Here is a 54,891-nt window from a genome sequence, read left to right on the forward strand (position 1 = left end):
GGCCAGCCGCTGTGCGGCCTGGGTCAGCAGCAGTTCGGCCTCATCGCGCTGCACGGCCTGACGGCCCTGGTTGGCGCTGTCGGCCAGCTTGGCCAGGTTTTCTTCCAGCAGGGCACTGCGTTGCGACAGGCCCAGCACTTCGTCGCGCAGCACCCGGTTGGTGGTGGCTGCATCCTGCAAGCGCTGGCTGGCAGCACGCTGGTCGCGGCGCAGGGCCTCGACCGTAGCCTCCAGCCCCTTCAGCTGCACGGCGGTGGTCTGCGCCTGCGCCAGCTGGTCGCTCTGCTGCTTCTGCCAATAGTGGTAGCCGGCATAGCCGCCCGCGCCCAGCACCGCCAGCACGGCAAGCGGCAGCAGCCAGCGCATGGGGCGATGGGGCGATGGAGCGGGCGGCAGAGTGTCGTTCATCGGGCTTCCTTGTCGGCGGCAATGCCGGAACAGATCCGGCAGGCAGCGTTGTGCACAGCATCACTGTTGCCGACGACACCGGCAAGCCGCTGCCGGGTGCCTGTTCAGGTCGCTGCCGGGCCGGTGAGCGCAGTGTGTGCGGCGGCCATCAACTGAACGCTGGTAGGGCCCTCGCTGCGCACCACCCGGGTCAGCCCCAGGGCCTGCGCCTGCGCGCCCAGCCGGTCGCTGGCCACAAGCGCGATCGCGTTTGCCCGCAGCCGCTGCTGCCAGTGCGCAGGCAGCTGCTGCCAGAAACGCTGCAATGCCTCGCCACTGCTGATGGCCAGCAGCCAAGGCGTTGGAGAACGGGCCAAACGCGCCAGAATGCGCCGCGACAAGCGCAGCGGCAGCCGTCGGTAGACATCAGCGCGGGTGATCTGCGCGCCCGCGGCCTGCAACTCAGCGGCAATCAGGCCCCGGCCTCCCGGTGCGGTCACCAGCCCGATCTGCATGCCCCGCACATCGCCCAGCACCGGCATCGCCAGCAGGCCCTCGCTGTCCATCCGCTGGGGCGCATGGACGTCAGCGACGCCATGGGCCAGCAGGGCACGCGCGGTGCCTTCGCCCACCGTCAGCCACGGGCTGCGCTGCGCCGCCGCCAGCGGTAGCAGGCTGGCCGCTGCGGCCACGGCCGCCGGGCTGGTGAACACCACCCGATCGCTGGTCAGCGCCCGTTGCAGTTGCTGGCGCACGGCGCTGCCCTGCAGCCGCTGCAGCCGCCAGGGCGAAAGCGCGACGGTACGGCCTCCCAGCCCTGCTGCGGCATGGCGCAGCGCCGCCTGCTGGCCCTGCGGGCGCAGCGAGATCAGGGTCCAGCCAGTGGGTATCGTATGGTTGGCCATTACCGTCATTATGCGGGCCCTTCGTTGTCGTGGTTGCTGCTGATGGCTGTTGATGCCCTGACCTCTTCGCTGGCTGCCCTGCAGGACGTGCTGGACTGCATGCCGGCGGTCCGCGCGATGCAGATCCGCCTGGATGGCTATGCCGACGGCGTGCTGCGTATCACCGCGCCGCTGGTGGCCAACGTCAATGACAAGGGCAATGCGTTCGGCGGCAGCCTGGCCTCGGTGCTGACCCTGTCCGGCTGGGCGCTGGTCAGCCTGCGCCTGCGCCTGGCCGGCCACGACGCCGAGGTCTACGTGGCCGACAGCAACCTGCGCTACCTGGCACCGGTCTATGAAGACCTGCATGCCCATGCCGAAGCGGCCGGAAGCGGCGCCTGGGAGACCTTCCTGGCCACCTTCCGCCAGCGCGGCAAGGCCCGCATCAGCATTGTCGCCACCCAGCCCGGTGCCGACGGCAAGGCCGCGGCCGAATTCAGCGGTCGCTTCGTTGCCTTCGCCAAAGGGTAGGATGGCAGGCTGACGCCCTGCGGAACCCACCGATGCGCCGCCTCATCCAGATCCTCCTGTGTTCCCTGCTGCTGCTCAGCGCCGCCGCTGGCGCTGCCGCCGACGACCTCAGCCGCAAGCAGCGCAAGCTGCTGGAAGAGACCCAGATCGCCTACGGTGCCACCATCCGCTGGGGCAGCATGGACGACGCCATCGCCTATCTGGACCCGCAGCTGCGCAAGACCAAGCCGCCGACCGAGTTCGAGCTCAACCGCTATGCGCAGCTGCGCGTGTCGTCCTACCGCGAGCGCAGCAGCGCATCGCTGGACGGCGGCCAGGTCGAGCGCCGGGTCGAAATCGGGGTGATCAACCAGAACACCCAGGCCGAGCGCACCGTGGTTGTGACCGAGCGCTGGCGCTGGGATCCGGAAGCCAAGCGCTGGTGGCAGAGTGCGGGCCTGCCGGACCTCTGGCAGGGGCAGTGACGGGTCGCGTCCGGCTTGTGCGACAATCGGCGCCCGCTTAATCGACCCGTGACCTGAGTGAATTACGAAGAGTTGCTGGCCTTCGCAGGCCGAAACCCGATGCTGTCCGCGGCCCTGGTCGGCCTGACCGTGGCCCTCATCGTCACCGAAATCCGCCGCCTGTTCCGGGGCTTCAAGGGCATCAAGCCCGCCGAACTGACCCAGCTGATCAACGCGGGCGGCACGGTGGTGGTTGATCTGTCGCCCAGCGCTGATTTCGAAAAGGGCCACATCGCCGGCAGCCGCAGTGCCCAGGCCAGCGCGTTCGGCCCCGAGCACAAGCTGGTGGCCAACGCCAAGCAGGCCCCGGTGGTACTGGTGTGCCGCAGCGGCAACGCGTCCGAGACCGCCGCCAAGGCGCTGAAGAAGGCCGGCTTCGAGAAGGTCTTCGTGCTCGACGGCGGCATCCCCGCGTGGCAGCAGGCAGAACTGCCGCTGGTCAAGGGCCGCAACTGATAGCAGGCGGTGGCGGATGTGGCCTTGTTTGCGCCCTCCGCCGCCCCCATCGCAGTAATTCGACCATCGTTTTCATTGCATTCACTGGAGTTACTGGAAATGTCCGAAGAGACCACCAACGGCGCTGTCGCGCCGGTCGATGCCGCCACCGGCCCCGCGTTCACCGTCGAGAAGATCTACGTCAAGGACGTTTCCTTCGAGTCGCCGAATGCCCCGTCGATCTTCAACGACCAGGTGCAGCCGGAACTGCAGCTCAACCTGAACCAGCAGGTCCAGCGTCTGGGCGAGAATGCCTTTGAAGTCGTGCTGGCCGTGACCCTGACCTGCCAGGCCGGCGAGCGCACCGCGTACGTGGCCGAAGTGAAGCAGGCTGGCGTGTTCGGCCTGGTCGGCCTGGACCCGCAGTCGATCGACGTGCTGCTCGGCACCCAGTGCCCGAACATCCTGTTCCCGTACGTGCGCCAGCTGGTCAGCGACCTGATCCAGGCCGGCGGCTTCCCGCCGTTCTTCCTGCAGCCGATCAACTTCGAAGGCCTGTACGCAGAAACCCTGCGCCAGCGCCAGGAGCAGGGCGACGCACCGTCGCTGGCTGACTCCGAGCCGGCCGGCAACGCCTGATCCCGGCCGCGACGTCACGGATGAGCACTACCGCTGACAAGATTGCCGTACTCGGCGCCGGTTCCTGGGGAACCGCGCTGGCGACGCTGCTCGCCCGCCACGGTCGCCAGACCGTGCTGTGGGGGCGCGATGCCGCCGTGGTTGAGGCCATCGACCAGCGCCACGAGAATCCGCGTTACCTGCCGGGCATTCCGTTGCCGGAATCGCTGCGCGCCACCACCGACCTCGCGTCGGCGGTGGAAGGTGCCGCCTGGATCCTGGTGGTGACCCCGTCGCATGCATTCGGTGAAACCGTGCGCGCGCTGGCACCGCTGCGTCCGGCCGGTGCCGGTGTGGCCTGGGCCACCAAGGGCTTCGAGCCCGGCTCTGGCCGCTTCCTGCATGAAGTAGCGCGCGAAGTGCTGGGCGAGGACGTGCCGCTGGCCGTTGTCACCGGGCCGTCGTTCGCCAAGGAAGTCACCCTGGGCCTGCCGACCGCGATCACCGTGCACGGCGACGTGCCCGAGTTCGCGCAGACGGTGGCCGAGGCGATGCACGGTCCGGCGTTCCGCGCCTACACCGGCGACGACATGGTCGGTGCCGAGCTGGGCGGTGCGATGAAGAACGTGCTGGCCGTGGCCACCGGCGTCGCCGATGGCATGCAGCTGGGCCTGAACGCCCGTGCCGGCCTGATCACCCGTGGCCTCAACGAGATGCTGCGCCTGGCGGCAGCGATCGGCGCCAAGCCGGAAACGCTGATGGGCCTGGCGGGGCTGGGCGACCTGGTGCTGACCTGCACCGGCGACCTGTCGCGCAACCGCCGCCTGGGCCTGGCCTTGGGCCGCGGGCAGACGCTGCAGGACGCCATCCGCGAAATCGGTCAGGTGGTCGAGTCGGTGCAGACCGCCGACGAAGTGATGCGACAGGCGCGCCGTCATGGTATCGACCTGCCCATCTCCGACCGCGTGCGCGCCGTGCTGCATGGCGAGCAGACCCCGGAAGAAGGATTGCGTGCGCTGTTGGCACGCGAACAGAAGCCGGAGTATCCGGATACGCTGTTCAAGTGAATCGAAAACCCCGGCCCAGTGCCGGGGTTTTTTTTTGTGCGTGCGCGAAACCCATCCACGCATGGCGTGGATCTACTGCGGAACCCGCAGCGCCCATCACCGCGACCGCGGCGGCGTGTTGGTGTTGTCCATGTCCGAAAAAATCATCCACGGCCCACCCGCCACGCGCTTCAACGTCAGCGTGAACTTTCCGGTATCACCCACGTTGCTGCCGTAGGTGTAGGCACCAATGATGTAACCGGTGGATTCCTCTGCGGCATAGGCCAGCGCACGCAGCCGCAACGGGCTGCTTCCCTGGCCGGCATACGCCGCCTCGATCGCCGCGCGCCCGCGCACGGGCGGCTGGTTGCTCTGCAGGATGAAACCATCCTCGGCGAACAATCCCGCCAACGCCTTCGCATCACCGGTGCGCCACGCCTGTTCGTAATCGCGCAGCACGCGATCCAGCGCAGTGGGTAGGGCCACATCGGCAAGGCGTGCGGCGGGCGAGGATGCGGTGGGCTCCTGCGCAACAACAGGCACGGCCAGCAACAGGCCACTGAGAAGCATCGAGGCGAGTAGTGAACGGCGCATGTGTCTGCATCCTGGCAGTGATGGAAGGCGTGATTGCCAGAGTATCCACCTTGGCTGGCGGGTAGAATCACGTGGTCGCCGGCTGGGCGAATGGACACAGGACAGGGAATGACGTCTCGAATGATGGGAATGGCAGGGCTGGTCGCGTTGCTGGCTGCGTGCACGCAGGCACCGGCACCGGAAGCAGGCACCGCAGCTGCACCTGCCGCTACTGCTGCGCCGACGGAAGCCCCAGCCGCCACGGCCACGGTGGTCGAGAACGCGCCTTCCGTCGAAGACGGCGTGGACCCGTCGGTGTGGGACAACGAAGGCGAGCCGGAAGGTGAGACCCCCGGCGCCGAACTCACCTGCGCGGACAATCCGCTGGCGACTTATTTCTTCACCCTGGTCGGCGGCAACACCGTGGACGACTGCGGCCGCAAGGACCCGAAGGTGCTGGCCGCGTTCGACGCCCTGATGAAGAACACTGCGGCGGTCGAATTGCCCGACAAGAACGTCCCTTCGCTGCGCGAACGCCTGCTGAGCGGTCCCAGCGGTCCTGGCGAACTGATGGTGCTGCAGGGCGAGCCGTGGTGGCTCTACACCGCCTGCCAGGCGCACCAGTGCTCGACCACCGCGCTGGCGATGCTGTATTCGCCGACGCACTCGAAGATGGTCGGCCGCCTTATCACCCGCTGCAACGTGTGGTGGCTGGGTGAGCCGAACGCAGAGCAGCGTGCGCTGATCGAGCGCGAGCGGCCGGTGGACGAGGCGATGTTGAAGGAAGAAGGCGATTCCTGCGAATGATGAGCGGTAACGCCGGAAGATTCTCCGGCGTTACGCCTCAGGCCGCATCCGCGCGCTGACCTGCGCGGTCAGCGCCAGGCACGCCATCATCAAACCCTCCATCACCCGATCGCCCACGTATTCGTCGTCCGGGCCGTTCTGGCGGACGCGCTCGGCCGCCAGCAGCATTTCCAGCGCGATGCGCAGGCCCGCCAGTGCGCAGTCCGCATCGGCCAGCGCCATGCGGCGGCCGGGCATCTGATGACGCTCCGGCCACGGCTGGCCGTCGGCGGCTGCGCCTTTTCCAATCCGCGTCAGCGTGGCGATGAAAGCTCTGGGATCGATCGCAGATGCTTGTTCTGATGACGCATCGCCAGCTGCGCGATAGGGATGAGGGCGAGGAAATTCCGGTGCAGTCATGGCTGGGCTCCGTGCAGGACAGACGATAGCCGCCACACAAAGGTGGCGGGCGGAGACGTGGCTCGAAAACCGGGCGCTTGTTGAAGCCGGCAGGCACAGGGCCTCCACGCTCCGCCCGCCATAGCCGGCAGACGGATTGCCAGCCGGCGTCACGCGGGGTGACGCCGGCTGGCAAGCGTAATCAAACAAGCGCACGGGTCTTCGAGGCCCGGCCATCCTTTTTCGATGGCCCGTCATCTGTACCTCTGTGGCTGCGCAACGCCAATCAGACAAATTGCATTCAACGCTTGATGCAAGACGCTTTCGGCATTCTCCCACGCTGTTAAGCCGCCCCAGACGCCGATGGCGCAAGGGCCCTCAGCGATAGATGAATATGCGACATGGGTCGTGATTGCCGGCGTAGTTGGCTGAGACGTCAGCGAGGCAATAACGACAGAACGCTGCGATTGGGCGATACAGCGTGGTGCTAGTCGAGCTCTATGAGAAAGCGCGTGGCCATGGCAGATGGCACCACAGACGCCCCGACCCGCTTCAGTTCAACCAGCCCATAGCCTTCCATCATCCGAAGGGTTCGAGAAAGGCTTGGAACCTTGCGCCCGCAGTGCTCGGACAGTTCGGTGAGCGACCTGGGTTGAAGTTCGCGCAGCAGTCGCAACAGCCGGCGGTTCTCATCGCTCAATACTGCGGCCAGGGAAGACAGGGTGGAGAAGGCTATCGCCCCCTCCGTAACCTGCGGTGGTGCCGATCTGTCCTTTCGTTCTCCGCCGATGACACAACGTCGGAAGGTACTTTGGACTGGCGAACGGCACGTATCGGAATCTGTCATCGGTGCGAGATTGCATTGGGACCGATAGATCATGTCTGGCCGAGCACGCGCTGGATTGAACAAACGGCGCATGGATGGCGCAACCGAAGTCTGTGTCAGCTTCCGGCCAGCCGCAGAAGCACGAGGCTCACGATCACGCTTGCCTCACCCGTTCGGGGCAGGCGGGGACCCGAGCCTGCCGGCAGACTGGCGACCTTATCCTTGGAAGGACAACGCAATGAGTACCTCCAACCGCAAGACGGCCAGCTTCGGCGTGCCGTGGGAATCGGCCTATGGGTATGTACAGGCCGTGCGCGTGAACAATTCGATCTTCGTGTCGGGCCAGCTCTCGCACACGCCGGAGGGACAGCTGGTGGCGCCGGCCGCTCTGGGCGCTGATGGAAAGCCTGCCAACTTCGACACCATGGAAGCGCAGATGAAGCGCACCTACGAGAACGCGCAGGTGTTGTTGGCCGAGCTGGGTGGATCGTTGGCGGATGTGGTTGAGGAAACCCTGTTTGTCATTGATGTGCCTGCGGCGTTCGCCGCCAGCAGCAAGGTCAGGCCTGCCGTCTATGGCCAGCCTGTTCCCCAGGTGGCCAGCAACCTCATCGGGGTTTCCGCGCTCGCTTTCCCCGAACAGTTGATCGAGATCGCGTTCCGCGCTGAAGTGCAGCCGTAACCGTACCCTGAAGCGAAGGAGCACCCCGCGCTGACATGGAAAGCCCGCGGGCGCATTCACGCCCGCAGGCCTTCCTCACGTTGGCTCCGCAACTTACATGCCCAGGTCGGACAGCCCCGGGTGATCATCCGGGCGGCGCCCCAGTGGCCAGTGGAACTTGCGTTCGCTGTCCTTGATGGGCATGTCGTTGATGCACGAGAAGCGGTGCTCCATCAGACCATCCGCGCCGAATTCCCAGTTCTCGTTTCCATAGGAGCGGAACCAGTTTCCAGAGTCGTCGCGCCATTCATAGGCGTAGCGCACGGCGATGCGGTTGCCGGTGAATGCCCACAATTCCTTGATCAGGCGGTACTCAAGCTCCTTCTTCCACTTTCGGGCAAGGAACTGCCGGGCTTCCTCGCGGCCGTTGGTGAACTCGGCGCGGTTTCGCCACTGGGTGTCGAGCGAATAGGCAAGCGCCACTTTGTCGGCATCGCGGGAATTCCAGCCATCTTCTGCCAAGCGAACCTTCTGGATCGCCGATTCGTGAGTGAACGGGGGAAGGGGGGGACGGGGTGCTTCTGCGGACACGGTGGGGCCTCCAGTGGAAATGGATGAACGGGGTACTGCGGCGGGATTTCGGTTACTGCGTCGTTAGCGCGTGGCTTGCTTCAACAACAACTGCGCAACGTCCCTTGCGGTGTCTGCGGCGTCGTAGTCACCCATCACGCGCGATACGGTGATGGCGCCTTCCATCAGAAGCAGCAGCTGCTGCGCCAGAACGGCCGGCTGCGCGATGTTCAGTTGCCCGGTGAGCTCCAGCGTGTAATCGAGCAGTTTCTGCTTGTGGTGCTTGGCGATCCTGCGGATCGGGTCGTGCGAATCGCCGACCTCGCCTGCCGTGTTGATGAAGGCACAGCCGCGATAGCCCTCGGACTTGAACCAACCTTTGAGCACCGTGAACATGCCCAGGATGCGCGCTTCCGGGCTGCCGGCCTTGTCGCATTCCTGCCTGAACCAGTTGAGCCAGCGCACGTCCCGCGCGTTCAATGCGGCTGCGGCAACCTGGTCCTTGTTTTCAAAGTGTCGGTAAATGCTCTTGCGCGCAACGCCAGAGGTCTTCACCAGAAGATCCATGCCGGTCGCATGTATCCCGTTCTGGTAAATCAGCGCCTCCGCCGTGTCCAGGATCTTCAGTCGGGTGTCGGTCGTTGTCTTATCCATGGCGACAAGGTAGAACGATCGTTCTACCTTGTCAACCAGCGATTACACATCAGCTCTGCGGCACAGTTGCCGAAGGCGACCTGCCAGGTAATCCGGACATTTCCACAACCTGTAGCGCCCGGCCGGGTTGACGAATATCTGCTCGGATTGCATGCACACGCCAGCTTCCGCTTTCGGCCAGAAGCTGACATCGCCAGGCCCTTTCGTGGCTTACAGGAGCATTCCTCCTGAGGCCTCAATGCGCTGACCGGTAATCCAATGACTGCCTCCCGCCAGCAGGTTTGCCACGGCCATGCCGATGTCGTCGGGGCGACCCGTACGTCCCATCGCCGTGTGCTGTGCCACGTAGTGGTTCACGGCGGCATCGTCGCGCACTGCACCGCCGAAGAAGTCGGTCTCGGTGGCGCCAGGGGCTACGGCGTTGACCGCGATGCCCCTCGGTCCCAGCTCGAGCGCGAGATAGTGGGTGGCGGTTTCCAGTGCGCTCTTCATTGCTGCGTACACCAGGCTGCCCGCAGCCACGTGGCGGGTCAGGCTGGTGGAGATGTTGATGATGGCGCCGCCATCGGCCAGCTGCGGCGCCAGCAACTGGGTCAGCAGCAGTGGCGCTTTGAAATGCACGCGGTACAGCAGGTCGATGTCATCGCCGCGGATCTCACCGAACGCCGATGGTGCGTGCAGCCCTGCATTGTTCACCAGCTGTTGGAAGTGCGATGCACCCCAGCGCTGCAATTGTGCCCGCACAGCCGATGCGAAGGTCTCCAGTGATCCAACCGCATCCAGATCCAGCGGCAGCATCGCGGCGCGTACGCCATAGGCTTCGATCTGGCGCAGGGTTTCGGCGGCCTGAACCTGCTGATGCTGGTAGGTAATCATCACGTCGCTACCCTGCCTGGCCAAGTGGAGGGCAATGCTGCGGCCAATGCCGCGGCTGCCGCCGGTAACCAGGGCGATGGTGCGCGGGGTATGTACGCTGTTCATGGCGGCTTTGTCTCGTGAAACGGAGCGTGACATGCTGCGCCCACGGTGCCGTCCGCACTTGCCCAATTGCACACGATCCTTGCCCGATTCCCCTGCTACCTGTGATCGCCAAGCCCCGCTGCGTGCATTAGCGCTGCAGGCGCAGGCGGTGCTGCGCGCACGCAGCCTGGAAGCGGAGCCGCTGCTGGAACTTCTGCCCGGCGCTTGGCTGGCGCGTACAGGATCAACGCGCGCTCCGGCCCCGGCTCTGTACCGTCCCGCGGTGGCGGCGGTGCTACAGGGGGCCAAACAGGTATGGGTGGGCGATGCGGTGCTGGAATATCGCGCCGGCGATGCACTACTCACCCGTCAGCCCGTTCCCGCTCGCGGGATGGTGGCCCGGGGCAACCACCAGACGTATTTTCTGGGGCTGGTGGTGGAGTTGGACACCGTCTTGTTGCGACAGTTGCTGAGCCAGTTGGGCAACCCACCTACAGGCCAAGCGCCTCATCCTGCGCCATTCAGTGTGGTAGCGCTGGATTCACCCGTACTGAGCTGTCTGCTGCGTCTGCTGGAGCTGGCCCTCGACACGCCCGACGCCCAGCGGCTGCTGTGGCCTGCCCTGCAGCGTGAGCTGCTGTTTCGTCTGTTGCAGGGTGAAGCAGGGCCAGCACTGCTGGCGATGGCCCAGCCATCTCCCTTGGCACGGCGGATGGCGGGCGCGATTCGCACCCTGCAACGCAGCTTCCGGCAACCGCTTGATGCGGCCGCGCTGGCCAGCCGTGCAGGCATGGGCAGCGCGCTGTTCTATCGGCATTTCCGTGCGGCAACGGGCCTGTCACCGCTGCAGTACCAGAAGCAGCTGCGCCTGATCGAGGCACGTCGCCTGCTGCAGCGGGGCGGCACCAGCATCTCCGCCACCGCGTTCGCCGTGGGCTACGAGAGCCCTTCTCAGTTCAGCCGCGAGTTCAGTCGGCTGTTCGGCCACGCACCGCGCGAGGCTCTCCCGCCGATCGCTCGATGAGTATCAGCCTTGCTCGGCCACTTGGCGCTGCAGCATCGCGATTCCGGCTTCCAGCGTAACCGCCGGACGATAGCGAAGCTCGCTGCGTGCACGGCTGTCATCCAGCGTGACCTCCACCGCTGAAGATGCGAACTCCTGGCGGGTCATTGGCGCACGCAGAGGCAGCCGCAGTCTGCGGAACAGGTCATCCAGTCCGATGAAAACACGCAGCAGCGCACGCGGCACCTGTTTTTCAGGCGGTTTTACGCCATAAGCCAGCAACTGAGCGCCAATCAGACGGCGGAACGGCACGGGCGCACCATCGCAGATGTGGTAGACACGGCCGCCCGCACCACGCGTCAAGGCGCAGCAGACCGCTTCAGCCAGGTTGTCCACGTGGGTGGACGAGGTGAGGTAGTGCCCGCCGTCGATCCAGGCGAAGCGGCCGCTGCGTACGGCCTGCAGCAAGTAGGGCATAGCGGTCGTGTTGTCGCGGCCCCAGACGAATCTTGGTCGCAGTACCTTCACTGCGAAATGCGGTGTGGACAGCGCGATCGCCACCCGTTCTGCTTCAGCCTTGCTCGCGCCGTAGATGCCTGCTGCGCGCGCCGGATACTGATGGTCCTCGCGCGCCTGTTGCAAAGGCGCACCGGTGGTCAGTGCCGATTCGCTGCTCAGCACGATCGCCACCGACACACCCGCAGTACGGGCGGCCGTCAGCACGTTGCGGGTGCCTTCCACGTTGGTCTGCCACTGGCTGGGTGAAGCATTTCGGTGGTCGGTGTCGGCGGCCGCGTGGATCAGCGCGGCGCAGCCCTCCATCGCCGCAGCGATGCCGGGGTCCAGCAGATCGCCGTGTACCGGCTGGGCGCCCAGCGCCTGTACCACCGCCGCCGCCTGGGGGCTGCGCACCAGCGCACACACGTGGTGACCGTCTGCACACAGGCGGCGAATCAGATTGCGGCCCACGTAGCCGCTTCCTCCGGTCAGGAAGAGGGTGGAAGAACTCATCAGGGTTACCTCGGGGGAGAGAACGGGTTCAGCGCGGCGGCGTCTCGATCAACGCGCCAATGTCCTGCAGCAGCTGCTGCCGCTGCGCGGCCGGCCACTGCACGTAGTCCAGCGACTCCAGCAGCTTCATACCCTCCAGCGCGAGGTATGCCAGCAACGCGCTGCGTGGGTGCGTGGCCTGCTGCTGGATCTCGGCCAGGATCTGCGCCTGGTTGTGCTGGATGGGCGCGCGCAGCTGTGGATCCTGGGCCATGGCCGCGCACAGCGCCAAGGCCACCGGCTGGAATGCCTCGGGAAAGGGCTGGGCCGCTGCGGCAATACGACCGCGCAGCAGCGCATCCTGGTTGAACCCCTTGGCCGCCTCGCGGTTGAAGGCGTTGTCGCGGGCCACCGCACGTTCGACCACGGCCTGGATGAGACCGGCCTTGGACTGGAAGTCGTAGACCACCGAGGCCTTGCTGACCCCGGCTTCGGCGGCCACCGCATCCAACGTCAGGCGCGCCGCCCCCACGTGGGCGACAACGCGCTCGGCAGCATCAAGGAGCTGCTGCGGATCAATACTTTTGCGACGGCCCATCACCGGGTTCCATATTTAACCATCCGGTCGATTATAAATATGGATGCGATGGTGTAAAGCCCTCTGGGCGGCCTACAGCGCGTCGTAGAGTGCGCCAGCGCCTGCTGCATCCACTGCTGGATGTTCGCTTCGCGCTGCCGGTGGCGCGCTCGACCGGCAGCCGTCAGCTTCACCCGCACCTTGCGCCGGTCGTCGGTTTCCTCCTGCTTGTCCACGTAGCCAGCACCTACAAGACCTTTCAGCAGCTGGGTCACGGCCGCAGTGGAAGTTTCGGTGCCCTCTGTCTTCAACCTGACGTGCGATGGAGCATCAGCAGGAAGAGCAAGCTCCGCGTGAGCGTGGGCAACTGCTGCAGCAGGCGATCATTTCGGGGAACGCCTACTTCGACGAGAGCGGCTCGACGGATATCGAGCGGCGCCGCAAGACGGCGCTGTTGTATCGGGCAACGCTGGAAATCAAGCTCTGAACGGTCATCGACGATCGGCGCGACCACGAGACTAAGGAGATGGCCTGACCTGCGCAATGTCTGCATTCGGACAGATCGGTCGTTCACCTCCCGCAGGGGGCCCGGGTGTCCGCCACGACCAAGCCTGAAAAGGCCGCAATCACCCTCGCATCAACCTACACAACGGTTCCATGGGATGATGCGGTGCCCACCGGACGAGCGACCATGCAGAAGCTGACGGACCCCAATCTGCTGGACGACATCGCCGAGATTGGTCGAATCCAGGCCGTGCCGCGAATCCTGGAGACCGTCGCCCACATCACGGGCTCACGATTCACGGCTATTGCCCGCGTGACCCAGACAACCTGGACCGCGTGCGCCACCTTCGACACCCTGGGGTTCGGGCTGGTTCCTGGCGGCCAACTGGTGCTTGAGACCACCATCTGTGACGAGATCAGGCAGTCGGCGACGTCAGTTGTATTTGCGCATGCAAGCGTGCACCCGATTTACTCCCAGCATCACACGCCACGGATCTACGGGCTTGAGAGCTATGCGTCCGTTCCCATCCATCGGCCAGACGGCAGCTTCTTCGGCACGCTCTGCGCGATTGATTCGGCACCGGCCAACTTCGACGTAGCCCACGTCCAACGCTCCATGGAGCTGCTGGCCGACCTGGTAGGAAGCTACCTCGACAAGGAAGATCGCCTTGTGCGAGCGGAATCTGCGCTCTCCGACGCGCATCGTGTCGCCGACCTGCGCGACCAGTTCATTGCCGTGCTGGGTCATGACCTGCGCAGTCCGCTGCAGGCCATCAGCATCGCCGCAGATTCGCTGGCATGTGAGGCGGGCACTGAGCGCCAGCAACGGATGCTCGCGCACATCACCTCCGGCGTTGCCAGAATGGACGGACTGATCAACGACGTGCTTGATTTCGCCAGGGGACGTCTGGGCGGCGGCATTCCCATCGCGCTGCAGCTGACAAGCACGCTGGAAGAAGACCTGAAACGGGTTGTGGAAGAGGTGGCAATCGCCACCGGCCGCCAGGACATCAAGGTCCACATAAAGATAGACGACGACGTGGTCTGCGACCCGAGCAGATTGGCACAGCTCCTGGCCAACCTGCTCACCAATGCAGCGGTACACGGAGAGCGCTCGTCCCCGATTACGCTGACCGTCCACTCCGAGCCGGAAATGCTCACGCTCGACGTACACAACGATGGACACATTCCATCAGCGAGGTTGGACGCGATTTTCAGCCCATTCTCACGTGAAAAGAGTGAGCGTCCGCGGCCGGGTCTCGGCCTCGGCATCTACATTGCGTCGGAGATCGCGCGGTCCCATGGCGGCACGTTGGAGGTGGAGTCCAGTGCGGCCGCCGGCACCTTGTTCACGTTCAAGATGCCCAGGCTGGAGCTTCCGTAGCGGTCTGCCGCGACCACGTCCGCAGCCTTCAACCGGGTTTCATTTGCGGGCGTGTCGCGCGTCTTTTTCATCCACGTCCTTCGCAGCCGCGCGACTCTGCGCGAACTCCGGGAACGTTTCTTCGATCGAGTCCTTGTCCGGCAGCACGTAGAACACGCCGCCTTTCTCGAACGTGGGATGCACGATCTGCTCGTAGAACCCGGGCGAGACATTGATGCAGCCGTGGGTGACACGGTTGTCGTCCGGCGTGGCCGATGCCAGTCGTTCGCTGCGCTTCTCTTTCGGGGTGCCCGGGGGAAGCGGGTGCATTGAAACGGCGGAATCGTAGTCCACCCACAGAACGCGTCCGGCGTCCTCGGACGGGCCATAGGCGCCAATGAAACGACCAGCCGGGGTGGTGCGGTCGTGGCCGGGAATCGCGCTCAGTGCGAGCTTGGCGACGCCGGGTGCCGAGTGATCGCCGATGGCCGAACCAAACAGCGCTGGCGCTGCGCCGCGCAGCTTGCCGTCACCGCCGAAGACCAGGACCTGCGCAGCCGCCTTGTCCATGATCGCGAACGGATAGCCCTGGTTGTCCTTGCTGGCCACGACCCAGCCGGCCAGTTCAATCACCGTATCGGACACCTCCTGGCCCTGCGGAAGTTCATCGGCGGCGGTCGCCGTTTCCGTGGGTGCGTCCTTGGCTTCCTTGGCGTTCCTGGCGCTGGCTGCGCCGGTTCCTGCCAGTGCCAGCGCGATGGCCAGCGTGGCCGATACGGCCCGGTGTGCAGGGAGTGAGTACGTACGAATGGGACGGCTCCTTCGGATGACGACCGAGAGGCTGAAAGACACCAGTGGCCGGTGAAGGCCACTGGTGTCTGGTTCAAGCGTTCATCAAAGTGGGTGGGAGAGCGGTTACCCGCGCGGCTTGCGGCCGGGGACCCTTTCGAGCTGCTGCACGCGGCCTTCGATCTGATCCAGACGCTGGTTGGCCTGCTGTGCAGACTGGTTGGCCGATTCGGCGCTCTGCGCCGCGCCCTGCACCTTCACGTCGAGCTGGTCGAGACGCGAGTTGATCGTTGCAAATTCGTCTTTGTAGGTGGCGCAAGCACCGAGGCTTACGGTAGCAACGATGGCTACGGTGACGGCACGTGCCGCGTTGATTTGCTGCTTGGTCAGGAACATTCCACTCCCTCCTTCGTCTGGGGAGTCTGGAATATAGCGGCGTTTGTTCCCGCCGCTGCGAAGTGCTTTCAGCTGCAGTTGGAAGACGTGGATGGCCTGTGAAGGTCGCGCAATCAGCAATCCTTAACAAGCGGGAACAAGCGAGCTCTGCTGCATCGGTTGATGCCCTTGTGCCACTTCAATCTCTCCAATTCATCAGCCTGAAGCCGACTCATGTTGTTCCTCTCAATGGGCGCAGATGAGCGTGGCGCACAACATCGACGCGCGCACCGCGGTTTCGTGCGTGCAGGCCTCATAGCGATCAGCTGCACGAAGCGATCAGGCACCCCGGACTGCATTTCGTGGGCTACTGCATGGTCTTGTAGATCCTCACGCGGGGAACCACGGTCAAGCGGTGCCGCAAGCTGGCAGATAACGCGATTCCAACTCAAAGGGTATAGGTCATCGATTCCAGCATCAGGCGCATTCCTGCCTCAGCCGCTTCGCGATTGGCCTCGACCGTAGTAGTAGACGCATAGCAGGACCAACCGCGACCACAGCCCCGGATGGCCACCAGTTGCACCCGTTCGCGTTTCGGATGACCTGCGGGGAAACGGTCGTCCTGGAACCGGGTCGAATATGCCTGGATGGAAGGAGAAAGCTCGAATGCTGAATACGTGGGAGTCTCCAAGGGCGCCACGTCCTGCTGCGCTCCATATTTCGCAGATGCCCACTCCGACAACGTGACCGCCTGATCGACGAAGGCAACGTCCACCCTGAGTTCAAGCTCGATCTGCCCAGGCCGCTTCAAGTCGGCTTCGACATGCAAGTAGCGGTTGTCCGTCTCTTCGTCGAATCCGGCCCATGCCACAGACCAGTTTCCAGGCAGCTCCAGCCTCAGCCCATCGACCGTGTATCTCTTGGGCGAAGCAACATCGGCACGAGGCGCGGGCTGCGGCGCGGGCGTGCGGCTGCAGGCCACGGCAGCCGTTGGCAGGATCAGCGCGATGGCAAGCAGTAGGTGGTTCAAAGGACGCTTCATATGAGCTCTTGGGTGGCGTGCGCGCAGCACGAATCAGTCCGCGAACGTGGCGGTTTCCAAGATCTTTCGAATGCCCGCTTCCGCGGCGTTGCGATTTGCCTCCAACGTCCAAGTGGAGGCGTAGCAGTTCCACTCCACGCCGCACCGCTTGACGGCCAACACGTGCAGGCTTCGGGCATACGGTTGGTCGTCTTCGAAGAGCTTGTGCCGGAACTGCGTTGCATGAGCCTTCACGCCTGGCGCCAGCTGGTAGGCGGAATACTTGGGCGGTCCGTAGTTTTGGCTGTCCCCCACATCCAGTGAGTACAAATGGGCGGCCCAATCCGGCAGCGAGAGGACCTCGCTCGTGTGGATGAGAACGACCCCCACATCGAGGGTCAACACTTCGAAACGGGTCTTGTCGGCTTCGATGAACACCCGTCGATGGTTTTCCCCGTCACTGGGATGGTCTTCTACGACTGTCCAGTTCCCGGGCACCTGCATCTTCAGCCCGTCCTTCGTGTACGTCCTGGGCGAGGCAACGTCTGGTGGCGCAGCTGGCTCGGCGACGAGGCCCTGCGAAGCGGCCACGGCAGGAGCAAGACAGGCGACACAGATGAGGCTTTGGAGCAGGAAAGGTCTCACGCGCATTCCTAGGGCGGATAGTGGCCGCGGATGGTAGAGAGGGCACGAATGAGTCGCCATAGGAAAATTTGTAAATCTGCCTTGGTGCCGCAGCAAACCGAAGATCGGAAAGCAGAAAGGCGACGAGACCTCCCCTTCTGCGCTGACGCAACAATGCGTGTTCGCCCACATGACGTGTCGAGAGTTCCCTGAACAGGAACCTCATTCATGTACCGGTCAGTTCAATATTCAGGGCCGATTTCATCAACAAACGGATAATTCACACCTGTCGAACGCCTCTCCTCCCTCCCCTCCCGAGGGGCGTTCGACGAAACCAAAATAATGAAAGGTGTATCCCGATGATCAAGAATTCGCTGCTTGCCCTGGGTCTGTTGGCCGCGCTGCCGTTCGCCGCATCGGCTGCCGATGGCCTGTCGTACAACTACGTTGAAGGCGGCTACGTGAACACCGATGCCAAGGGCGGCGACGCTGATGGCTGGGGCGTGAAGGGCTCGGTCGCCGTGCATCCGAACTTCCACATCTTCGGTGATTACAGCAAGCAGGAAACCGACACCTTCAAGAACGATGTCGACCAGTGGCGCATCGGTGCCGGCTACAACTACGGCATCGCACCGAACACCGACCTGGTGGCTCGTGTTGCATACCAGAAGTTCGACATGAAGCACGGCCTGGACTTCAACGGCTACTCCACTGAAGTGGGCGTGCGCACCGCGTTCAACCCGTACCTGGAAGGCTATGCGCTGGCCGGTTACGAGGACTACAGCAAGAAGCACGGCATCAACCCGGACGGCGAGTTCTACGGCCGTGTCGGCGCCACCGCCAAGTTCAACCAGAACTGGGGCCTGAGTGGCGAAGTGAAGCTGGCCAAGGCCGGCGACCGCGAGTGGTTCGTGGGCCCGCGCTTCAGCTGGTAACAAACGCCTGTCGTTAGTGCGTGTAACTGGCGTGTGATCTCTCTCCCACACGCCAGCGAAGCCCGGCCTCGTGCCGGGCTTCTCTTTTTCCGGCATCGCTTTGCCACAATGGGGCATGGGCGATCCCTCCACTCCCGCTGGCACCGGCTCGGCCTACCAGGAACACCTGGCGCCTGCGCCGCTGCGTGGCCAGTTCGGCCAGCTCTGGCAGAGCCAGTTGCCTGCTGACGCCAGTGGCAACATCACCGTGCTGCCCGATGGATGCGTGGACATTCTCTGGCGTGATGGTGCGCTGTTCGTGGTGGGACCGGACCGTACCGCCGCACACCCGCAACTGGCCCCCGGGGCACAGGTGCTGGGCGCGCGGTTCCGGCCTGGGCAGGCATCGTCTGCGCTCGGCATCGACTTGTCCGGCATCGTCGGCCAAGCCGTGCCCCTGATCGAATTCAATACCCGCTGGGCGACTCAGGCTGCGGCCTGGATCGGTGACGCCGCGCCCGACCAGCGCCTGCAGCGCCTGGCTGACAGCCTGCAGCGGAACATGCCGGCGGCCGTGCTGGACGAACACACACGCCGCGCGCATGCGCTGTTCGCGCACGCTGCCAGAGGCGATGCCAGCATCGACGCACTCGCCGCACAACTGGCCATGAGCCCGCGCACCCTGCGTCGCTTCAGCCAGACACAGTTCGGTTACGGGGCAAAGTCGCTGGAGCGGATCCTGCGTCTGCAGCGGTTCCTGCGCTGCAGCCAGACCCAACCCGCGCACAGTCTGGCGATGCTGGCTGTGGAGGCGGGCTATGCCGACCAGGCCCACCTCAGCCGCGACGCCCGCGAGCTTGCCGGCCTGACGGCAAGCGCGCTGCGCCAGCAGTGGGGACGTTGATGGCCGTTTCGTTCAAGACCCGGGCCCGACCCTGACCGATGCTGGGCGCTCCAACCACGGAGCCGCACCATGAGCCACGCAGACACCACCGCTGCCGAACGCCGCATCGACAACATCGAATTCAACGTCGCCGACATCGCCCGCAGCAAGCAGTTCTATGGGCAGGTCTTCGGCTGGTCCTTCACCGACTACGGCCCGGCCTATACCGAGTTCGATGACGGCCGCCTCAAAGGTGGATTTGTCGCCGACGAGGCAGTGACGCCCTCAGGCGGCGCGCTGGTCATCGTGTACTGCGTGGACCTTGCCGACGCGCAGCAGCGCATCCTCGCAGCGGGCGGCGAGATCGTGCAGGCCGTGTTTGCCTTTCCCGGCGGCCGTCGCTTCCATTTCCGCGATCTGGACGGCTACGTGCTGGCGGTGTGGAGCGACGCCAGCTGATCCGTCTGCCTCTACAATCCGCCAATGGAAACGCACATCGATGCCTATGTGAGGCAGGCCGACGGCAACTGCATCAAGGTGATGCTGTTCAATGGCCGCTCGCGGGCCTCGCTGCAGACGCTGGGATTCACCGCTGGCGAAGAAGACACCCTCACCCTGCCGGTCCCCGACGATGCAGCCAAGGCCGCCGTCTTCCTCCGCCTGCGTGATCTCGGCGTGGCCTTCTCGGCGGGCAGGGAGTGGTGTCCGGCCGACGTGTTCGAGCATCTTCGCGATCGTGGTGCCCTGGAGGGACCCTACCTGCGGGTTGCGTGGCGCACGCCGCAGCAGTTCACCGTGACCACGGTGTAGCCACAGCATGGATGTGATCGAGATCGCTGGAGCGAATCTGCTGCGCGATGCTGCGGACGGCTGGCAGCTGCAGGCGTCGGTGGTCTCGCAGGACCGCATGCGGCTGGCCTGCATCCTTCGTGTCGGGCAGCGCTTTCGTGTCGAGCGGTTCCTGCGCGGACACATGCGGCCGCAGTGGCACGGAGAGTGGTGGTTACAGCAGCCGCAGCACTCGATCACCGACAGCGGGCTGCAGGCCCATGTGCTTGCCGATGAGTGGCTGGCGGCGGCCGGCTGACCACCGCGAACTGAGAACCGCTCCGTCGCCGGCAAGGTCGTTCCGCTATGATCGCCCGCACATTGCCGCAGGCGATGTGCCCGCCTCAAGCCAGCAGGAACCATCGTGAACGCCCAGCCCGCACCCATCACCGCCCTCAACCACACGCTCGACAACGAGCCGCAGCAGATCACCGCGCCGCTGACCCATTCGGCCGCGTTCCTGGTGCTGACGGTGAAGGACGATGCGGCGTCGCTGGCGAAAGTGCGCGAGGTGCTGGCCAGCACCGATGACCTGATCAAGAACACCGCCGTCCGCGAGATCGAGCGCACCTTCACCTGCAACGTGGCCATCGGCCACCGCGTGTGGGCGCCGCTGGTGGGCAGTACGCCGCCGCGCGAGTTGAAGCCGTTCCAGGAAGTGAAGGGTGCGACCCACACGGCAGTCTCCACGCCGGGCGACCTGCTGTACCACATCCGTGCACGCACGATGGATCTGATCGTGGCCTTCGAGCGCAACCTGATGATGGCCTTCGGCGATGCGGTGGACGCGGTGGATGACGTGGCCGGTTTCCGCTACTTCGACGGCCGCGACCTGCTCGATTTCGTCGACGGCACGGCCAACCCCGAAGGCCTGTCACTTCCGGAGGCGACCATCGTCGGCGACGAGGATCCCGACCATGCCGGTGGCAGCTACGTGGTGGTGCAGAAGTACCTGCACAACCTCGATGCCTGGCGTGCGCAGAAGACCGAGGCGCAGGAGGCGATCATCGGACGCACCAAGCACGACAACATCGAGCTGGACGACGCACCGGCCGACGCGCAGAAGTCGCACAAGACGCTGTGCACCATCGAGGATGCCGACGGCGAGCACGAGATCCTGCGCGACAACATGCCCTTCGCCAATCCGGGGCGCGGCGAGTACGGCACCTACTTCATCGGCTACACGCGTCGGCTGTGGGTGATCGAGAAGATGCTGGAGCGGATGTTCATCGGCAATCCGGCGCCGCTGCACGACCGCATTCTCGATTTCTCCACCGCGACCACCGGCGTCACCTTCTTTGCGCCCTCGCGCAAGGTGCTGGCCGACCTGGGCGACTGATCACGCCGGGTGGGGCAGCCAGGTAGATCCACGCCATGCGTGGATGGATCAACCGGTTGCCCGGAACAGCCACGCATGGCGTGGCTCTACTGCGCCGCCATCTGCCTGTCATCTACGGCGCCGACCATGACGCGTTGGGATGGACGTGGAGACGTGGGTGATGGCTTCCGCAGGAAACAAGCGCACCTCGCGCCGTGGCTGGCGCCCGTTGGCATGGTTGCTGGGCCTGTTGGCGCTGGGGAGCGCCAGCGTGTCCGCACAGGACGCGCCTGCGCATTGGATGGCCTATGCCGCCTCCGTCAGCGGCGAGTTGCAGCAGCGTCTGCAGCAGGAGCAGGATCCGCACGCGCAGCGCCTGCTGGCCTGGCTGCAGGAACACCCCGATGCGCCGGCGCCGTTGGTGGTGAGCGTGTGGATCGCCGGCGATGGCGCTATCTCGAAACTGGAATTCGACAGCCTGGGTGATGCACAGGTCGATGCCGATCTGCGTGCGGCGCTGCAGGCCACGCCGTTGCCGGCGGCGCCGCCGAAGGACATGCGCCAGCCACTGCGATTGGGGCTGACCCTTACCCAGTAGATCCACGCCATGCGTGGATGCCGGGCATCGGTAGACGCCAACCTTGGTTGGCGCTCACCTGCCGACCAAGGTCGGCATCTACCAAACGCAGCCACGCATGGCGTGACTCTACTGCGCAGGTACTGCCTGCGGCTCGCGCGCGGCGGCGCGCCACGCCCGCAGCCCGAACAATGCCAGGCCCAGGAAGAACACGTACAACGCAGCAGTCACGTGCAGCGATTTGAACAGATAGGCGCCCACGTAGACCACGTCCACCACGATCCACACCCACCAGCAGGCGGTGTGCCGGCGGGCCTGCCACCATTGCCCGACCAGGCTCAGTGCGGTCAGCATCGCGTCCAGCCACGGCAACGCTGCATCGGTGAAGGTGTGCATGCCGGCGCCAAGCGCCACGCCGCCACACAGGCCGATGGCCAGGTCGCGCAGCAGCTTGCCGCGCGCCAGCGGCACGATGCGGATGCTGCCTTCATCGGCGGCGTGCTGGCGCCAGTTGATCCAGCCGTAGACCAGGAAACCACCAAAGGCGACCTGCAGCAGCGTGTCCGAGTACAGCTTGGCTTCGGCGAACACCGCGCCGTACAGCGCGACCGACAGCAGGCCGACCGGCCACGCGGCCAGCCGTCGCTTTGCCATCAGCCACACCCCGAGGATGCTGAAGAGCGCGGCAGTCCACTCGAGCGCGACGCCGCTCACAGCGCGAACGTCACCGACAGGCGCGCCTGCCGCGGCGCACCCGGGAACAGGTAGTAGTCACCGCCGCTGCTGCCGGTGTCGCGCCAGTAGAAGCGGTTGAACAGGTTGTCCACCGACAGGTTCCAGCTGACCGCACGGTCGTGCAGGCGGTGCTGGAAGCGCAGGCCGGCGTCGAACACCGAGTAGTCCGGTGCGCGCACACCGCCGTCGGCGCGGGCCACGTTGGAGGAGGCATAGCGCCAGCCACCCGTCACATCCAGGCCTTCAACGAACGGCAGCGCGTAGGCCAGGTGCACGCTGGCGCGCACCTTGGGCACGTTCACCAGCTGATGGCCTTCATAGGCTGGGGTGCCGGTGTCGCGTGCGCGCGCCTGCAGCACGCTGGCGCTGGCGACGATCTGCAGCGCGTCGGTCAGCTGGCCGTTGGCGGTCAGTTCCAGGCCGGTATGGGTCTGCTGGCCTTCTTCGACGAAGGTGTAGCCGACGTCGCTGCCGTCGGGCTTTGCGTACTGGTAGGGCTGGGAGGTGCGGAACACGGCCGCGCCCAGGGTGAGGGCGTCCACTGGCACGTACTTCACGCCCACTTCCAGCTGCCGCGACTGCATCGACGGCAGGAAGGTATCGGCGTTGGACGTCCAGAACGGTGCTTCCTGGCCCAGCGAAATGCCGCGCACGTAGCTGGCGTAGGCGTTGAGCTGGTCGGTGGCTTTCCACACCAGCGCGGTCTGCGGCAGGAAGCGCGAGAGGCGGCTGTGGCGCTGCGGCGTGCCGCGCTTGTCGTAGGCGCGCTCGTCCAGGCGCACGAAGCGGCCGCCGGCCAGCCACTGCCAGTCATCGCCGAAGCTCATCCGGTCCAGCGCGAAGAACGCGGTCTGCCGGCTGTCCAGGCGCCGTGCCGATGCACCCGGCATCTTCGGCGAGGGCTCGAACACCGGCACCTGCACGTCGTGGATGTTGCTGGTGCCGACGTACTCGTTGACGCTCGGGCGCTTGTCGATGGTGCGGCGGAAGTAGTCGGCGCCGATGCTCAGCTGGTGGCCGACGCTGCCGGTCTCGAAACTGCCGCGCAGTTCGGCACGGGCCTGCTGGTTGCGGCGGGTGTCATCCGGGCTGCGGTAGTCGTAGATGTCGTAGTCGCCGTTGGGGGCGAAGTAGTTGCCCGGCACGCTGCCGTCTGCGCACCCTGCGGTGTAGTAGCAGCCGTAGGCGAAGGCGACGTTGTCATCGATCACCGAGCGGCTGTGGCCGAACGAGACGCGCGACTGCCACGCATCGTTGAAGTCATAGGTGTGCAGCGCGGTGATGTTGGTGCTGGCAATGTCCACCGGCCGCTGCCACGGCTGGTAGCCGAGCAGGCGTTCGCGGTCGACGCCGCGCGGCAGGTCGCGCGCGCCCAGCAGCTGGAAGCCGGACACCGAGCGCTGCGCGCTGGTCTGGTAGTTGGCATCCACTTCCAGCTTGCCGTGTTCGCCGATCAGCCAGTCGGTGGCCAGCGAATAGAAGTTGCGCCGACCGTCGGCATGCTCGACGTAGGAATCACTGGCATCCCAGGCCGCGTTCAGACGCACGCCGAAGCGCGGGGTCAGCCAGTGGCCGACATCCACGGCGGCATAGCGCGAGCCTTCCGAATCGGTGCCCAGGGTGACCGTGCGCACTTCCGCCGGGCGCTTGCCCACGTAGTTGATGATGCCGCCGGGCGCCATCACGCCAGCCGCCAGGCCGGCTTCGCCCTTGAGGATCTGTACTTCCTGGATGTTCTCCAGTGCCAGGCGCTGCTCGCCGGCGATGGACATGCCGTTGAAGCGGTAGCCGGTGGCCGCATCCAGCGCGAAGCCGCGGATGGCGATGTTCTGGTAGTAGCCCACCGGCGCATAGGCATCGCCCAGCGAGGCATCATTGCTGGCCAGCTCGGACAGCGAACGCACCTGGCGGCGGTCGAGGTAGTCGCGCTCCAGCACGTTCACCGAGGCGGGGGTGTCCTTCCACGAGCCGCCGCCGAAGGCGTTGACGCGCGAGGTGTCGGCCTTCGGTTTGCCGGCCTGCACGCGCACCGCCGCCAGTTCGGTGGGTGAGGAGGGCGCATCAGCAGCGTCGGTGCCTGCCTCGCTGGCGTACAGCGGCAGGGCGGCGCACAGGGCGAGGGCGAGCAGGGTGGGGCGCAGGCAGCGGTTCATTCGATTCGTCTTCAGACAACAAGGGAGACGAAGCGACGGCGCGCAGGTGCACCGGCCCATGACGGGGGTGTGGCTGCGGCTCAAAGCTCCCTACGCCGGTGCAAACCGGATCAGGTTCCAAGGGACTCTCTCAGCCTGGCAGATCCAGGCACCCCCGCTTCAGGTGACCATTTCACTACAAATGGTACGGATTTGCGAGCTACCGCCCTTCAGCCGGGGTCAGATCCCTTTCCAACGGAAAGGGATCTGACCCCGGCCGAGCGCATCATCGACGCATGGCGTCGATCTACTGAGTACCCCGCGTGTTTGCTGGCTCGCGGCTCACGCGGCGGCGTGCAGGGCCGCCAGCAGGGCCTGGCCGGGGGCCGTGGCGAACCACGCCGGATGCCCGAGCATGAACGGCTGCCAGGCCACATCGGCGTTCGCGGTCGATCCGGTGACGCCCTCGAAATACTCCACTTCGGACAGAGCGAAGTCGAAATGCACCATCGGCAGCAGGTCCGCCAGCAGGTGCACGCGCGTGGGCGACAGCGGCAGTTCCTGCCGATAGCCGTCCAGCAGGGCCAAGGCGATGTCGATGCGAACAGCATCGGTGCCGCGCTCCAGTTGCAGCCAGGCCACCGCGTTGCGTTCGATCGCGGTGGCCAGGTCGAACAGCGCGCTGGTGGGCGAGGCCAGGCCGAAATCGAGCACCGTGGCAATCGTGCCGTCGTCGTTCCACAGCAGGTTGGAGACGTGCCAGTCGTTGTGCGCCCACAGCCGCGGTTCGTCCTGCAGGCGCGCGGCCAGGCCGTGGTGCCACGGCAGCACATCGCGGCGCAGCTGTTCTTCCCAGGGAATGCGCGCCAGGTAGCGGGCCAACCCGGGGCGGTTGCCGAGGTCGGCCTTCAGCGCGGCGATCGGGTCATCGGCGCGGATCAGGTCATCGCGTGCCACTAGCAGATGGGTACTGCGCTGCGGGGCGTGGTAGCTGGCGGCCGCGCGGTGCAGCGTGGCCAGCACGCGCCCTGCCTGGTGGGCCTGGGCAATGTCGGTCAGTGGTGACCATGACGGCAGCTCGCGATACAGGTCCTTGCCGGCGCCCACCGCATGCAGTTCGTAGGTCCACTGGCCGTGTTCGCGTGCGGTGCGGCCGTCGTTGCTGGCCAGCACCTGCACCACCGGCATGCCGGCAGTTGCCAGATGCGCGATGAAACGGTGTTCTTCTTCCAGGCTTCCAGCGCTGCGCACACTGTGGTGGTGGCGCTTGATGAAGACCGGACCGCCGGTGCCGTCGACGATGGCCGCGGCCGACAACGGGCGCGGGCTGTGCCAGCGCAGCGTGCTGTCCGCGCCCAGCTGCGGAAAGTGGCCACGCAGCCAGGTGATCTCCTGCGCGTCGATCGCCGGCCAGTCGGCGACGACCTCGTCGTTGTTGAGGCCCTGCACGCGATGGGGGGAAGAAGTCATGCCACGGCCGCTGGTGAGTAGAGGAACATCCAAGGCTGCGCATTCAACGCCATGGACGCCACAGACGCAAACGGGCGGGTCATCGACCCGCCCGTCAGGGACGCCACGTGCGGCCTGTGGCCGGCGTGCTTACCAGCCGCGATGACGGCCGCGGTCGTGGTAGTAGCGGTTGTCATGGCGCTCGCGCTGCCAGCGACGGTCATCGCGGCGGTCGTAGCCATAGCCGCGGTTGTAGCCCCGGTCATAACGGCGATCGTAGCGACGGTCATAGCGCCCGTCGTAGCGTCGATCATGGCGGTCGGAGGTGGTCAGGTTGCCGATGGCGCCGCCGGCAACCGCGCCGCCGACGGTGGCAGCCGGGTCGCCGTTGGAGATCAGGTGACCCGCCACGCCGCCGACGACGGCACCGACCACGGTGCGCTTGTCCTTCCTCGACATCGCGCTGGCATCACTGACCACGGCCACGCCGGCAAGAAGTGCCAGGGCCATCGCCAGACCACGGAAGCTGAGTGCGGAAGTGCTGAGCATGTTGGGTTCTCCTGTGAGGTGCATGCCACGGTGGGCAGAGAGGGCGCTGGGCGCCCCGGCTGCCGTAGGGACCACGCTGGTGCCCGGACATTGCCGGAACATTGCGCGCGATCCCCGTGCAGCTTGCGCATTCATCTAGCGTCAGGCGGCATGAAGCGAGGCTGAAAGCGCGGCGGCCGCTCAGCTGCCAGAAAGGAAAAGGGCCGCAGTACGCGGCCCTTCCCCTGGTTTCCCCTGCCTGGCCGGGCTCAGTGGCCCATGGCGCGCTGGGCCTGCTTCACCTGCTCCTGCTGGGCGTCCTGCTGCTGCAGGACATTCGGTGCACCGTGCACCGCACCACTGCTGAGTGCCATGCTCTGCTCGCTGGCCGCACGGGTGTCCACCGCCGCGCGGCAGGCAGCCGGGTCACCGGCGGTGCCCTGTACGGCAAACATGCGCTCGCCGTTGGTGCTGGGCACCACCGAATCGATGCGCTGCATGCCGCTGGCCTGCGCTTCCTTGGTCAGTGCAGCGGCGGCGGCCTCCAGTGCATGGCGGTCCTTGAAGGTGCCTGCCGGCAGGCCTTCCATGCCCTTCACGGCCTGGTTGTACATCGGGTTCTGCGGATGGCGCTCGTCATTGAGCAGCGGGCGCTCGCGCGCGTCCTTGATCGCATCCAGCGTCTTCGGGCCGATGATGCCGTCCACTGCCAGACCGTTGTCCTTCTGCAGCTGGCGCACGGCAGCCTCGGTGTTGCGACCGAACTTCCCATCCTCGACCAGCGGCTTGCCGTCGGCACCCACATACCCCAGGTGGCCCAGCTGTTCCTGCGCCCTGCGCACATCCTCGCCGTGCGCACCCTGCTTATGTACTTCGTTGCTGGCCTGCGGCTTTTCCTGCGGGGACGGCTTCGGCTCGGCGGCGCCCTTGGCCTGCGCCTGCTCATGCGCCTGGCTGCGGTTTTCCAGAAGGTCGCGTGCCTGGTGCAGCGGATCGGAGGCGAACAGCTTCCAGTTGGGGTGGTCCTTTACCTGCTTGAGGTAATCCTCCACCGGCATGGTATGCACGCCCAGCTTGCCGGTGGACTGGCTGATCAGCAGCTTGTCGGTGTTCGGGTCTCGCACCACCATCACGATGTGGTCGATGCCGTTCCAGTGCTCGTGCTTGGTCTTGGCCGTATCCAGGCCGATCACCATGCCTTCCTTCAGCGCACCCGGCTTGAGGATGTCGTCGCGCTTGAGCAGCACGCCGGAGTCCTTGTAGGCGTCATGCACGATACCGCCGGAGCCGGCGAAGCCCAGCTTGATCTTGTCGGCGTCGGCGAACACCGCATGGCCGGCCTTCTGGTTGATCTCATCCTGGGTCTTGTTGAGCATCGTGCCGACCCAGCCGGAGCAGTCGATGTAGCCTTGCTCGACGTTCTTGCCGGTGACACCCTTGCCACGGTAGTACTGGCTGGATTCGATGTTGATCGCGTACTTGACGTTGTCGTACTTCACGCCGGCGTTGTAGGCCGCATCCAGCGAAATGCCGGGTGCATCGGGCTTGGCGGCAGCAGCCGTGGCGGTGGCGCCGATGGCTGCGGCACCGGCGGCGACGGCGGCCTGCGCGGCGGGGGTCACGGTCTGCGTCGGTACGGCCTGCACCGGCGCCGGACGCGCCTGGGCCTCGGTGATCGGCGCGATGTTCTTTTCCGGGATGCTGATCGCGTCGTACTTGCGGTCGTAGTACTGGGCGAAGGTGCTGGCCAGGTCGCGATCATTCATCGTGCGCATCTCGGCGCGCGTATGCCCGGTCAGCGCTTCTACGTCACCGCCGATCTGGCCCATGATGCGCGGGCGCATGTCGATCGGATCGCCGTGGCCGTCGCGCACCACGCCGAACGTGCCGGTGGCGATCGCGGTCTGGATCGAACCGTAGCCGGCCGCACCCTGCTGGTGTGCCAGATACAGGTCAAGGCCGCTCGGCTTGTCATCACCGGACAGGTAGGGATGGCCGGTGCGGTCATGGCGCTTTTCCATGTCCACCAGGTTGCGCTTGAACATCTCCGCTGCCGCTTCGGTGTTGCGGGTCGGGTCGTACTCGTGGCCGGTCAGGCCGTACTGCCTGGCCGACGACGGCAGGAACTGGAACAGGCCCTTGGCATCGGTCTTGTCGTTGTGCGCGCGCTCGTTGAAGCGGCCACCGGTCTCGATGTGGGCAAAGCGCAGGAAGTCCTCGCTGGCGATGCCCTTGCGCTGTGCAACCTGCTCGATGATGTCGAGAACTTCCTTTTTGCTGTAGTCACGTTGTGCCATGACACTTCCTCTGGGGTTGATGGAGCGGCCTTTGCCGCGATACGCCAACCGGACTCATCCGTGAGTCTTCAACATGTCGGTCAACAGGTGCTGCGGGGTGGTGCGTCTTACTTTTCGACGTAGGCCTTGCGGGCGGCGTCGTAGTGGTACTGGCGCGCGTCGGCCGCACCCAGCGCACGGGTCTGTCCCGGGCCGGAAATGGTGGTGCCGGTGGCGGTGACGGTGATGGTGGGCAGGTCGCTGCCGGCGACGGCGCTGAAGGCCAGTGCGCCCCGGTTGCTGACGCACGGCATCACCTGGCCCTCGTCGCAGGCGGCTGAATTGTCTTCGCCGGTGATTACCGTGCCCGCGCTGGCCCAGACCTGGCCGTCTTCGGACTTCTCGTAGTCCGGGTTGAATACCAGCACGGTGTAGCTTTCGATGCTGGTACCGGTAGCGAAGGTGCTGGTCGGCACCGCCAGCACCAGCTTGCCGGCCGGAGTGCGGTATTCCAGCGGCTTGCGCTTGCTGTCGATGTCCGGCGCGGTGCCATAGGCGCCGACGGTACCGATCCACGGTTCGGCGCCCTTGAACACCCAGGGACGATCCGGCTTGTCGCCGGTCAGGGTGAAGGTGGCCTCGGTCAGGGTGACCTGGCTGTCCGGACCGGCTTCGTCTTCGCCGGGCTTGCCGTACTTCTGCGGTGTGTTCCAGGCAAAGCCGGTGTAATAGCGGGTGCCGGCCAGTTCGAAGGCATGGCCGAACCAGAAGGTGGCGACACTGCCATTGGCTACTTCATACGAAACGGCGCCATCGCCGTCGACGTCGTAGATGAAATACAGCACGCTGCCGGCATCGGGGGGCGTGGCGGTGGCCTTGGTGGCGGGTGTGGCGGAGCTCTGCATCGGGGCAACATCCTGTCGTGGCGCGGTGGCGCCCTGTGGTGACGCGGTCGAAGGCGAGGGGGTGCAGGCACTGGCAAGCAGCGCAACGAGCAGGCCGGCGAACGTCGCACACAGGCGTGGGCGGACACGGGCCAAGCGGGATTCCGGAAGGATCTTCATGCACCTCTCCATGGTTTGCGGGCGTCGGGCAGGAAGGCCAACGCAGAACACGCCCCGCCCTCGATGAGGGGGAACGTCGTGATGAGCCGGTCGATTCCTTCGACCTCGCATAGGAAAACCCATCGACGCGGATGATGGCACAGATGCGACGGCGATCACAGGGGGCAGGGAGGAGCCTCCCGCCAGAGAACTGCGAACGGTGTCTCAGATCCTGCCGTCGCGCAGGTAGTCGAACAGCTCCGCGTCGCCTTTCAGCCCGAGCTTGAGCATGGCGTCACCCTTCTGGCGGCTGATGGTGCTGACGCTCTTGTGCAGCTGCAGCGAGATTTCCTTGACCGTCATGCCGGTGCCGAGCAGCCGCAGCACCTCCACTTCGCGCGGCGACAACGGCTTGCCGTCACCCTCGCGCATGCGCCAGCTGCCGGCTTCCTCCACCCGCTCGCGCAGGCTGCGGCTGATGTAGGACTGGCCGCGATAGACCGCCTGGATCGCCTGCGGCAGTTCATCCATCGACGAACTCTTGTCGACCAGGCCGAGCACGCCGCTGTCGAGCACCATGCGCAGGATCGCCAGGTTGTTGGAGACGCTGAGCATGAGCACCGGCAGGTCGGGATGACGGCGGCGGATCATGCCGATCATGGCGAAGCCATCGGCCTGCGGGCTGCCAGGCATCGAGTAGTCGGTGACCAGCAGGTCGCAGGGCTGGGTCGTCAGCAGGGTCATCAGCGCCTGGGCGTTGTCGGCCTCGCCAACGACTCGGCCAACGCCGCTGGATTCGATGACGGCGCGGGTACCGATGCGGACCACGGGGTGATCGTCTGCGATGATGATGCGCAAGGTCATGCTCTAGTATGGCCACCGGCACGCCGGACCGCGACCGTCGCGGTTCCTGGCAGGACTTCCAGGAGATCGTTGCAGATGCGCAGCTGGGCGGCTCGTGGACTGATCCTGTTGACGACCCTGCTGGCGCTGCCGGCGCTGGCCCAGCCTGCGTCCACGCCGGGCCCGTTGCCGCTCAGCCCCCTGCAGCGCGAGTACCTGGCCGCACATCCTGTTGTCGTTGTTGGACAGTATGACAGTGGCTGGCCTCCTTTTGAGTCGATCCAGGACGGGAAGCAGGTGGGCCTCGGCCCGGACTACCTGACGCTTTCGGCCCGGCAGCTTGGCCTGAAGGTGGAGACGCGCCGTTTTGCGGACTGGCCCTCCGTGCTGGATGCGGCATGTCGCGGCGAAATCGACGTGGTGATGAACATCGCGCTCAGCGCCGAGCGTACCCGTTGCATGGTCTATACCGCCGCCTATGCCGAAGCACCGCTGGCCATGGTCGGACGTCCTCAGGACCTGCGTGCTTCGGAGGCACCTGATCTGGATGGCCTGCGCGTTGTGGTCGAGCAGGACTTCATGACCGGACCGCAGGTGCGTGCGCGGTTCCCAAGGGCACGACAACTTGTCGCAGACAACACGCTGACGGCCTTGCGTATGGTCAGAGACGACAAAGCCGACATTTTCATCGGCAATGCCTACGTGGCGACGGAACTGATCGCCGCCAACGGGTTGAAGGGTGTGGCGTTGCTGCGGCCCAGCGATCTGCCCCCGGAGCAGTTGCATTTCGGTGTGCCCAACAGCAAACAGCCGTTGTCCGAAGCACTGGACCTGGCGCTTGCCGCCGTCAGCGAAGCGCAGCGTGACGCCCTCGCGCAGCGCTGGCTGCCACCGCCGCAGTGGTCGGCGTCGGCGCAGCTGGCATTGAGCCAGGCCGAGAAACGCGTGCTGCAGCAACCCTTGAAGATCGGCTTTGCGCCCAACGCCGCGCCGCTGTCGTTTGCCGACAGGACTGGCAAGCCCAGTGGCCTGACCAACGAATACCTGCAGCGCCTGCTGCAGGCCGGCGCCAACCTGCAGGTTGAAAACAGCCATGACTGGTATGAGGTGCGCGAGAAGGCGCGTCGCGGAGAACTGCAGGCGGTGATCGGCATTCCTGCCGATTCGAACTATCTCGGGCCGGAATGGGTGTTCAGCCAGCCCTTCATCACCGTTCCCAATGTGATTGTCACCCGCACTGACAGTCCGTCGATGCTGGGTTTGTCGGACCTGGACGGCAAGCGCGTGCTGTTGTCCGATCCCGAGCGCATCCGTGGCTACGTGCAGCATCAGGCACCGTCGGTGAAGATCGTCGCCGCGCGCAGCGCCGAGCAGGCCCTGCAACGCCTGGCAGATGGCGAGGCCGATGCCTACGTGGGCAACCTGGCGCTGGTCGACCAGCTGCTGCGCAACCGCTTCCCGGGGCGCCTGCAACTGGCCGCGCCAGCCGGGTTCAACGACCAGCTGGCGCTGGCGGTGGAGCGTCGCCATGCGGCATTGGCCACCACCTTCGACCGCCTGCTGCTGCAGATGGGGCCGCGCCGGCGCGAGGCCCTGCGCGGCGATTGGTTGTCGGTGGAATACCGCGATGGAGTGGACTGGCGCACCCTGCTGCGCTGGGGCCTTCCCCTGCTGCTGGTGCTGACCACTGCTGTGGCAATGCATGGGCTGGGGCACTGGCGGTTGCGCCGCGAAGTGGCTGGCCGTCGCGAGCTGGAGCAGCGCCTGGCCGAGGTGACCGACAACCTGCCTGCCATCGTCTACCAGGCCCGCCGCGAAGCGGACGGCACCCTGAGCTTCCCCTTCATTGCCGGCGATGTGCAGTCGATGTTCGGCATCAGCCGGCAGCAGGCGGAGTCGGACGGGCAGGCGCTGCTGGCATGCATCGATGCCGACGACCGCGAAAAGGTGCTGCGTGCGATGGAACGGGCGGCGCGCAATTTCGCCCCGCTGTCCTTCGAGTTCCGTATCCACCGCGACGGAAGCGCGCCCTGCTGGGTGCGCAGCCAGGCGCACCCGTATTCAACCGAAGCAGGCGCAGTAACCTGGAGTGGTTACTGGGTGGACGTGAGCCAGGCGCGCGCGCAGGCCGACGCGCTGGCCGCGGCGATGGTCGAAGCCGAGCAGGCTGCAGCAGCGAAATCGCGCTTCCTGGCCACCATGAGCCATGAAATCCGCACACCGATGAGCGGTGTGCTGGGCATGCTGGAAGTGCTGGCGCATTCGCCGCTGGACGCCGAACAGCAACGCATCCTCGGCGTGATCGAAGACTCGGCGCAGATGCTGCGGCAGATCCTGGACGACATCCTCGACTATTCGCGGATGGAAGCGGGTGCGCTGCGCCTGGAGCCGGTGCCGCTGCCGGTGCGGCCACTGCTGGAGGGGGTGCATCGACTGTTGTTGCCGCAGGCCACGGCGCGTGGCCTGGACCTGCAGCTGGACATCGACGAACAGCTGGCACAGGCCCATGAGGTGGACGGCGTGCGCCTGCGCCAGATCGTGTTCAACCTGCTCAGCAATGCCATCAAGTTCACCGTGAAGGGCTCGGTGCGGCTGCAGCTGGAAGTGTTGGGGCCTACTGCCGAGGATGGCAGCCAGCCGCTGCGCCTGAGCGTCACCGACACCGGCATCGGCATCGCGCCGGAGCAGCTGCCGACCCTGTTCGAACCCTTCACCCAGGCCGGTGCGTACATCCAGCGCGACCATGGGGGCACCGGGCTGGGCCTGAGCATCTGCCGGCGCCTGGTGCAGAAGATGGACGGCGAACTGAAGCTGGAAAGCACGCTGGGCGAAGGAACGCGGGTTGACGTGCTGCTGTCGCTGGTGGAAGCGCGCAGCGAGGATGTGATCGCGCTGCAGGCCGAGCACCAGCAGATCGCCCTGCTGCCGCCAGATCTGCGCCAGGCACGGGTGATGATCATCGAAGACCATCCCACCAACCAGGCGATGATGGCCTGGCGCCTGCAGCAGCTGGGCGTGCCGCATGTGCTGGTTGATGACGGGCAGCAGGCACTGGACCGGCTGGCGGAGGAATCCTTCGATCTGGTCATCACCGACTGCCGCATGCCGGTGCTGGATGGATTTGGTTTCACCCGCCTGCTGCGCGAGCGCGAGGGGCGCAACGGCCAGCCGCGCATGCCGGTGCTGGCGCTGACCGCCAGCGTGCTTGACGATGACGCACGCCGCTGCCGCGAAGCCGGCATGGACGACGTGCTGGCCAAGCCGTTGTCGCTGGCGACGCTGCGGCAGGCACTGCTGCGCTGGTTGCCGCGCGCCGAGGGTGCTGAAGATGACCAGGCCGCGGTGGACAGCGACGATGAGCCCGAGGGCGACGAGGGGCTACCCGACCTGGCGACCCTGCAACGGCGCTTCGGTTCGCGCGAGATCGCCCGGCAGCTGCACGACAGCCTGGTCAAGGCCAGCAACGAGGACATCGCGGCCCTGCAGCGCGCGCTGCACGAAGGCGACCGGGTGACGGCCGCGCTGCACCTGCATCGGCAGGCCGGTGCGCTGGGGGCGGTGGGTGCACGCGGCCTGGCCGATCGCGCCAACGCGCTGGTGGAACGGTTGCAGGCCGCGGGCGATGCAGAGGTCGCATCGGCGGTTGCCGACGCCGGGCAGTTCGTGGCGCATCTGCAGCACCAGCTGCAGCGCCTGGCTCACTGAGCCGCGTGCTCCTGCAGGTAAGCGATCACCAGCGCGCGACGCTCGGCGCTCGGGAAGGCGTTGTACATGCGCGTGCCGGGTACCAGATGGGTGGGCGACTGCAGGAAGGTGTCCAGGGTCTGCGCACTCCACACGAAGTCGGCGCGGCGCATGCCCTGCGAGTATCCGTAGTCGGGCAGGCTGCCCGCACGACGGCCGATCACCCCATGCAGGTTGGGACCGAAGCGGTGGATGCCGCCGGCATTGACGGTATGGCAGCCCGCGCACAGTTCGAACGCGCGCTGCATCGCCTGCTGGCGCGCTTGTTCGGGCGTGCTGGGCGCAGCGGGCGGGCGCTGGCACGCACTGGCGACCAGGATCGTGGCAACAGCGGGAAGCAGACGAAGGGCACGCATGGGCGAGCAGGATAACGGGCGCACGCGCCGTGGGGCTGCGACCGGCCGTCGCAGCCCCATCGCCGGTCACATGCCGGAGTAGTTCGGTCCGCCGCCGCCCTGCGGGGTCACCCAGACGATGTTCTGGGTCGGATCCTTGATGTCGCAGGTCTTGCAGTGCACGCAGTTCTGCGCGTTGATCTGCAGCCGCGCATCGTTGCCGTCGCCGACGAACTCGTACACGCCCGCCGGGCAGTAGCGCGCTTCCGGACCGGCGTACTCGGCCAGGTTCACCTTCACCGGGATGCTCGCATCCTTCAGCGTCAGGTGGCTGGGCTGGTTCTCGTCGTGGTTGGTGCTGCTGAGGAACACCGAGCTGAGGCGGTCGAAGGTCAGCACGCCATCGGGCTTGGGATAGGCAATGCGCGTGTGCTTGGATGCCGGCTCCAGGCAGGCGTGGTCCGGGATGCTGTGGCGCAGGGTCCACGGCGGGTTGCGCACGCCCAGCTTCGGCAGCAGCCACTGCTCGATGCCGGTCATCAGCGTGGCCACGGTCTGGCCCTTCTTGAACCACTGCTTGAAGTTCTTGGACAGCTTCAGTTCGTCGTGCAGCCAGCTGGTTTCAAAGGCGGCCGGGTAGGCGCTGAGCTCATCGTGCTGGCGATCGGCCACCAGCGCGTCGAAGGCGGCATCGGCGCACAGCATGCCGGTCTTGATCGCGGCGTGGCTGCCCTTGATGCGGCTGACGTTGAGGTAGCCGGCTTCGCAGCCAACCAGCGCGCCGCCCGGGAACACGGTCTTGGGCAGCGACATCAGGCCGCCCGCAGTGATCGCACGCGCGCCGTAGCCGATGCGGGTGCCGCCTTCCAGATGCTTGCGGATCGACGGATGGGTCTTGAAGCGCTGGAATTCCTCGAACGGGCTCAGCCAGGGGTTCTTGTAGTCCAGGCCGACCACGTAGCCGATGGCGACCTTGCCGCCGTCGGCGTGGTACAGGAAGGCACCGCCGTAGGTGTCGGTATCCAGCGGCCAGCCGGCTGCGTGCACCACCAGGCCCGGCTCATGCTTGGCCGGGTCGATCTGCCACAGTTCCTTGATGCCGATGCCGTAGGCCTGCGGATCCTTGCCTTCGTCCAGCTTGAAACGGCTGATCAGCTGGCGGCCGAGGTGGCCGCGCGCGCCTTCGGCGAACACCGTGTACTTCGCATGCAGGGCCATGCCGCGTTCGAAGGCCGGACCGATCGTGCCGTCCTTTTCGATGCCCATGTCGCCGGTAGCCACGCCGATCACCGCGCCGTCATCGCCGTACAGCACTTCGGCGGCGGCGAAGCCGGGGAAGATCGCCACTTCCAGCGCCTCGGCCTGCTGCGCCAGCCAGCGGGTGACCTCGCCCAGGCTGATGATGTAGTTGCCTTCGTTGTGGAAGCACTCGGGCAGCAGCGCGTGCGGGGTGGTGCGCGCGCCGGTCTCGCTGAGGAACAGGAACTCGTCGCGGGTGACCTTCTGCTTCAGCGGTGCGCCGCGCTCGGCCCAGTCCGGGAACAGTTCGGTCAGCGCGCGCGGGTCCATCACCGCGCCGGACAGCACGTGCGCGCCGGGTTCGGAGCCCTTTTCCAGCACGCATACCGACAGTTCGCGGCCGGCGTCGATCGCACGTTGGCGCAGGCGGATCGCGGTGGCCAGGCCGGCCGGGCCGGCACCGACGACGACCACGTCGAATTCCATGACTTCACGCGGGGGCAGGGCGTTGGCTTCAGCACTCATCGATTGCATGACTCGTGGGTAGTGCCGGCATCGGGGCCACCGGCGGTTGCCTGGGAATCGCGCGTGCAGCCACGGGCGAAACGGTTGTTTGAATGTGTCAGGGTACCGGGACGGGCGTGATCGAGCTAGATCGCCGATGTTCACATCGCAATTGCTGCAATGCAGCGTAACGCGCGTGGTCTGGCAGGTGCCAACCTTGGTGGACGTGAGCGGAAACACCAGCGCCGACCAGGGTCGGCCTCTACCCGCACACCAACTCCGCCCGGATGGCCGACAATGGCGGCAGTCCCGACTGCGTGTGAGTGCCATGGCTTTGGATCCGTACGACCTGTTCGATGTCCGTTCCCTGCTCAGCGAGGAAGAGCGCGCGGTACAGGAGAGCGTGGCCCGCTTCACCAACGAGCGCGTGCTGCCGATCATCGGTGATGCCTTCGACCAGGCACGGTTCCCGTCGGAACTGGTGCCGGAGATCGCCGCGCTTGGGCTGCTCGGCGCCACGCTGCCGGCCGAGTACGGCGGCGGCGACATGGGGGCGGTGAGTTACGGGCTGATCTGCCAGGAGCTGGAGCGCGGCGATTCGGGCCTGCGCAGCTTCGTGTCGGTGCAGAGCTCGCTGTGCATGTACCCGATCTTTGCTTACGGCAGCGAAGAACAGCGCCGGCAATGGTTGCCGGCGATGGCCCGCGGCGAATTGATCGGCTGTTTCGGCCTGACCGAGGCACATGGCGGTTCCGACCCGGCCAGCATGAAGACCCGCGCGGTGCGCGATGGCAGCGACTGGCGCATCAACGGCAGCAAGATGTGGATCACCAGCGGGCCGGTGGCCGACCTGGCCATCGTCTGGGCACAGACCGAGGACGGCATCCAGGGCTTCGTGCTGGAGAAGGGCATGCCCGGCTTCACCACGCAGGAGATCAAGCACAAGATGAGCTTGCGCGCGTCGCTGACCGGCGCGCTGTTCTTCGACGACGTACGCGTGCCCGACAGCCACCGCCTGCCGAACGTTAAGGGGCTGAAGGGGCCGCTGGGCTGCCTGACCCAGGCGCGTTTCGGCATCAGCTGGGGCCCGATCGGCTCGGCCATCGCCTGCCTGGATGAAGCGCTGGGGTATGCCAAGGAGCGCGTGCTGTTCGGCCGTCCGCTGGCCGCCACGCAGAGCGCGCAGATCAAGCTGGCCGACATGGCCCGGCGCATCACCATGGCGCAGCTGCTGGCGTTGCAGCTCGGCCGACTGAAGGAAGCCGGGCAGGTGCAACCGCAGCAGGTCAGCCTGGCCAAGTGGAACAACTGCCGCATGGCGATCGACATCGCCCGCGAATGCCGCGACCTGCTGGGCGGCGCCGGCATCACCACCGAGCACGTGGCGATCCGCCATGCGCTGAACCTGGAATCGGTGATCACCTATGAAGGCACCGAGACCGTGCACCAGCTGGTGATCGGCCGCGAGCTGACCGGCATCAACGCGTTCTGAGCGGGGTGGGGAACAGCCATCCACGCATGGCGTGGATCTACCTGGATGGCGGTAGTCGCCAACCTTGGTTGGCGCTCCCGTGCCGACCAGGGTCGGCATCTACCAGACGATCATCCACGCATGGCGTGGATCTACTGACCGCCGGCAAACCCATGCTGGCGCCACGCCTCGTACATCACCACCGCAACGGTGTTGGACAGGTTGAGGCTGCGGTTGTCCGGCCGCATCGGCAGGCGCAGCCGGCGACCATCGGGCAGGGCATCAAGCACGTCCTGCGGCAGGCCACGACTTTCCGGGCCGAACAGGAAGGCATCACCGTCGTCGAACGCCACGCTGTCATAGCGGACGCTGGCACGCGTACTCAGGGCGAACAACCGCTTCGGTGCGATCCGCGCCAGCGCAGTGTCCAGGTCCGGATGCACCTGCAGGCGCGAGTACTCGTGGTAGTCCAGGCCGGCGCGCTTGAGCTGCTTGTCTTCCAGTGCGAAGCCGAGCGGCTCGACCAGGTGCAGCTGCGCGCCGGTGTTGGCGCAGAGCCGGATCACATTGCCGGTGTTGGGCGGGATTTCCGGTTGGAACAGGATCACGTGGAACTGGGGCGCGGCATTCATCGGCGCAGTGTACCTGCGACGGCGGCCGCCTTTACGACGCACGCCCCGCGCGGGGCAGGGCGGACGTCGCTTACGGGCGCAGCAGGACCTGGGCGGTTTCGGCAGCGAAGGCCTGCAGCTGGGCGGCGCTCGGACGCACCTGCAGGGCCGGCAGGTTGACGATCACCTGGTTGGCGACGCTGGTGGCGGCCGCTGCCAGGGTGGCGGCGTAGCGCTGGGCTTCCTGCTCGGCAGCCAGGGCGACACGCTGTTCCAGGCTCGGGCGCACTTCAACCGAGGCCAGGGTGGTGATCGGCAGCGCGGCGGCGACCGGACTGGCGATGAAGCCGTCGCGCTCGGCCAGCTGGTCGACGCTGGGGCGCACTTCGACAGTGGCCAGGGTCGGGATGCCGCTGGCCTGTTCCCAGGCCTGCTGGACCAGCTGGTCGGCGGCCGGGCGGACCTGCACGGTGGACAGGGTCTTGATGGATTCGGAGGCCTGCACCGACGAAACAACCGCGGTGCCGGCGATCAGGGCGATGGCGATGGCAATGGTCTTGGCGTTCATGACGGGGCCTGTTTAGTGTTGGTGAGCAGTGGTGTGGTAGTAAGGTAGAACACCAGTTCTGGGGATGCAAGCGGAATTTTCGATTTCCTGCTTTTGTTCAGTCTTCAGTCAGCTTTCGTCTGAAGCCCTTTCTGGCGCAGGAAGTACAAAGCAATCCCCGTGCCAACTTTTAGTCGTTGATTCATAAGGTTTTTATGGCTCGCCGAAAGTGTCCGCAGGGCGGACACCTGTCCATTCGGGGGGCTGCGGACACTGTCCGGACGTGAATCACCGCCGTTCGTGACCCGGGAACGGCCAATCACAAAGGCCGAGGGGGCCGATCACCCCCAGTGACTGGTGGCCGATACCGGTGGCCGCACGCCCGCGCTAGGATCGGGATTCACCTTCGTGACCAAGGACCCGGATATGTCGCTCACCCTGCGCCCGCGCGCCGCGCTGCTCGCTGTTGCCCTCAGTACTGCCCTCGGCACGCTCGCGCCGACCTACGCGCTGGCGGCCAAGCCGGCCGCGACCAGCAAGGTCGATATCCCGTTCGAGCAGTTCACCCTGCCCAACGGCCTGCGCGTGGTGGTGCATACCGATCGCAAGGCACCGATCGTTGCGGTCAATATCTGGTACCACGTCGGCAGCAAGGACGAGCCCGCCGGTCGCACCGGCTTCGCGCATCTGTTTGAACACCTGATGTTCCAGAGCAGCGAGAACCACGACGGCGAGTACTTCGAACCCTTCAAGCAGGTGGGTGCGACCGGCCAGAACGGCACCACCAATACCGACCGCACCAACTATTTCGAGAACGTGCCGACCACCGCGCTGGACATGGCGCTGTGGATGGAATCGGACCGCATGGGCCATCTGGTTGGCGCGATCGACCAGGCTGCGCTCGACGAACAGCGTGGCGTGGTGCAGAACGAGAAGCGCCAGGGCGAGAACCAGCCCTATGGCCAGGTGTGGGAACAGCTCAACCGCGCGCTGTATCCGGTGGGCCACCCGTACCACCACAGCGTGATCGGCTCGATGAATGATCTCAACGCCGCCTCGCTGGACGACGTCAAGACCTGGTTCCGCACCTGGTACGGCCCGAACAACGCGGTACTGGTGCTGGCCGGTGACATCGACCTGGCCACCGCCAAGGAAAAGGCCGCCAAGTACTTCGGCAGCATCCCGGCCGGCCCGACCATGGCGCAGCCGAAGGTGGACGTGGCCAAGCGGCCGGCCGACACCCGCGAGGTGATGACCGACAAGGTGCCGCAGGCACGCATCTACCGCGCCTGGAACGTGGCGCAGGTCGGCACCACCGACGTCGACCAGCTGCAGCTGCTGGCCTATGTGCTCGGCGGCGCCAAGTCTTCGCGCCTGAGCCAGCGCCTGCAGCACCAGGACAAGCTGGTGGACAACATCAGCGCCGGCGCCTATGCCTCGCAGCTCGGTTCCAATTTCATGGTGATGGCGACGGTGAAGCAGGGCCAGGATCCGGCCAAGGTCGAAAAGATCATCGATGAGGAAATCGAGCGCCTGCTCAAGGATGGCCCGACCGCCGAAGAACTGGCACGCGCCAAGACCGGCTCGCGCGCGGCGTTCATCCGCGGCATCGAGCGCATCGGCGGCTTCGGTGGCAAGGCCGATGCGCTGGCCGAGTGCACGGTCTACACCGGCGACCCGGGCTGCTTCCGCACCTCGCTGGCCAACATCGACAAGGCCACCGCTGCCGACCTCAAGCGCCTGGGCGCGCAGTGGCTGGACAAGGGCAGCCACACCCTGGTGGTCGAGCCGGGTGAACGCGTGGCGCTGAAGGAAGACCCCTCGCAGGCGCCGAAGCCGTTCAACGTGCCGGCAGTCGACAGCAGGTACAGCACCCTGCCCGAGCAGGTGGAGCGCAAGGCCGGCGTGCCGCAGACCCGCGAGTTCCCGCAGCTGAAGTTCCCGGCCCTGCAGCGCGCCACGCTGAAGAACGGCACCCAGGTGGTGCTGGCCGAGCGCCACGAGATTCCGGTGGTGCAGTTCAGCTACCAGTTCCCGGGTGGCTTCACCGCCGACCAGGGCCGCAAGCCGGGCACCGCCAACTTCACCATGAGCCTGATGACCGAAGGCGCCGGCAAGCTCGGCTCGCTGGCCTTCGCCGATGCAGCCGATGCGCTGGGTGCGGATCTCGATGCGTCCGCAGGCCTGGATTCGGTGGATGTGGAACTGTCCGCGCTGAAGGAGAACCTGGTGCCGTCGCTGGCGCTGTATGCCAGCCTGCTGCGCGAGCCGCGCTTCGAGCAGAGCGAGATCGACCGGGTCAAGGCGACCTGGATCGCCGGCATCCAGCAGGAGAAGGTCAACCCGGGTGCGGTAGCGATGCGCGTGCTGCCGCCGCTGCTGTACGGCAAGGGCCACCCGTACGCGATCCCGTTCACCGGCAGCGGTGACGAAGCGGCGATCAGCAGCCTGGGCCGCGAGGACCTGGTCGACTTCCACCGCGACTGGCTGCGTCCGCAGGACGGCACCCTGATCGTGGTTGGCGATACCACCCTGGCCGAGATCGTGCCGCTGCTGGACAAGCAGCTGGGCGACTGGAAGGCCACCGGTGATGCGCCGACGATCAAGGCCACCACCGCCGTGGCGCTGCCGAAGAGCCCGCGCGTGTTCCTGATCGACCAGCCGGGCGCGGTGCAGGCCAACCTGTTCGCCGGCCAGGTCGTGCCGCCGTCCAGCGATGCCAGCTCGACCCGCTTCGACATCGCCAACGGCGTGATCGGTGGTGACTTCACTTCGCGCCTGAACATGAACCTGCGCGAGGACAAGCACTGGTCCTACGGTGCCCGCACCAGCGCCAGCAACACCGTGGGCCAGCGCCCGTGGATGGCGATGGCACCGGTGCAGATCGACAAGACCGGCCCGGCCATGGCGGAAATGCGCAAGGAGATCGCCGAGTTCGCCAACGGCAGCAAGCCGGCGACCGACGCGGAAGTGGCGCGCATCCGCAACATCCAGACGCTGAGCCTGCCCGGCGCCTACGAGACCGCCAGCGCGGTGGCCGCGACCATCGGCACGATCGTGCAGTTCAAGCGTCCGGACGACTACGTGCTGCGCCGCAAGGCCGAGATCGAAGCGATGACCCCGGCACAGGTGCAGCAGGCGGCAGCGGAGATCAAGCCGCAGGCGCTGACCTGGGTGGTGGTGGGTGACCTCAAGCAGACCGAAGCGGCCGTGCGCGCCTTGAACCTGGGCGAAGTGACCGTGATCGATGCCGAAGGCAACCCGGTCAAGAAGTAAGGGATGTGCCTGCCCGCTCCGGCGGGCAGGCACCTGCGGGTAGCGCCGGGCCGTGCCCGGCGAGCGCGCAGCGCGGCATCTGGACGCCTTCGAAGAACCGCCGGGCATGGCCCGGCGCTACCGCAGCCTTCTTCGGCTATCCCTGATTCAGACGGTTCAGGCACACTCCTGACATTCCCTTCCAGGATCCTGCCCATGCGCGTTCTGCTGCTGTCGTCCCTGTTGCTCACCGTCACCGCCTGCACCTGGGTGCCGATCGAACCGGCCGGCAAGGCGACCCGCGTGCTGCCGGCAGGCCCGGTACCGGCCGGCTGTATCTCCAAGGGCGAAGTAGTGGTGACCGTGAAGAGCAAGGTCGGCTTCTACAACCGCAACCCGCTGCGCGTGCAGGAAGAGCTGGAAACCCTGGCCCGCAACGAGGCCCCGACCACCGGCGCCAACGCCGTGCAGGCCGCTGCGGCCCTTGCCGATGGCAGCCAGCGCTTTGCCGCCTTCCAGTGCCCGCCGCGCTGAATCCTTCACCATACGGCCAAGGCTGAATTCGTAAAGATGCGGTGAAGGCCCGGGGGGTTATAGAATAGCGCCCCCTTTGCCTGAGCCTTGGCGCTAACCTCGATGCTCTTCAAGAATGTCTCGATTGCCGGCCTGGCTCACGTTGATGCGCCGCACACGCTGACGACCAAGGAAATCAACGAACGCCTGCAGCCGACGCTGGATCGCCTTGGTATCCGTACCGACGTCCTCGGCGACATCGCCGGCATCCACGCGCGCCGCCTGTGGGACAACGGCGTCCTGGCGTCCGATGCGGCCACCATGGCTGGCCGCAAGGCGCTGGAAGACGCAGGCATCGATGCGACGCAGGTGGGCCTGTTGATCAACACCTCGGTCAGCCGTGACTACCTGGAGCCGTCCACCGCTTCCATCGTGTCCGGCAACCTCGGTGTCAGCGACGAGTGCATGACCTTCGACGTCGCCAATGCCTGCCTGGCCTTCATCAACGGCATGGACATCGCTGCGCGCATGCTTGAGCGCGGTGAGATCGACTATGCGCTGGTGGTCGATGGCGAGACCGCCAACCTGGTGTACGAAAAGACCCTGGAGCGGATGACCGCGCCGGACGTCACCGCTGACGACTTCCGCAACGAGCTGGCGGCGCTGACCACCGGTTCCGGTGCAGCCGCGATGGTGATGGCCCGTTCGGAGCTGGTGCCCGACGCGCCGCGCTACAAGGGTGGCGTGACCCGCTCGGCCACCGAGTGGAACCAGCTGTGCCTGGGCAACCTGGACCGCATGGTCACCGACACCCGCATGCTGCTGATCGAGGGCATCAAGCTGGCCCAGAAGACCTTCACCGCCGCCAAGATCGCACTGGGCTGGGCCGTGGAAGAGCTGGACCAGTTCGTCATCCACCAGGTCAGCCAGCCGCACACCGCGGCGTTCATCAAGAATTTCGGCATCGACCCGAAGAAGGTAATGACCATCTTCGGCGAGCACGGCAACATCGGTCCGGCCTCGGTGCCGATCGTGCTGAGCAAGCTCAAGCAGCTGGGCAAGCTGAAGAAGGGCGACCGCATCGCGCTTCTGGGCATCGGCTCGGGCCTGAACTGTTCGATGGCTGAAGTGGTCTGGTAAAAAAGTCACCGCTGACCTGCTGCGCGCCGTCCGCACCTGCCAGCCAATCGCTCGCGACGGACAGCGATGATGTTTCCAAGTGTCCAAGGGCTGGTTCTACCGGCCCTTTCTACAGGTGCGATCCGATGTCCCAGCATCCCGGTTACCCCACCCACCCGCAGCGTTTCGAGGTCCGCCCCGGCCTGTCGATGAACTATCTCGACGAAGGCCCGCGCGATGGCGAAGTGGTGGTGATGGTGCACGGCAACCCGTCGTGGAGCTATTACTGGCGCACGCTGGTGGCCGGCCTGTCGGACAGGTACCGCTGCATCGTGCCGGACCATATCGGCATGGGCCTGTCGGACAAGCCTGACGACAGCCGCTACGAGTACACGCTGCAGTCGCGGGTGGATGATCTGGATGCGCTGCTGAAGCATCTGGGCATCACCGGCCCGGTGACGCTGGCCGTGCACGACTGGGGCGGCATGATCGGTTTCGGCTGGGCGCTGTCGCACCACGACCAGGTCAAGCGCTTGGTGGTGCTCAACACCGCCGCGTTCCCGATGCCGGCGGCCAAGAAGATGCCGTGGCAGATCGCGCTGGGCCGGCACTGGAAGATCGGCGAGTGGATCATCCGCACCTTCAATGCGTTCTCCTCCGGTGCCTCGTGGCTGGGCGTGGAGCGGAAGATGCCCGCCGATGTGCGCCGCGCCTACGTGTCGCCGTACAACAGCTACGCCAACCGCATCAGCACCATCCGCTTCATGCAGGACATTCCGCTGTCGCCGGCCGACAAGGCGTGGTCACTGCTGGAGCGCGCCGGCAAGGCGCTGCCGTCGTTCGCCGATCGTCCGGCCTTCCTCGGCTGGGGCCTGCGTGATTTCGTGTTCGACCACCACTTCCTGAAGGGCTTCCAGGCGGCGTTGCCGAAGGCGCAGGTGCATGCCTTCGAGGATGCCGGCCACTACGTGCTGGAAGACAAGCATGAAGTGCTGGTGCCGGAGATCCGGGCGTTCCTGGACGCGAACCCGATCTGAAGAGTGTGCCGACCAACGGTCGGCACCCACCGGGAGAGTGAACGGGTGGGTGCCGACCGTTGGTCGGCACGCCTGGGGAAGGGATGGGTGGGTGCCGACCGTTGGTCGGCACGCCCGTCACGCGGCAATCGGCGCCTGTGGCGAGGGGCTGTTGCCGTTGTCGTCCGGGTGGTCGTCGTCGTTGTCCGCGCCGTCACGCCAGCGCCAGTCGGCCAGGGTCAGCGGATCCAGCCCATAGGCGATGCGGGCCTTGTCGCACTGCGGGCTGGCCTTGCCGTACTCCCACGATGCATCCACCTCGCGGCACACGCTGGGGCGGTTGGGGTGGATCGTGCAGCGCGAATAGACGCCGATCTGGGCGTCCAGCGCCACGCAGCGCACCGGCTTGGAATGGGTGCCGCGCATGCACAGGCGGTGCGGGTCGAGCACCTCGGTGAGCTGGTGCGGCACGCCGCCGGGGGTGACCTCGTCCGATTCCATCCAGTGGAAGGCCACGCGGTACTGGGTGCAGCAGGCGCCGCAGGTCATGCAGGGATGTTGCATGGGCAAGCCGCCTCGGGCGGCATCGGGAAAGGGACGAGGATGCGGATTTTCCACGCTGGCGGCCGCCGCGCAAGAAATTCCGTAAGCGGCGACAATGAACGGATGAACCGATCCTGCAACATCGCCGCGCGGCTGCCCGAGCTGGCGCGTGAACGCCCCGACCAGATCGCCATCCGCTGCCCCGGCCGCCGCGGCGCCGGCAACGGCATGGCGGCCTACGACGTAACCCTGGATTACCGCCAGCTGGACGCCCGCAGTGATGCGATGGCGGCCGGCCTGGCCGGTTACGGCATCGGCCGTGGGGTGCGCACCGTGGTGATGGTGCGGCCGTCGCCGGAGTTCTTCCTGTTGATGTTCGCCCTGTTCAAGCTGGGCGCGGTGCCGGTGCTGGTCGATCCGGGCATCGACAAGCGCGCGCTGAAGCAGTGTCTGGACGAGGCACAGCCGCAGGCCTTCATCGGCATCCCGCTGGCCCACGTGGCGCGGCTGGCGCTGCGCTGGGCGCCTTCGGCGACCCGCCTGGTGACCGTCGGCCGCCGCCTGGGCTGGGGCGGTACCACGCTGGCCGCGCTGGAGCGTGCCGGCGCCAACAGTGGCCCGATGCTGGCCGACACCGATGGCGAGGACACGGCGGCGATCCTGTTCACCAGCGGCTCCACCGGTGTGCCCAAGGGCGTGGTCTACCGCCACCGCCACTTCGTCGGCCAGATCGAGCTGCTGGGCAGCGCCTTCGGCATGGAGGCGGGTGGGGTGGACCTGCCGACCTTCCCGCCGTTTGCGCTGTTCGATCCGGCACTGGGCCTGACCTCGGTGATTCCGGACATGGACCCGACCCGGCCGGCCCAGGCCGACCCGGCGCGCCTGCATGACGCCATCCAGCGTTTCGGCGTGACCCAGCTGTTTGGCTCGCCTGCGTTGATGCGGGTGCTGGCGCGGCACGGGCGGCCGTTGCCGACGGTGACCCGGGTGACCTCGGCCGGTGCGCCGGTGCCGCCGGACGTGGTCGCCACCATCCGCAGCCTGCTGCCGGCCGATGCCCAGTTCTGGACACCGTATGGGGCCACCGAGTGCCTGCCGGTGGCGGTGGTCGAGGGGCGCGAGCTGGAGCGTACGCGCGCGGCCACCGAGGGCGGTGCCGGCACCTGCGTCGGCAGCGTGGTCGCACCGAACGAGGTGCGCATCATCGCCATCGACGATGCGCCGCTGCCGGACTGGTCGCAGGCGCGCGTGCTGGCCGTGGGCGAGATCGGTGAGATCACCGTGGCCGGGCCGACCGCCACCGACAGTTATTTCAACCGTCCGCAGGCGACGGCGGCGGCGAAGATCAGCGAAACCCTGGCCGATGGCAGCGTCCGCATCGTGCATCGCATGGGCGATGTCGGCTACTTCGATGCGCAGGGACGGCTGTGGTTCTGTGGCCGCAAGACCCATCGCGTGGAAACCGCCCACGGACCGCTGTACACCGAACAGGTCGAGCCGGTGTTCAACACCGTACCCGGCGTGGCACGCACGGCGCTGGTGGGCGTCGGCGCGGCCGGTGCGCAGGTGCCGGTGCTGTGCGTGGAGCTGCAGCGTGGCCAGTCCGACAGCCCTGCTCTGCGCGAGGCGCTGCATGCCACGGCCGCTGCGCGTCTGCCCGAGATGAAGCTGGAACACGTGCTGATGCATCCGGCGTTCCCCGTCGATATCCGTCACAACGCCAAGATCGGCCGCGAGAAGCTCGCCGTCTGGGCACGCGCCGAACTGGAGAAGCGCGCATGAAGATCCTGGTCACCGGTGGTGGTGGTTTCCTTGGCCAGGCGCTGTGCCGTGGCCTGGTCGAACGTGGCCACCAGGTGCTGGCATTCAACCGCAGCCACTACCCGCAACTGCAGGCGCTGGGCGTGGGCCAGATCCGCGGTGACCTGGCCGATCCGCAGGCGGTGCTGCATGCGGTGGCCGGCGTCGATGCGGTGTTCCACAACGGTGCCAAGGCGGGTGCGTGGGGCAGCTATGACAGCTACCACCAGGCCAACGTGGTCGGCACCGACAACGTCATCGCCGCCTGCCGCGCGCATGGCATCGGCAGGCTGGTCTACACCTCCACGCCCAGCGTGACCCACCGCGCCACGCACCCGGTGGAAGGACTGGGTGCGGACGAAGTGCCGTATGGCGAGGATTTCCAGGCGCCCTACGCGGCGACCAAGGCGATTGCCGAACAGCGCGTGCTGGCGGCCAATGACGCGAGCCTGGCAACCGTGGCGTTGCGTCCGCGGTTGATCTGGGGCCCGGGCGACCAGCAGCTGGTGCCGCGCCTGGCCGATCGTGCACGCGCTGGCCGTTTGCGCCTGGTGGGCGATGGCAACAACAAGGTCGATACCACGTACATCGACAACGCCGCGCTCGCGCATTTTCTCGCCTTCGAGGCGCTGGCACCGGGCGCGGCCTGCGCCGGCAAGGCGTACTTCATTTCCAATGGCGAGCCGCTGCCGATGCGCGAGCTGGTCAACAAGCTGCTGCAGGCGGTGGGCGCTCCAACCGTGGACAAGGCGATCAGCTTCAAGACGGCGTATCGGATCGGCGCGATCTGCGAGCGGCTGTGGCCGCTGCTGCGCCTGCGTGGCGAGCCGCCGCTGACGCGCTTCCTGGCCGAGCAGCTGTGCACGCCGCACTGGTACAGCATGGAGCCAGCGCGCCGTGATTTCGGCTACGTGCCGCAGGTCAGCATCGAAGAAGGGCTGCGACGACTGAAGGCCGCATCATGACGGCGGCATCACCGCGCTGAAGCCTTCATTACGCGCAGAGATCGCCATCACCGGTTGCACACCGGCAGATGCGCAGGATGGACACAACGCCACCCACGGCCGACCACCTGCGAGGAGCACCATGCTGCATTACGCCGTCATCTTCTTTGTCATTGCCATCATCGCCGCCGTGCTCGGTTTCTCCGGCATCGCCGGTGCCGCCAGCAACATCGCCTGGATCCTGTTCGTGGTGTTCCTGGTGCTGGCGGTGATCTCGATGTTCCGCAAGCGCACATGACCGCTTGAGCAGTAGTGCCGGCCGCTGGCCGGCAACCTCGATTACCCGGGGTTGCCGACCGGCGGCCGGCACTGCCGAAGCGCGGTCAGCGCACCGCGCTGTGCAATCGGCGATCGGCGTCGTGCCGTTCCATCGCCAGTTCGATCAGGCGCGTGATCAGCGCCGTGTAGCCCACGCCACTGGCGCCCCACAGCTTCGGATACATGCTGATGCGGGTGAAGCCGGGCAGCGTGTTGACCTCGTTGATGACGATCCGACCATCCGCGGTCAGGAACACATCCACGCGCGCCATGCCGGCGCATTCCAGTACCTGGTACGCCTGAAGCGCGATGTCCTGGATACGCGCCTGCGTCGCCGCGTCGATCGCGGCCGGCACCACCACTTCGGCGCCATCTTCGTTGATGTACTTGGTGTCGTAGGCGTAGAATTCGTCGTGCAGCACCACCTCGCCACAGATGCTGGCCTGCGGCCGCTCGTTGCCGAGCACCGCGCATTCGATCTCGCGGCCGACCACGGCCGATTCCACCAGAACCTTGTGGTCGTAGCGCAGCGCAGTCTGCAATGCCTCGGCGAAACCGTCGGCGTCCTTGACCTTGCTCACGCCCACCGATGAGCCCTGGTTGGCAGGCTTCACGAACAGCGGCAGGCCGAGTGTCGCGATCAGGGCATCGACATCGACCGTATCGGCTTCATGGCGGCGGATGCAGACCCACGGCGCCACCTGCAGGCCGGCATCGCGCAGCAGGCGCTTGGTTACATCCTTGTCCATGGCTACCGCCGAACCCAGTACCGGCGAGCCGACGAAGGGCAGGTTGGCCATGCGCAGCAGGCCCTGCAGCGCACCGTCCTCGCCCAGCGGACCGTGCACGATCGGCAGCACCACATCGATCTGCCCCAGCGCGCTGCCCGCATCGGTCGGCTGCAGCTGAGCCTGCTCGGTGCCGGGCAGAACCGCCAGCGCGGTGCCGGAAGGATGCAGGGCGATGCGCGCCGGATCCTCGGCATTGAGCAGGAAGGTGTCCGGCTGGCTCAGGTGCCACTGGCCCTGCTTGTCGATGCCGATCAGCACCGGTTCGAAGCGCTCGCGGTCGAGCGCGTCGAGAATGTTCTTCGCCGACTGCAGCGAAACTTCGTGTTCGGAAGACCTGCCACCGAAGATGATGCCAACCCGTGTCCGTGCCATGGAAATGCGATGTCCTGTGCGTTGCGTGGTTCCATAGCATGAACCTTCATCGGCCTTCCGCGTGAGGCACAGATGAACCAGAAATCCCTTCGCACGCGTCAATTGCGCATGCCCTGATCTACCGTGTCGACCAAGGTCGACACCTGCTGAGGTTGCCGGCCAGCGGCCGGCACTACCGCAAATGGCTACCGGAAACCTGTCGAAGGCGGGGTGGGTCCGGTTGCGGGGGTGTCCGCGGCATGGATGCCGGACCCACCCCGCCCCCCACAGCAAGCCAGCGTTTGACGTTGACGTTGACGTTGCCGTTGCTCTGGCCGTTGCGTCTGCGGGTGTCGGGCGGCAGCCCGGCCCAAGCCCCCCACCCACGCAGGTAGAATGCGCACATGGCTCTTTCCCTGCTCAAGTCCCTCAAGCCGGTCGCTGGCCGTGCCCTGCAGATCGCCCTGAACCGCGCGCTGGCGCTGGATCCGGATACCCGCCACGCACTGGCCAGCCTCGACGGTCGCCATATCGACCTGACCCTGGACGCGCCGCCGCTGGCAATGCGCATCAGCGTCGACGGTGACCAGTTGCGTGTCGGCCCGGTGGATGCGCAGGAAGCCGACTTGGCCGTGCGCAGCAGCCTGGCCGGCGTGCTGGCACAGCTGCCGCTGCTGGCGCGTGCCCGCCAGGGCGCTGACAACGGCAAGGGGCGCGTGCGCGTGGCCGGCGATGCCGAGCTGGCGCGCCGCCTGCAGCAGCTGGCCAAGGGCTTCGATCCGGACTGGCAGCAGCCGTTCGTCAGCGTGTTCGGTGACGTGCTGGGCGTACAGGTGGCCAACACCCTGCGCAGCGCCCTGCAGCATGCCCGCCAAGGGGCGATCGACCTCGCCCATAGCGCCGCTGAATTCATCACCGAGGAATCGCGCGACGTGGTGCCACGTGCCGAGCTGGATGCCTTCCACGATGACGTGGACGTGCTGCGCGACGATGTCGAGCGCCTCGGCGCACGCGTGCAGCGCCTGCGGGGTGCCGCATGAAGGCGCTGCTGCGGGCCAGCCGCATCGGCCGGGTGATCCTGCGTTACCGCCTCGACGACCTGCTGCAGGGCACCCCGGCCGAGCGCTGGCTGCGCCTGGCCAAGCCGTTCGTGCCGCGCGCATCGGCCGCCATCGCGGCACAGTCGCGGGGTGCACGCCTGCGCTTGGCGCTGCAGGACCTGGGGCCGATCTTCGTGAAGTTCGGTCAGATCCTGTCCACCCGCCGCGACCTGGTGCCGCCGGACGTGGCCAATGAGCTGACCCTGTTGCAGGATCGGGTCAAGCCCTTCGACGGCGAGACCGCACGCCGCATCGTCGAGGAAGCGCTGGGCCTGCCGGTCAGCGAAGCCTTCGCCAGTTTCGATACAGAACCGCTGGCCTCGGCGTCGATCGCGCAGGTGCACGCGGCCACCCTGGCCGATGGTCGCCAGGTGGTGGTCAAGGTGCTGCGCCCGGGCATCGAAAAACAGATCGACGCTGACATCGCCCTGCTCAACTCGCTGGCGACGCTGGTCGAGCGCACCCATCCGCGCGCCGACAAGATCCGCCCGCGCGAAGTGGTGGCCGAGGTGGAGAACACCCTGGCAGCCGAGCTGGACCTGCAGCGCGAAGGCGCCAATGCCAGCGTGCTGCGCCGCTTCTGGGAGAACTCCGACGACCTGTACGTACCGGAAGTGATCTGGAGCCATACCGCCGAGCGCGCGCTGACCCTGGAGCGCGTATGGGGCATTCCTTCCGACGACATCGCCGCGCTGGACAAGGCCGGCATCGACCGCAAGGCGCTGGCCGCCAAGGGCGTGCGGGTGTTCTACACCCAGGTGTTCCGCGACAACTTCTTCCATGCTGACGCGCACGCCGGCAACATCTGGGTCGACATCGATCCGATGCGCCGCGACAACCCGCGCTTCATCGCGCTGGACTTCGGCATCATGGGCCAGCTCTCGCAGGAAGATCAGTACTACCTGGCCGAGAATTTCATGGCCATCTTCAACCGCGACTACCGCCGCATCGCCGAACTGCACGTGCAGGCGCGCTGGATGCCCGACAACGTGCGCATCGATGATCTGGAAGCGGCAGTGCGTTCGGTGTGCGAGCCGTACTTCACCCGCCCGCTGTCGCAGATCTCGCTGGCCGAAGTGCTGATGAAGCTGTTCCGCGTGGCCCAGCGCTACCAGCTGACCCTGCAGCCGCAGTTGATCCTGCTGCAGAAGACCCTGCTCAACATCGAGGGCGTCGGCCGCCAGCTGGACCCGCAGATCGACATCTGGGCCGTAGCCAAGCCGGTGCTGGCGAAGATCCTGCGCGAGCGCTACAGCCCGCGTCGCGTGGTGCGCGAGATCGGCAAGCGCCTGCCGGAAATCATGACCCATGCGCCGGACATGCCGCGCCTGGTGCACGCCTGGCTGACCCAGCAGGTGGAAGGTCGCCATGAACTGGCGATGCGCTCGCGCGATCTGGTTGCGCTGGATGCCAGTGTGCAGCGCCTGCAGAAGCATGCGGTCGGTGCGATCACCGGCGTCGGCCTGCTGGCGATCGCCGCATTGATGTACGTGCTGCAGCCGCCGGGCTGGTACTGGGGCGACGTGCCGGCGTGGAGCTGGGTGTCCGGTGCGGTTGGAGCGTTCGCACTGGCGCGTGCGTGGTGGCGATGATGGATGCGCTGAGCGCGCTCAAACAGGAGCTCGCGCAGTTCGGCAGCGACAACGATGCGTGCGAAACCGAGCGCGGTCGGCGCATGCTCAACATCACCGCCGACACCGGTGAACTGCTGTCGGTGCTGGTGCGTTTCGGCAACGCCCGCCGCGTGCTGGAGATCGGTACGTCCAACGGTTATTCCACGCTGTGGCTGGCCGAAGCGGCAGCCGCGATCGATGGCCAGGTGACCACGCTGGAGTTCGCTGCCGACAAGGTGGCGATGGCCCGCGCGAATTTCGCCCGCAGTGGATTGGGCGAGCGCATCAACCTGGTCCACGGTGATGCCGGTCAGTGGCTGGCGCAGGCCGAGCAGGGCTGCATCGACCTGCTGTTCCTGGATTCGGATCGCGGGCAGTACGCGGGCTGGTGGCCGCAGCTGCGTCGGGTACTGCGCCCCGGCGGCCTGCTGGTGGTCGACAACGCCACCTCGCATGCCGGTGAGATGGCGCCGCTGCGCGCCCTGCTGGCCGCCGATGCGGCGTTTACCACCAGCCTGGTGCCGGTGGGCAATGGCGAACTGCTGGCGCTGCGCAACGCCTGACCGGGCGTCGCCCCGGTAGCGCGGGTCGCTGGCCTGGTGCGGTAGTGCCGGCGGCTGGCCGGCAACCGCAGTCATCGGGCGACCTCGACGTTGCCGGCCAGCGGCCGGCACTACCCTGTTCAGCGCGTCATCCGGATAATCGCGCGGTGAGTACCGAACCTGACACCCTCGCCGCGGTCGAGACTGAAACCGCGCCCCTGCAGCTGCTGCACCTGGATGAACGACTGGCCGTGGTCAACAAGCCGGCCGGGCTGATGGTCCATGACAGCAAGCTGGCCCGTGGCGAAGATGATTTCCTCGCCGATCGCCTGCGCGAGCAGCTGGGCCGGGCGATCTTCCTGGTCCATCGCCTGGATCGCGCCACCAGCGGCTGCCTGTTGCTGGCATTCGACCGTGATACGGCCAGTGCGCTGGGCAAGTCGTTGATGGGCGGCGAGGTGAGCAAGGATTACCTGGCCATCTGCCGCGGCTGGCCGGCCGAGGAGGCCTGGCAGGTCGACCACGATCTGGATGGCGGTCCCGGCAAGCCGGTGAAGAAGCCGGCGGTCACCGACTTCCAGCGCCTGGCTACCGGCGAACTGTCGGTACCGGTGGGCGAGTTCACCAGCTCGCGCTATGCACTGCTGCGCTGCCAGCCGCTGACCGGGCGCTTCCGGCAGATCCGCCGCCATCTCAAGCACCTGTCACATCACCTGATCGGCGATACCAGCCATGGTGATGGCCGGCACAACCGCAACTTCCGCATGCAGGGTGTGCACCGCATGCTGCTGCACGCCGAGCGCCTGCGCTTTCCGCATCCGGATGGTGGCACGGTCGATGTGCGCGCGCCGGTCGACGGTGAATTCCAGAAGGCGCTGGATCTGTTCGGCTGGCAGGTTCCGTAGCGGTAGCGCCGGGCCATGCCCGGCGGCTTCTGCGAAGAAACGGCCGCGCTTCGCGCTCGCCGGGCATGGCCCGGCGCTACCGTCTTACTTCTTTTCCGGCTCGTTGACGATCGCTTCCAGATCCTTCTGCAGATCGGCGAACAGCGGCTGCATGCGCGTCTGGATCGCCACCATCACGTTCTGCATCAGCGCCGGGGTCTTGTCGAGCAGGCTCTGGCCGGCCGGGCTCTCGTAGAACTCGGCCATGGCCAGCACGTCTTCCTTGCTGAAGGTCTTCTTGTACAGGTCCACGTACATCGGCCGCAGCTGCTGCCACGACAGGGCCTGGCGCAGGGTCTGGCTGGTACGGGCCTGGATGCGCTGCAGCTGTTCCTGCTGCTGGGCGTTGAGCTTGCGCTGTGCGGCGACCTGCTGGAACTGCTGCTGCTGCATCGCTTCGATCTGCGGCAGCATGGTGTCGATCATGCTCTGCGCACGCGAGGCCGACAGCAGGCGGTTGATGTCGCCATCGGTGGGGGCTGCGGCCAGCACCGGCGCGCTTGCTGCGGCCAGCACCAGCAGCAGGGTCGCGCGGCGCAACAGGGAGGGAACGAAGCGGATCATGCGGAGCGTCCTGCAGTACACGGGATGGCAAGCATACCCCCGGCAAAGGCGAAGGCGGCGTGTTCGGTGCCTGATCGGCGGCATACGGGGCGTGATGGCAGCCACGGCAACGCGGCTGCCGCTACAATGCGCGGATGGGCAGTGGACCGGTCATCATCAGCGCGCAGCTTGAAATCCCCGACGGCGAGATCGTCGAGCGTTTCGTGCGTGCCAGTGGTGCCGGTGGCCAGAACGTCAACAAGGTCTCCACCGCGGTGGAACTGCGTTTCGACGTGGCCGGCTCGCCCTCGTTGCCCGAGCCGCTGCGCGAGCGCCTGTTGGCGCGGCGCGACCGGCGCATGACCGGCGAAGGCGTGCTGGTCATCGACGCGCAACGTTTCCGCACCCAGGATCGCAATCGCGAGGATGCGCGCGAGCGGCTG

60 protein-coding genes and 1 riboswitch (2 of these 61 only partly in view) are annotated in these 54,891 nt (G+C 66.3%); of the genes, 31 read left to right on the top strand and 29 right to left on the bottom strand.

What is annotated here, in order from left to right:
* Both LC407_RS15710 and LC407_RS15715 read right to left on the bottom strand, forming a co-directional pair.
* Positions 1-408, bottom strand: partial view of a uroporphyrinogen-III C-methyltransferase gene (locus LC407_RS15710; protein WP_059063155.1) — the beginning only. 573 nt of this gene lie to the left of the window's left edge; the window shows 408 of its 981 coding nt (coding positions 1-408); its start codon is at positions 406-408; the stop codon falls past the left edge of the window.
* Between the two features lie 104 nt (positions 409-512).
* A complete protein-coding gene (locus LC407_RS15715) occupies positions 513-1,301 on the bottom strand; it encodes a uroporphyrinogen-III synthase (protein ID WP_218788316.1) in 789 nt (262 codons plus the stop codon).
* A 33-nt stretch (positions 1,302-1,334) separates the two neighbouring features.
* Here LC407_RS15715 and LC407_RS15720 point away from each other — a divergent pair, with 33 nt between their 5' ends.
* The 5 genes from LC407_RS15720 (at position 1,335) to LC407_RS15740 (ending at position 4,425) form a co-directional block, all read left to right on the top strand.
* Positions 1,335-1,802, top strand: coding sequence for a YiiD C-terminal domain-containing protein (locus LC407_RS15720; protein WP_032951885.1), 468 nt, complete (start codon positions 1,335-1,337; stop codon positions 1,800-1,802).
* 32 nt (positions 1,803-1,834) lie between these two features.
* Positions 1,835-2,266: a hypothetical protein gene (locus LC407_RS15725; RefSeq protein ID WP_080150286.1), complete on the top strand. Its 432-nt coding sequence runs from the start codon at positions 1,835-1,837 to the stop codon at positions 2,264-2,266.
* Between the two features lie 57 nt (positions 2,267-2,323).
* A complete protein-coding gene (locus LC407_RS15730; protein ID WP_025875933.1) occupies positions 2,324-2,761 on the top strand; it encodes a rhodanese-like domain-containing protein in 438 nt (145 codons plus the stop codon).
* Positions 2,762-2,860: 99 nt separating this feature from the next.
* Positions 2,861-3,379 (top strand): protein-export chaperone SecB, encoded by a 519-nt coding sequence (gene secB / locus LC407_RS15735; protein ID WP_025875931.1) that lies wholly within the window; start codon positions 2,861-2,863, stop codon positions 3,377-3,379.
* A 20-nt stretch (positions 3,380-3,399) separates the two neighbouring features.
* Complete coding sequence (locus tag LC407_RS15740) at positions 3,400-4,425, top strand: NAD(P)H-dependent glycerol-3-phosphate dehydrogenase (protein ID WP_025875929.1); 1,026 nt, start codon at positions 3,400-3,402, stop codon at positions 4,423-4,425.
* 96 nt (positions 4,426-4,521) lie between these two features.
* Here LC407_RS15740 and LC407_RS15745 read toward each other — a convergent pair whose 3' ends face one another.
* Positions 4,522-4,998, bottom strand: a complete 477-nt coding sequence (locus tag LC407_RS15745; protein ID WP_223483166.1) for a nuclear transport factor 2 family protein — start codon at positions 4,996-4,998, stop codon at positions 4,522-4,524.
* Between the two features lie 108 nt (positions 4,999-5,106).
* Here LC407_RS15745 and LC407_RS15750 point away from each other — a divergent pair, with 108 nt between their 5' ends.
* A complete protein-coding gene (locus tag LC407_RS15750; RefSeq protein WP_223483167.1) occupies positions 5,107-5,784 on the top strand; it encodes an Ivy family c-type lysozyme inhibitor in 678 nt (225 codons plus the stop codon).
* A 30-nt stretch (positions 5,785-5,814) separates the two neighbouring features.
* Here LC407_RS15750 and LC407_RS20905 read toward each other — a convergent pair whose 3' ends face one another.
* Positions 5,815-6,183, bottom strand: a complete 369-nt coding sequence (locus LC407_RS20905; RefSeq protein WP_033832719.1) for a hypothetical protein — start codon at positions 6,181-6,183, stop codon at positions 5,815-5,817.
* Between the two features lie 466 nt (positions 6,184-6,649).
* Complete coding sequence (locus tag LC407_RS20865; protein ID WP_199776064.1) at positions 6,650-6,862, bottom strand: helix-turn-helix domain-containing protein; 213 nt, start codon at positions 6,860-6,862, stop codon at positions 6,650-6,652.
* A gap of 364 nt (positions 6,863-7,226) precedes the next feature.
* Here LC407_RS20865 and LC407_RS15765 point away from each other — a divergent pair, with 364 nt between their 5' ends.
* Positions 7,227-7,670, top strand: a complete 444-nt coding sequence (locus LC407_RS15765) for a Rid family hydrolase (RefSeq protein WP_025875920.1) — start codon at positions 7,227-7,229, stop codon at positions 7,668-7,670.
* Positions 7,671-7,763: 93 nt separating this feature from the next.
* Here LC407_RS15765 and LC407_RS15770 read toward each other — a convergent pair whose 3' ends face one another.
* The 3 genes from LC407_RS15770 to LC407_RS15780 form a co-directional block, all read right to left on the bottom strand.
* Positions 7,764-8,240: a nuclear transport factor 2 family protein gene (locus LC407_RS15770; protein WP_223483169.1), complete on the bottom strand. Its 477-nt coding sequence runs from the start codon at positions 8,238-8,240 to the stop codon at positions 7,764-7,766.
* A gap of 63 nt (positions 8,241-8,303) precedes the next feature.
* Complete coding sequence (locus tag LC407_RS15775) at positions 8,304-8,873, bottom strand: TetR/AcrR family transcriptional regulator (protein ID WP_032978050.1); 570 nt, start codon at positions 8,871-8,873, stop codon at positions 8,304-8,306.
* 210 nt (positions 8,874-9,083) lie between these two features.
* The gene (locus tag LC407_RS15780; RefSeq protein ID WP_032978053.1) at positions 9,084-9,854 is read right to left on the bottom strand and encodes an SDR family oxidoreductase; all 771 of its coding nucleotides are present in this window, start codon (positions 9,852-9,854) and stop codon (positions 9,084-9,086) included.
* 148 nt (positions 9,855-10,002) lie between these two features.
* Between LC407_RS15780 and LC407_RS15785 the strand changes: the two genes are divergently transcribed.
* The gene (locus tag LC407_RS15785; protein ID WP_223483170.1) at positions 10,003-10,857 is read left to right on the top strand and encodes an AraC family transcriptional regulator; all 855 of its coding nucleotides are present in this window, start codon (positions 10,003-10,005) and stop codon (positions 10,855-10,857) included.
* 3 nt (positions 10,858-10,860) lie between these two features.
* Here LC407_RS15785 and LC407_RS15790 read toward each other — a convergent pair whose 3' ends face one another.
* The 3 genes from LC407_RS15790 to LC407_RS15800 are packed head-to-tail and all read right to left on the bottom strand — an operon-like array spanning position 10,861 to position 12,714.
* The gene (locus LC407_RS15790) at positions 10,861-11,847 is read right to left on the bottom strand and encodes an NAD-dependent epimerase/dehydratase family protein (protein ID WP_223483171.1); all 987 of its coding nucleotides are present in this window, start codon (positions 11,845-11,847) and stop codon (positions 10,861-10,863) included.
* A gap of 28 nt (positions 11,848-11,875) precedes the next feature.
* Positions 11,876-12,424, bottom strand: coding sequence for a TetR/AcrR family transcriptional regulator (locus LC407_RS15795; protein WP_223483172.1), 549 nt, complete (start codon positions 12,422-12,424; stop codon positions 11,876-11,878).
* On the bottom strand, positions 12,424-12,714 hold the full coding sequence (locus LC407_RS15800) for a winged helix DNA-binding protein (protein ID WP_263292347.1): 291 nt from the start codon (positions 12,712-12,714) through the stop codon (positions 12,424-12,426). The genes LC407_RS15795 and LC407_RS15800 overlap by 1 nt, the downstream gene beginning before the upstream one ends.
* A gap of 11 nt (positions 12,715-12,725) precedes the next feature.
* On the opposite strand from LC407_RS15800, the gene LC407_RS15805 reads away from it, so the two are divergent.
* Together LC407_RS15805 and LC407_RS15810 are read left to right on the top strand one after the other, a co-directional pair.
* Positions 12,726-12,890 (top strand): hypothetical protein, encoded by a 165-nt coding sequence (locus tag LC407_RS15805; RefSeq protein WP_154231504.1) that lies wholly within the window; start codon positions 12,726-12,728, stop codon positions 12,888-12,890.
* 204 nt (positions 12,891-13,094) lie between these two features.
* On the top strand, positions 13,095-14,291 hold the full coding sequence (locus LC407_RS15810) for a HAMP domain-containing sensor histidine kinase (RefSeq protein ID WP_223483174.1): 1,197 nt from the start codon (positions 13,095-13,097) through the stop codon (positions 14,289-14,291).
* 39 nt (positions 14,292-14,330) lie between these two features.
* Here LC407_RS15810 and LC407_RS15815 read toward each other — a convergent pair whose 3' ends face one another.
* The 4 genes from LC407_RS15815 to LC407_RS15830 form a co-directional block, all read right to left on the bottom strand.
* Positions 14,331-15,029, bottom strand: coding sequence for a hypothetical protein (locus tag LC407_RS15815; RefSeq protein ID WP_032978312.1), 699 nt, complete (start codon positions 15,027-15,029; stop codon positions 14,331-14,333).
* Positions 15,030-15,185: 156 nt separating this feature from the next.
* Positions 15,186-15,455, bottom strand: a complete 270-nt coding sequence (locus LC407_RS15820) for a hypothetical protein (RefSeq protein ID WP_025875897.1) — start codon at positions 15,453-15,455, stop codon at positions 15,186-15,188.
* Between the two features lie 427 nt (positions 15,456-15,882).
* Positions 15,883-16,476, bottom strand: a complete 594-nt coding sequence (locus tag LC407_RS15825) for a hypothetical protein (protein ID WP_218788350.1) — start codon at positions 16,474-16,476, stop codon at positions 15,883-15,885.
* Between the two features lie 33 nt (positions 16,477-16,509).
* Positions 16,510-17,100 carry a hypothetical protein gene (locus LC407_RS15830; RefSeq protein ID WP_218788352.1) on the bottom strand — a complete coding sequence of 197 codons (591 nt, stop codon included), beginning with the start codon at positions 17,098-17,100 and terminating at the stop codon, positions 16,510-16,512.
* Between the two features lie 341 nt (positions 17,101-17,441).
* On the opposite strand from LC407_RS15830, the gene LC407_RS15835 reads away from it, so the two are divergent.
* The 7 genes from LC407_RS15835 to LC407_RS15865 all read left to right on the top strand — a co-directional run bounded on the left by LC407_RS15835 (position 17,442) and on the right by LC407_RS15865 (position 21,620).
* Positions 17,442-18,014, top strand: coding sequence for an Ax21 family protein (locus LC407_RS15835; protein ID WP_025875896.1), 573 nt, complete (start codon positions 17,442-17,444; stop codon positions 18,012-18,014).
* A gap of 115 nt (positions 18,015-18,129) precedes the next feature.
* Complete coding sequence (locus LC407_RS15840) at positions 18,130-18,897, top strand: helix-turn-helix domain-containing protein (protein WP_223483175.1); 768 nt, start codon at positions 18,130-18,132, stop codon at positions 18,895-18,897.
* Positions 18,898-18,966: 69 nt separating this feature from the next.
* The gene (locus LC407_RS15845; protein WP_025875894.1) at positions 18,967-19,335 is read left to right on the top strand and encodes a VOC family protein; all 369 of its coding nucleotides are present in this window, start codon (positions 18,967-18,969) and stop codon (positions 19,333-19,335) included.
* Positions 19,336-19,359: 24 nt separating this feature from the next.
* Complete coding sequence (locus LC407_RS15850) at positions 19,360-19,686, top strand: hypothetical protein (RefSeq protein ID WP_223483176.1); 327 nt, start codon at positions 19,360-19,362, stop codon at positions 19,684-19,686.
* 7 nt (positions 19,687-19,693) lie between these two features.
* Positions 19,694-19,963 carry a hypothetical protein gene (locus LC407_RS15855; protein ID WP_223483177.1) on the top strand — a complete coding sequence of 90 codons (270 nt, stop codon included), beginning with the start codon at positions 19,694-19,696 and terminating at the stop codon, positions 19,961-19,963.
* Between the two features lie 105 nt (positions 19,964-20,068).
* A complete protein-coding gene (locus LC407_RS15860) occupies positions 20,069-21,043 on the top strand; it encodes a Dyp-type peroxidase (protein WP_223483178.1) in 975 nt (324 codons plus the stop codon).
* A gap of 160 nt (positions 21,044-21,203) precedes the next feature.
* Positions 21,204-21,620, top strand: coding sequence for a TonB C-terminal domain-containing protein (locus LC407_RS15865; RefSeq protein WP_032978314.1), 417 nt, complete (start codon positions 21,204-21,206; stop codon positions 21,618-21,620).
* Positions 21,621-21,728: 108 nt separating this feature from the next.
* Here the strand turns inward: LC407_RS15865 and pnuC are convergent, their stop codons facing one another.
* From pnuC to LC407_RS15900, 7 genes are all read right to left on the bottom strand, one after another.
* Positions 21,729-22,313, bottom strand: coding sequence for a nicotinamide riboside transporter PnuC (gene pnuC, locus LC407_RS15870; RefSeq protein ID WP_025875884.1), 585 nt, complete (start codon positions 22,311-22,313; stop codon positions 21,729-21,731).
* On the bottom strand, positions 22,310-24,487 hold the full coding sequence (locus LC407_RS15875; RefSeq protein WP_080150307.1) for a TonB-dependent siderophore receptor: 2,178 nt from the start codon (positions 24,485-24,487) through the stop codon (positions 22,310-22,312). The genes pnuC and LC407_RS15875 overlap by 4 nt, the downstream gene beginning before the upstream one ends.
* 70 nt (positions 24,488-24,557) lie before the next feature.
* Positions 24,558-24,653, bottom strand: a riboswitch (TPP riboswitch).
* 155 nt (positions 24,654-24,808) lie between these two features.
* Positions 24,809-25,936, bottom strand: a complete 1,128-nt coding sequence (locus LC407_RS15880; protein WP_223483179.1) for a phosphotransferase — start codon at positions 25,934-25,936, stop codon at positions 24,809-24,811.
* 129 nt (positions 25,937-26,065) lie between these two features.
* On the bottom strand, positions 26,066-26,464 hold the full coding sequence (locus LC407_RS15885) for a glycine zipper 2TM domain-containing protein (protein ID WP_025875877.1): 399 nt from the start codon (positions 26,462-26,464) through the stop codon (positions 26,066-26,068).
* A 248-nt stretch (positions 26,465-26,712) separates the two neighbouring features.
* On the bottom strand, positions 26,713-28,740 hold the full coding sequence (locus LC407_RS15890) for a peptidoglycan-binding protein (protein WP_223483180.1): 2,028 nt from the start codon (positions 28,738-28,740) through the stop codon (positions 26,713-26,715).
* Between the two features lie 107 nt (positions 28,741-28,847).
* Positions 28,848-29,783, bottom strand: a complete 936-nt coding sequence (locus tag LC407_RS15895; RefSeq protein WP_189487045.1) for a hypothetical protein — start codon at positions 29,781-29,783, stop codon at positions 28,848-28,850.
* A 204-nt stretch (positions 29,784-29,987) separates the two neighbouring features.
* Positions 29,988-30,626 (bottom strand): response regulator transcription factor, encoded by a 639-nt coding sequence (locus LC407_RS15900; protein ID WP_025875871.1) that lies wholly within the window; start codon positions 30,624-30,626, stop codon positions 29,988-29,990.
* A gap of 75 nt (positions 30,627-30,701) precedes the next feature.
* Between LC407_RS15900 and LC407_RS15905 the strand changes: the two genes are divergently transcribed.
* Positions 30,702-34,310 carry a transporter substrate-binding domain-containing protein gene (locus LC407_RS15905; RefSeq protein WP_223483181.1) on the top strand — a complete coding sequence of 1,203 codons (3,609 nt, stop codon included), beginning with the start codon at positions 30,702-30,704 and terminating at the stop codon, positions 34,308-34,310.
* Here LC407_RS15905 and LC407_RS15910 read toward each other — a convergent pair.
* Positions 34,304-34,705 (bottom strand): c-type cytochrome, encoded by a 402-nt coding sequence (locus LC407_RS15910; protein WP_033832730.1) that lies wholly within the window; start codon positions 34,703-34,705, stop codon positions 34,304-34,306. The genes LC407_RS15905 and LC407_RS15910 overlap by 7 nt on opposite strands.
* A 66-nt stretch (positions 34,706-34,771) precedes the next feature.
* Positions 34,772-36,448, bottom strand: coding sequence for an electron transfer flavoprotein-ubiquinone oxidoreductase (locus LC407_RS15915; RefSeq protein WP_025875865.1), 1,677 nt, complete (start codon positions 36,446-36,448; stop codon positions 34,772-34,774).
* Positions 36,449-36,755: 307 nt separating this feature from the next.
* On the opposite strand from LC407_RS15915, the gene LC407_RS15920 reads away from it, so the two are divergent.
* Complete coding sequence (locus tag LC407_RS15920; RefSeq protein ID WP_025875863.1) at positions 36,756-37,919, top strand: acyl-CoA dehydrogenase family protein; 1,164 nt, start codon at positions 36,756-36,758, stop codon at positions 37,917-37,919.
* A gap of 131 nt (positions 37,920-38,050) precedes the next feature.
* Here the strand turns inward: LC407_RS15920 and LC407_RS15925 are convergent, their stop codons facing one another.
* Both LC407_RS15925 and LC407_RS15930 read right to left on the bottom strand, forming a co-directional pair.
* Positions 38,051-38,530, bottom strand: coding sequence for a tRNA (cytidine(34)-2'-O)-methyltransferase (locus LC407_RS15925; RefSeq protein ID WP_025875861.1), 480 nt, complete (start codon positions 38,528-38,530; stop codon positions 38,051-38,053).
* A 70-nt stretch (positions 38,531-38,600) separates the two neighbouring features.
* On the bottom strand, positions 38,601-39,077 hold the full coding sequence (locus tag LC407_RS15930; RefSeq protein WP_025875859.1) for a hypothetical protein: 477 nt from the start codon (positions 39,075-39,077) through the stop codon (positions 38,601-38,603).
* 405 nt (positions 39,078-39,482) lie between these two features.
* Here LC407_RS15930 and LC407_RS15935 point away from each other — a divergent pair, with 405 nt between their 5' ends.
* The 4 genes from LC407_RS15935 (at position 39,483) to LC407_RS15950 (ending at position 44,980) form a co-directional block, all read left to right on the top strand.
* Positions 39,483-42,332, top strand: a complete 2,850-nt coding sequence (locus LC407_RS15935; protein WP_223483182.1) for a pitrilysin family protein — start codon at positions 39,483-39,485, stop codon at positions 42,330-42,332.
* A gap of 195 nt (positions 42,333-42,527) precedes the next feature.
* Positions 42,528-42,845 carry a DUF4156 domain-containing protein gene (locus LC407_RS15940; RefSeq protein ID WP_223483183.1) on the top strand — a complete coding sequence of 106 codons (318 nt, stop codon included), beginning with the start codon at positions 42,528-42,530 and terminating at the stop codon, positions 42,843-42,845.
* 102 nt (positions 42,846-42,947) lie between these two features.
* Positions 42,948-43,964, top strand: a complete 1,017-nt coding sequence (locus LC407_RS15945) for a 3-oxoacyl-ACP synthase III (RefSeq protein ID WP_025875853.1) — start codon at positions 42,948-42,950, stop codon at positions 43,962-43,964.
* A 125-nt stretch (positions 43,965-44,089) separates the two neighbouring features.
* Positions 44,090-44,980, top strand: coding sequence for an alpha/beta fold hydrolase (locus tag LC407_RS15950; RefSeq protein ID WP_223483184.1), 891 nt, complete (start codon positions 44,090-44,092; stop codon positions 44,978-44,980).
* Positions 44,981-45,097: 117 nt separating this feature from the next.
* Here the strand turns inward: LC407_RS15950 and LC407_RS15955 are convergent, their stop codons facing one another.
* On the bottom strand, positions 45,098-45,523 hold the full coding sequence (locus tag LC407_RS15955) for a YkgJ family cysteine cluster protein (protein ID WP_025875849.1): 426 nt from the start codon (positions 45,521-45,523) through the stop codon (positions 45,098-45,100).
* Positions 45,524-45,625: 102 nt separating this feature from the next.
* Between LC407_RS15955 and oleC the strand changes: the two genes are divergently transcribed.
* From oleC to LC407_RS15970, 3 genes are all read left to right on the top strand, one after another.
* Positions 45,626-47,284, top strand: a complete 1,659-nt coding sequence (gene oleC, locus LC407_RS15960; protein WP_080150330.1) for an olefin beta-lactone synthetase — start codon at positions 45,626-45,628, stop codon at positions 47,282-47,284.
* Positions 47,281-48,267, top strand: coding sequence for a 2-alkyl-3-oxoalkanoate reductase (oleD, locus tag LC407_RS15965; protein ID WP_088100785.1), 987 nt, complete (start codon positions 47,281-47,283; stop codon positions 48,265-48,267). Before oleC ends, oleD begins: the two co-directional genes overlap by 4 nt.
* A 121-nt stretch (positions 48,268-48,388) precedes the next feature.
* A complete protein-coding gene (locus tag LC407_RS15970; protein WP_025875842.1) occupies positions 48,389-48,544 on the top strand; it encodes a DUF1328 domain-containing protein in 156 nt (51 codons plus the stop codon).
* Between the two features lie 85 nt (positions 48,545-48,629).
* Here the strand turns inward: LC407_RS15970 and ddlA are convergent, their stop codons facing one another.
* A complete protein-coding gene (gene ddlA / locus LC407_RS15975) occupies positions 48,630-49,727 on the bottom strand; it encodes a D-alanine--D-alanine ligase (protein WP_140227922.1) in 1,098 nt (365 codons plus the stop codon).
* Positions 49,728-50,110: 383 nt separating this feature from the next.
* Here ddlA and LC407_RS15980 point away from each other — a divergent pair, with 383 nt between their 5' ends.
* From LC407_RS15980 to LC407_RS15995, 4 genes are all read left to right on the top strand, one after another.
* On the top strand, positions 50,111-50,746 hold the full coding sequence (locus tag LC407_RS15980; protein ID WP_025875838.1) for an SCP2 sterol-binding domain-containing protein: 636 nt from the start codon (positions 50,111-50,113) through the stop codon (positions 50,744-50,746).
* A complete protein-coding gene (ubiB, locus tag LC407_RS15985) occupies positions 50,743-52,398 on the top strand; it encodes a ubiquinone biosynthesis regulatory protein kinase UbiB (RefSeq protein ID WP_093820822.1) in 1,656 nt (551 codons plus the stop codon). The genes LC407_RS15980 and ubiB overlap by 4 nt, the downstream gene beginning before the upstream one ends.
* Entirely contained in the window at positions 52,395-52,982 is a 588-nt protein-coding gene (locus LC407_RS15990) for a class I SAM-dependent methyltransferase (RefSeq protein ID WP_059064054.1), read from the top strand. Before ubiB ends, LC407_RS15990 begins: the two co-directional genes overlap by 4 nt.
* A 146-nt stretch (positions 52,983-53,128) precedes the next feature.
* Positions 53,129-53,866, top strand: coding sequence for a pseudouridine synthase (locus LC407_RS15995; RefSeq protein WP_223483185.1), 738 nt, complete (start codon positions 53,129-53,131; stop codon positions 53,864-53,866).
* Positions 53,867-53,950: 84 nt separating this feature from the next.
* Here the strand turns inward: LC407_RS15995 and LC407_RS16000 are convergent, their stop codons facing one another.
* The gene (locus LC407_RS16000) at positions 53,951-54,469 is read right to left on the bottom strand and encodes a DUF2059 domain-containing protein (protein ID WP_032978115.1); all 519 of its coding nucleotides are present in this window, start codon (positions 54,467-54,469) and stop codon (positions 53,951-53,953) included.
* Between the two features lie 134 nt (positions 54,470-54,603).
* Between LC407_RS16000 and arfB the strand changes: the two genes are divergently transcribed.
* Positions 54,604-54,891, top strand: the 5' portion of a protein-coding gene (arfB, locus tag LC407_RS16005; protein ID WP_025875829.1) for an alternative ribosome rescue aminoacyl-tRNA hydrolase ArfB. It continues 144 nt past the right edge of the window; 288 of the gene's 432 nt are visible here — the first part of the coding sequence; its start codon is at positions 54,604-54,606; the stop codon falls past the right edge of the window.

This window comes from Stenotrophomonas sp. OVS01A, from assembly GCF_019969775.1.
Lineage (GTDB): Bacteria > Pseudomonadota > Gammaproteobacteria > Xanthomonadales > Xanthomonadaceae > Stenotrophomonas > Stenotrophomonas indicatrix.

Bases quoted from the DNA above. Each gene is read 5' to 3' on its own strand.
- LC407_RS15715 (WP_218788316.1), bottom strand. From the start codon at position 1,301: ATGACGGTAATGGCCAACCATACGATACCCACTGGCTGGACCCTGATC.
- LC407_RS15720 (WP_032951885.1), top strand. From the start codon at position 1,335: ATGGCTGTTGATGCCCTGACCTCTTCGCTGGCTGCCCTGCAGGACGTG.
- LC407_RS15725 (WP_080150286.1), top strand. From the start codon at position 1,835: ATGCGCCGCCTCATCCAGATCCTCCTGTGTTCCCTGCTGCTGCTCAGC.
- secB (WP_025875931.1), top strand. From the start codon at position 2,861: ATGTCCGAAGAGACCACCAACGGCGCTGTCGCGCCGGTCGATGCCGCC.
- LC407_RS15740 (WP_025875929.1), top strand. From the start codon at position 3,400: ATGAGCACTACCGCTGACAAGATTGCCGTACTCGGCGCCGGTTCCTGG.
- LC407_RS15745 (WP_223483166.1), bottom strand. From the start codon at position 4,998: ATGCGCCGTTCACTACTCGCCTCGATGCTTCTCAGTGGCCTGTTGCTG.
- LC407_RS15750 (WP_223483167.1), top strand. From the start codon at position 5,107: ATGACGTCTCGAATGATGGGAATGGCAGGGCTGGTCGCGTTGCTGGCT.
- LC407_RS20905 (WP_033832719.1), bottom strand. From the start codon at position 6,183: ATGACTGCACCGGAATTTCCTCGCCCTCATCCCTATCGCGCAGCTGGC.
- LC407_RS15765 (WP_025875920.1), top strand. From the start codon at position 7,227: ATGAGTACCTCCAACCGCAAGACGGCCAGCTTCGGCGTGCCGTGGGAA.
- LC407_RS15775 (WP_032978050.1), bottom strand. From the start codon at position 8,873: ATGGATAAGACAACGACCGACACCCGACTGAAGATCCTGGACACGGCG.
- LC407_RS15780 (WP_032978053.1), bottom strand. From the start codon at position 9,854: ATGAACAGCGTACATACCCCGCGCACCATCGCCCTGGTTACCGGCGGC.
- LC407_RS15790 (WP_223483171.1), bottom strand. From the start codon at position 11,847: ATGAGTTCTTCCACCCTCTTCCTGACCGGAGGAAGCGGCTACGTGGGC.
- LC407_RS15795 (WP_223483172.1), bottom strand. From the start codon at position 12,424: ATGGGCCGTCGCAAAAGTATTGATCCGCAGCAGCTCCTTGATGCTGCC.
- LC407_RS15805 (WP_154231504.1), top strand. From the start codon at position 12,726: ATGGAGCATCAGCAGGAAGAGCAAGCTCCGCGTGAGCGTGGGCAACTG.
- LC407_RS15810 (WP_223483174.1), top strand. From the start codon at position 13,095: ATGCAGAAGCTGACGGACCCCAATCTGCTGGACGACATCGCCGAGATT.
- LC407_RS15820 (WP_025875897.1), bottom strand. From the start codon at position 15,455: ATGTTCCTGACCAAGCAGCAAATCAACGCGGCACGTGCCGTCACCGTA.
- LC407_RS15825 (WP_218788350.1), bottom strand. From the start codon at position 16,476: ATGAAGCGTCCTTTGAACCACCTACTGCTTGCCATCGCGCTGATCCTG.
- LC407_RS15840 (WP_223483175.1), top strand. From the start codon at position 18,130: ATGGGCGATCCCTCCACTCCCGCTGGCACCGGCTCGGCCTACCAGGAA.
- LC407_RS15845 (WP_025875894.1), top strand. From the start codon at position 18,967: ATGAGCCACGCAGACACCACCGCTGCCGAACGCCGCATCGACAACATC.
- LC407_RS15850 (WP_223483176.1), top strand. From the start codon at position 19,360: ATGGAAACGCACATCGATGCCTATGTGAGGCAGGCCGACGGCAACTGC.
- LC407_RS15855 (WP_223483177.1), top strand. From the start codon at position 19,694: ATGGATGTGATCGAGATCGCTGGAGCGAATCTGCTGCGCGATGCTGCG.
- LC407_RS15865 (WP_032978314.1), top strand. From the start codon at position 21,204: ATGGCTTCCGCAGGAAACAAGCGCACCTCGCGCCGTGGCTGGCGCCCG.
- LC407_RS15875 (WP_080150307.1), bottom strand. From the start codon at position 24,487: ATGAACCGCTGCCTGCGCCCCACCCTGCTCGCCCTCGCCCTGTGCGCC.
- LC407_RS15880 (WP_223483179.1), bottom strand. From the start codon at position 25,936: ATGACTTCTTCCCCCCATCGCGTGCAGGGCCTCAACAACGACGAGGTC.
- LC407_RS15885 (WP_025875877.1), bottom strand. From the start codon at position 26,464: ATGCTCAGCACTTCCGCACTCAGCTTCCGTGGTCTGGCGATGGCCCTG.
- LC407_RS15890 (WP_223483180.1), bottom strand. From the start codon at position 28,740: ATGGCACAACGTGACTACAGCAAAAAGGAAGTTCTCGACATCATCGAG.
- LC407_RS15895 (WP_189487045.1), bottom strand. From the start codon at position 29,783: ATGAAGATCCTTCCGGAATCCCGCTTGGCCCGTGTCCGCCCACGCCTG.
- LC407_RS15900 (WP_025875871.1), bottom strand. From the start codon at position 30,626: ATGACCTTGCGCATCATCATCGCAGACGATCACCCCGTGGTCCGCATC.
- LC407_RS15905 (WP_223483181.1), top strand. From the start codon at position 30,702: ATGCGCAGCTGGGCGGCTCGTGGACTGATCCTGTTGACGACCCTGCTG.
- LC407_RS15910 (WP_033832730.1), bottom strand. From the start codon at position 34,705: ATGCGTGCCCTTCGTCTGCTTCCCGCTGTTGCCACGATCCTGGTCGCC.
- LC407_RS15915 (WP_025875865.1), bottom strand. From the start codon at position 36,448: ATGAGTGCTGAAGCCAACGCCCTGCCCCCGCGTGAAGTCATGGAATTC.
- LC407_RS15920 (WP_025875863.1), top strand. From the start codon at position 36,756: ATGGCTTTGGATCCGTACGACCTGTTCGATGTCCGTTCCCTGCTCAGC.
- LC407_RS15925 (WP_025875861.1), bottom strand. From the start codon at position 38,530: ATGAATGCCGCGCCCCAGTTCCACGTGATCCTGTTCCAACCGGAAATC.
- LC407_RS15930 (WP_025875859.1), bottom strand. From the start codon at position 39,077: ATGAACGCCAAGACCATTGCCATCGCCATCGCCCTGATCGCCGGCACC.
- LC407_RS15935 (WP_223483182.1), top strand. From the start codon at position 39,483: ATGTCGCTCACCCTGCGCCCGCGCGCCGCGCTGCTCGCTGTTGCCCTC.
- LC407_RS15940 (WP_223483183.1), top strand. From the start codon at position 42,528: ATGCGCGTTCTGCTGCTGTCGTCCCTGTTGCTCACCGTCACCGCCTGC.
- LC407_RS15945 (WP_025875853.1), top strand. From the start codon at position 42,948: ATGCTCTTCAAGAATGTCTCGATTGCCGGCCTGGCTCACGTTGATGCG.
- LC407_RS15950 (WP_223483184.1), top strand. From the start codon at position 44,090: ATGTCCCAGCATCCCGGTTACCCCACCCACCCGCAGCGTTTCGAGGTC.
- LC407_RS15955 (WP_025875849.1), bottom strand. From the start codon at position 45,523: ATGCAACATCCCTGCATGACCTGCGGCGCCTGCTGCACCCAGTACCGC.
- oleC (WP_080150330.1), top strand. From the start codon at position 45,626: ATGAACCGATCCTGCAACATCGCCGCGCGGCTGCCCGAGCTGGCGCGT.
- oleD (WP_088100785.1), top strand. From the start codon at position 47,281: ATGAAGATCCTGGTCACCGGTGGTGGTGGTTTCCTTGGCCAGGCGCTG.
- LC407_RS15970 (WP_025875842.1), top strand. From the start codon at position 48,389: ATGCTGCATTACGCCGTCATCTTCTTTGTCATTGCCATCATCGCCGCC.
- ddlA (WP_140227922.1), bottom strand. From the start codon at position 49,727: ATGGCACGGACACGGGTTGGCATCATCTTCGGTGGCAGGTCTTCCGAA.
- LC407_RS15980 (WP_025875838.1), top strand. From the start codon at position 50,111: ATGGCTCTTTCCCTGCTCAAGTCCCTCAAGCCGGTCGCTGGCCGTGCC.
- ubiB (WP_093820822.1), top strand. From the start codon at position 50,743: ATGAAGGCGCTGCTGCGGGCCAGCCGCATCGGCCGGGTGATCCTGCGT.
- LC407_RS15990 (WP_059064054.1), top strand. From the start codon at position 52,395: ATGATGGATGCGCTGAGCGCGCTCAAACAGGAGCTCGCGCAGTTCGGC.
- LC407_RS16000 (WP_032978115.1), bottom strand. From the start codon at position 54,469: ATGATCCGCTTCGTTCCCTCCCTGTTGCGCCGCGCGACCCTGCTGCTG.